At 68.7% G+C, this 57,671-nt stretch carries 34 protein-coding genes, 1 tRNA gene and 2 pseudogenes (2 of these 37 running past the window's edge); 9 read left to right on the top strand and 28 right to left on the bottom strand.

Going from position 1 to position 57,671, the window contains the following annotated elements:
* The 3 genes in view from ABZV93_RS08020 to ABZV93_RS08010 are tightly spaced (at most 16 nt apart) and all read left to right on the top strand, a layout consistent with a single transcriptional unit that may run on beyond the window.
* Positions 1 to 1,730: the 3' portion of a hypothetical protein gene (locus ABZV93_RS08020; RefSeq protein ID WP_354932242.1), read on the top strand. Its footprint begins 871 nt before the window's first position; the window shows 1,730 of its 2,601 coding nt (coding positions 872–2,601); the start codon falls outside the window, past its left edge; the stop codon is at positions 1,728 to 1,730.
* A complete protein-coding gene (locus tag ABZV93_RS08015) occupies positions 1,730 to 6,037 on the top strand; it encodes a DUF4157 domain-containing protein (protein WP_354932240.1) in 4,308 nt (1,435 codons plus the stop codon). Before ABZV93_RS08020 ends, ABZV93_RS08015 begins: the two co-directional genes overlap by 1 nt.
* A 16-nt stretch (positions 6,038 to 6,053) precedes the next feature.
* The gene (locus tag ABZV93_RS08010; protein ID WP_354932238.1) at positions 6,054 to 6,497 is read left to right on the top strand and encodes a hypothetical protein; all 444 of its coding nucleotides are present in this window, start codon (positions 6,054 to 6,056) and stop codon (positions 6,495 to 6,497) included.
* A gap of 372 nt (positions 6,498 to 6,869) precedes the next feature.
* Here ABZV93_RS08010 and ABZV93_RS08005 read toward each other — a convergent pair whose 3' ends face one another.
* The 7 genes from ABZV93_RS08005 to pglW all read right to left on the bottom strand — a co-directional run bounded on the left by ABZV93_RS08005 (position 6,870) and on the right by pglW (position 28,354).
* Positions 6,870 to 10,853 carry a hypothetical protein gene (locus ABZV93_RS08005; protein ID WP_354932236.1) on the bottom strand — a complete coding sequence of 1,328 codons (3,984 nt, stop codon included), beginning with the start codon at positions 10,851 to 10,853 and terminating at the stop codon, positions 6,870 to 6,872.
* A 62-nt stretch (positions 10,854 to 10,915) separates the two neighbouring features.
* Entirely contained in the window at positions 10,916 to 13,012 is a 2,097-nt protein-coding gene (locus ABZV93_RS08000) for a DEAD/DEAH box helicase (protein ID WP_354932234.1), read from the bottom strand.
* Positions 13,009 to 14,337 carry a BREX system ATP-binding protein BrxD gene (brxD, locus tag ABZV93_RS07995; RefSeq protein ID WP_354932232.1) on the bottom strand — a complete coding sequence of 443 codons (1,329 nt, stop codon included), beginning with the start codon at positions 14,335 to 14,337 and terminating at the stop codon, positions 13,009 to 13,011. The genes ABZV93_RS08000 and brxD overlap by 4 nt, the downstream gene beginning before the upstream one ends.
* Positions 14,334 to 16,997, bottom strand: coding sequence for a BREX-2 system phosphatase PglZ (gene pglZ / locus ABZV93_RS07990; RefSeq protein ID WP_354932230.1), 2,664 nt, complete (start codon positions 16,995 to 16,997; stop codon positions 14,334 to 14,336). Before pglZ ends, brxD begins: the two co-directional genes overlap by 4 nt.
* A 91-nt stretch (positions 16,998 to 17,088) precedes the next feature.
* Positions 17,089 to 20,661: a hypothetical protein gene (locus ABZV93_RS07985; RefSeq protein WP_354932228.1), complete on the bottom strand. Its 3,573-nt coding sequence runs from the start codon at positions 20,659 to 20,661 to the stop codon at positions 17,089 to 17,091.
* Between the two features lie 14 nt (positions 20,662 to 20,675).
* The gene (pglX, locus tag ABZV93_RS07980) at positions 20,676 to 24,212 is read right to left on the bottom strand and encodes a BREX-2 system adenine-specific DNA-methyltransferase PglX (protein WP_354932226.1); all 3,537 of its coding nucleotides are present in this window, start codon (positions 24,210 to 24,212) and stop codon (positions 20,676 to 20,678) included.
* A complete protein-coding gene (pglW, locus tag ABZV93_RS07975) occupies positions 24,209 to 28,354 on the bottom strand; it encodes a BREX system serine/threonine kinase PglW (RefSeq protein ID WP_354932224.1) in 4,146 nt (1,381 codons plus the stop codon). The genes pglX and pglW overlap by 4 nt, the downstream gene beginning before the upstream one ends.
* A gap of 393 nt (positions 28,355 to 28,747) precedes the next feature.
* Here pglW and ABZV93_RS07970 point away from each other — a divergent pair, with 393 nt between their 5' ends.
* The gene (locus tag ABZV93_RS07970; protein WP_354932222.1) at positions 28,748 to 30,970 is read left to right on the top strand and encodes a DUF262 domain-containing protein; all 2,223 of its coding nucleotides are present in this window, start codon (positions 28,748 to 28,750) and stop codon (positions 30,968 to 30,970) included.
* Positions 30,971 to 31,258: 288 nt separating this feature from the next.
* On the opposite strand, the gene ABZV93_RS07965 is transcribed toward ABZV93_RS07970, so the two are convergent.
* Entirely contained in the window at positions 31,259 to 32,098 is an 840-nt protein-coding gene (locus ABZV93_RS07965; protein WP_354932220.1) for an endonuclease/exonuclease/phosphatase family protein, read from the bottom strand.
* Between the two features lie 207 nt (positions 32,099 to 32,305).
* On the opposite strand from ABZV93_RS07965, the gene ABZV93_RS07960 reads away from it, so the two are divergent.
* The 3 genes from ABZV93_RS07960 to ABZV93_RS07950 all read left to right on the top strand — a co-directional run bounded on the left by ABZV93_RS07960 (position 32,306) and on the right by ABZV93_RS07950 (position 34,581).
* Positions 32,306 to 33,310 (top strand): ROK family protein, encoded by a 1,005-nt coding sequence (locus ABZV93_RS07960; protein ID WP_354932218.1) that lies wholly within the window; start codon positions 32,306 to 32,308, stop codon positions 33,308 to 33,310.
* A gap of 94 nt (positions 33,311 to 33,404) precedes the next feature.
* Complete coding sequence (locus tag ABZV93_RS07955) at positions 33,405 to 34,097, top strand: response regulator (protein WP_354932216.1); 693 nt, start codon at positions 33,405 to 33,407, stop codon at positions 34,095 to 34,097.
* A gap of 322 nt (positions 34,098 to 34,419) precedes the next feature.
* Positions 34,420 to 34,581 carry a DUF4145 domain-containing protein gene (locus tag ABZV93_RS07950; RefSeq protein ID WP_354932214.1) on the top strand — a complete coding sequence of 54 codons (162 nt, stop codon included), beginning with the start codon at positions 34,420 to 34,422 and terminating at the stop codon, positions 34,579 to 34,581.
* 87 nt (positions 34,582 to 34,668) lie between these two features.
* On the opposite strand, the gene ABZV93_RS07945 is transcribed toward ABZV93_RS07950, so the two are convergent.
* Together ABZV93_RS07945 and ABZV93_RS07940 are read right to left on the bottom strand one after the other, a co-directional pair.
* Positions 34,669 to 35,619, bottom strand: coding sequence for a helix-turn-helix domain-containing protein (locus ABZV93_RS07945; protein ID WP_354932212.1), 951 nt, complete (start codon positions 35,617 to 35,619; stop codon positions 34,669 to 34,671).
* 936 nt (positions 35,620 to 36,555) lie between these two features.
* A tRNA-Tyr gene (locus tag ABZV93_RS07940) sits at positions 36,556 to 36,637 on the bottom strand.
* A gap of 103 nt (positions 36,638 to 36,740) precedes the next feature.
* Here ABZV93_RS07940 and ABZV93_RS07935 point away from each other — a divergent pair.
* Positions 36,741 to 37,235, top strand: a complete 495-nt coding sequence (locus ABZV93_RS07935; protein WP_354932209.1) for a YajQ family cyclic di-GMP-binding protein — start codon at positions 36,741 to 36,743, stop codon at positions 37,233 to 37,235.
* Positions 37,236 to 37,310: 75 nt separating this feature from the next.
* On the opposite strand, the gene ABZV93_RS07930 is transcribed toward ABZV93_RS07935, so the two are convergent.
* The 18 genes and pseudogenes from ABZV93_RS07930 to ABZV93_RS07845 all read right to left on the bottom strand — a co-directional run bounded on the left by ABZV93_RS07930 (position 37,311) and on the right by ABZV93_RS07845 (position 57,042).
* Positions 37,311 to 39,281, bottom strand: a complete 1,971-nt coding sequence (locus tag ABZV93_RS07930; protein ID WP_354932206.1) for an HlyD family efflux transporter periplasmic adaptor subunit — start codon at positions 39,279 to 39,281, stop codon at positions 37,311 to 37,313.
* Positions 39,274 to 40,281 carry a DUF5666 domain-containing protein gene (locus tag ABZV93_RS07925; protein WP_354932203.1) on the bottom strand — a complete coding sequence of 336 codons (1,008 nt, stop codon included), beginning with the start codon at positions 40,279 to 40,281 and terminating at the stop codon, positions 39,274 to 39,276. The genes ABZV93_RS07930 and ABZV93_RS07925 overlap by 8 nt, the downstream gene beginning before the upstream one ends.
* A gap of 180 nt (positions 40,282 to 40,461) precedes the next feature.
* Positions 40,462 to 41,691 (bottom strand): ABC transporter permease, encoded by a 1,230-nt coding sequence (locus ABZV93_RS07920; RefSeq protein ID WP_354932200.1) that lies wholly within the window; start codon positions 41,689 to 41,691, stop codon positions 40,462 to 40,464.
* Entirely contained in the window at positions 41,688 to 42,449 is a 762-nt protein-coding gene (locus ABZV93_RS07915; RefSeq protein WP_354932197.1) for an ABC transporter ATP-binding protein, read from the bottom strand. The genes ABZV93_RS07920 and ABZV93_RS07915 overlap by 4 nt, the downstream gene beginning before the upstream one ends.
* On the bottom strand, positions 42,446 to 43,849 hold the full coding sequence (locus ABZV93_RS07910) for a biotin/lipoyl-binding protein (protein ID WP_354932194.1): 1,404 nt from the start codon (positions 43,847 to 43,849) through the stop codon (positions 42,446 to 42,448). Before ABZV93_RS07910 ends, ABZV93_RS07915 begins: the two co-directional genes overlap by 4 nt.
* A gap of 168 nt (positions 43,850 to 44,017) precedes the next feature.
* Positions 44,018 to 44,920: a M48 family metalloprotease gene (locus ABZV93_RS07905; RefSeq protein WP_354932192.1), complete on the bottom strand. Its 903-nt coding sequence runs from the start codon at positions 44,918 to 44,920 to the stop codon at positions 44,018 to 44,020.
* Positions 44,921 to 45,005: 85 nt separating this feature from the next.
* Entirely contained in the window at positions 45,006 to 46,673 is a 1,668-nt protein-coding gene (locus ABZV93_RS07900; RefSeq protein WP_354932189.1) for an FAD-dependent oxidoreductase, read from the bottom strand.
* Between the two features lie 60 nt (positions 46,674 to 46,733).
* Entirely contained in the window at positions 46,734 to 48,455 is a 1,722-nt protein-coding gene (locus tag ABZV93_RS07895) for an NADH-quinone oxidoreductase subunit N (protein WP_354932186.1), read from the bottom strand.
* Positions 48,456 to 48,463: 8 nt separating this feature from the next.
* Positions 48,464 to 49,978 (bottom strand): NADH-quinone oxidoreductase subunit M, encoded by a 1,515-nt coding sequence (locus ABZV93_RS07890; protein ID WP_354932183.1) that lies wholly within the window; start codon positions 49,976 to 49,978, stop codon positions 48,464 to 48,466.
* Positions 49,975 to 51,885: an NADH-quinone oxidoreductase subunit L gene (locus tag ABZV93_RS07885; RefSeq protein WP_354932181.1), complete on the bottom strand. Its 1,911-nt coding sequence runs from the start codon at positions 51,883 to 51,885 to the stop codon at positions 49,975 to 49,977. Before ABZV93_RS07885 ends, ABZV93_RS07890 begins: the two co-directional genes overlap by 4 nt.
* A gap of 179 nt (positions 51,886 to 52,064) precedes the next feature.
* Positions 52,065 to 52,361, bottom strand: a pseudogene (nuoK, locus tag ABZV93_RS07880) (NADH-quinone oxidoreductase subunit NuoK); the annotation flags it as partial.
* Complete coding sequence (locus ABZV93_RS07875; protein ID WP_354932178.1) at positions 52,361 to 52,936, bottom strand: NADH-quinone oxidoreductase subunit J; 576 nt, start codon at positions 52,934 to 52,936, stop codon at positions 52,361 to 52,363. The pseudogene nuoK and the gene ABZV93_RS07875, both read right to left, overlap by 1 nt.
* 4 nt (positions 52,937 to 52,940) lie before the next feature.
* Entirely contained in the window at positions 52,941 to 53,462 is a 522-nt protein-coding gene (locus tag ABZV93_RS07870; protein ID WP_354932175.1) for an NADH-quinone oxidoreductase subunit I, read from the bottom strand.
* Positions 53,463 to 53,559: 97 nt separating this feature from the next.
* On the bottom strand, positions 53,560 to 54,519 hold the full coding sequence (gene nuoH / locus ABZV93_RS07865; RefSeq protein WP_354932172.1) for an NADH-quinone oxidoreductase subunit NuoH: 960 nt from the start codon (positions 54,517 to 54,519) through the stop codon (positions 53,560 to 53,562).
* Between the two features lie 424 nt (positions 54,520 to 54,943).
* Positions 54,944 to 55,426: pseudogene (locus tag ABZV93_RS07860) on the bottom strand (NADH-quinone oxidoreductase subunit C); the annotation flags it as partial.
* Positions 55,423 to 56,004 carry an NADH-quinone oxidoreductase subunit B family protein gene (locus ABZV93_RS07855; RefSeq protein WP_354932577.1) on the bottom strand — a complete coding sequence of 194 codons (582 nt, stop codon included), beginning with the start codon at positions 56,002 to 56,004 and terminating at the stop codon, positions 55,423 to 55,425. The gene ABZV93_RS07855 and the pseudogene ABZV93_RS07860, both read right to left, overlap by 4 nt.
* A gap of 86 nt (positions 56,005 to 56,090) precedes the next feature.
* Positions 56,091 to 56,486, bottom strand: a complete 396-nt coding sequence (locus ABZV93_RS07850; protein WP_354932169.1) for an NADH-quinone oxidoreductase subunit A — start codon at positions 56,484 to 56,486, stop codon at positions 56,091 to 56,093.
* Positions 56,487 to 56,595: 109 nt separating this feature from the next.
* A complete protein-coding gene (locus ABZV93_RS07845) occupies positions 56,596 to 57,042 on the bottom strand; it encodes a DinB family protein (protein ID WP_354932166.1) in 447 nt (148 codons plus the stop codon).
* Between the two features lie 148 nt (positions 57,043 to 57,190).
* Here ABZV93_RS07845 and ABZV93_RS07840 point away from each other — a divergent pair, with 148 nt between their 5' ends.
* Positions 57,191 to 57,671 carry the 5' portion of an ABC transporter substrate-binding protein gene (locus ABZV93_RS07840; RefSeq protein ID WP_354932163.1) on the top strand. 476 nt of this gene lie beyond the right edge of the window, so the window shows 481 of its 957 coding nt (coding positions 1–481); its start codon is at positions 57,191 to 57,193; its stop codon lies beyond the right edge, outside the window.

Genomic DNA, 57,671 nt, shown 5'->3' with positions numbered 1-57,671 from the left:
TCACCACAGCCGCCGCGGTCACCGGCACCCCGTCCGGACTGTGCCTGCGGCGCTGGGACGGGCAGGCGGTCGGCGCCGCCACCCAGGTCACCGCGCTGCTCGGCGGCGTGGACGTCGGGGTGGCGTTCACCGCGAGTTCGGGCCAGTACCTCGCCGGGGACTGGTGGGCGGTACGCGTACGCGGATCCAGCGCGGATGCCGTAGAGGAGCTGGCCGACGCACCGGCCGACGGCACACGGCACGTGGTCCAGGCCCTGGCCGTGGTCGACCTCGGCACCCGGACGGTGCTGAGCGACTGCCGGCCGCACTTCCCGGCACTGACCGCGCTGCGCGGGACCACCTGCACCGTCACCGCGTTCCCCGGCGACAACCTGCAGGCGGCCGCCGACGCGCTACCCACCAGCGGCGGCGAGCTGTGCCTGGCGGCCGGCACCTACCGGCTGGACCAGCCGGTGGTGGTCAAGAACCGGATCCGGGTGGTGGTTACCGGGATCGGGCCGGCCACCGTGCTGAGCTGCACCGGGCACGAGAGCGTGCTGCAGTTCCTCAACTGTCGCGACGTCACCGTACGCGACCTGCGGGTCGAGGCGGGCCTGGCCGCACAGCCCAACAATCCGGCCGGCGACGAACACCTGCTCGGCGCGATCACGTTCGTCGACAGTCCGGGGGCAACCGTGCGCGACTGTCAGATCGCCTGCCCGGACAGCCCCGGCCTGGCGCAGTCGGCCGTCTTCGCCGGGACGTTCACCCGGGGCCGATCCAGCGGCCGGGTGCGGGTGCTCGACAACCTCCTGGAGGTCGGGAACGCGCAGACGGGCGTACTGGTGGTTTCCGCGGACGAGGTGCTCGTGGCCGGGAACGAGATCCGGCTGGGCCCGGCACCGCAGGGCAACCAGGTCGTCCTGCACCCGTTGCTGGTGCACGAACTCGCGTCGTTCGTCGGTTCGCACGTGGTCGCCGGGCAGAACGCCACCACAGGCCAGGTCGTCACGTTGCCCGGCGGCGCGACGATGCGGGTGGCCGGCGCCAGCGTGGTGCAACGGCTGGCCGCACAGTTCGGCCGGACAGTGACCGAGAACGCGCTCAGCCGCGGGACCCCCCGCCAGGTGCTGCAGAAGTTCGTCCGGCGTGCTCTGCTCGCCCCGCAGAGCGTGCAGTTGTCCAACGACACCAGCCGGTTCCTCGCCACGGCAGCGAACGCGCGGGCGATGGCCCAGGGCATCGTCGTGGCCGGCATGCGGGCGGGCCAGGTCCGGATCGAGGGCAACTCGGTGAGCGGAGCCGTCCAGGGCGTACATGTCGGGCTCAGCGGCGAGGGCGGCGCCACCGCGAACGCCGGACAGGTGGTCGTCAACGGCAACGACGTGGCCAGCGCGGTGCCGTTCTTCTGGCGCCGGTCGCGGCACGCCTACTACGTGGGCAGCGTGAACAGCCTCACGATGACCCAGAACAGCGCCTCCCTGCAGCGGATCGGCGCCAGCGCCATCGTGCTCGCCGCGGTCGCCGCCACCTCGGTCGAGGCGGTACGCGTCCACGGCCGGCTCGGCTACCTGCTGCGCGTGCAGGGCCTGGACCTTACCGGGCCGTTCACCACCGGGCTCGCGATCACCGACCACTCCCAGTGGGGCCGGTCCCCGCGACTGATGTACGTCAGCGACGTGATCAACAGCGCCGGAACCGGGCCGGCCCTGGTACCGGCATCGGTCCCACACGATCGGTGCGTGCCGTAGTGCCGGAACCGCTGTTCGCCCCGCACCTGCTCTCCGTCCCGGGGGACGCCGCCGAGCGGGCCGCCGACGCGCGGGTGAGCAGTGGGGCCGGGCTCGGGGTCGCGGTCGGCACGCGGGACGTCGCTCCCGCGGCCGCGCTGCCGGCGGGCACCCCCGCACCGGTCGCCGCTCGGGCCGGCCACGCTCGCCCGCTGGCACCGGGACTGGCCGCGGAGTACGGGCAGCGGCTGGGCGCGGACCTACGTGACGTACGGATCCACACCGACGCCGCAGCCGCCGAGCTGGCCGGGCAGGCCGGCGCGCGAGCCTTCACCACCGGCAGCCACATCTTCTTCGCCCACGGCGAGTTCAGCCCGCAGACCCCGGGTGGGCAGGCGCTGCTGGAACACGAACTCGGGCACGTACTCGCCCCGCCGCCCGGGCCGGCCCGGCTGCTGCGTGCTCCGACCACGCCGACCAACACGACCACGCCTACCACGAAGGATCCCTCAGCCGAGCGGTGGATCCGGCTCCAGGTCGAAGCAAGCGGCATGGACGACGCCGCGCAGAAGCTCGCAAAGGTGGGCGCGAACGACGGCCCCAACTACGTCTACATCGGCCTGAGCGCGTCGTTCGCCAAGGCGTACGACACCCAGGGCCGCCCGCTCGGCCCGCGGGTGGCGATGAAGGAGGCCACCGAAGCCAAGCCGAGGGCGAGCTTCGTGCCGGGTGTGTATCTGATGCAGCCGGACGGGTCTCTCGCCGCGATCGAACTCGAGGCGAACACCGGTCGCCAGCGGTTCGACGTCGACGACAAGGGACACGGCCGCAGTGTGGTGGCCACCCGGCCGCTGACCAAGGAGGAGCAGGAGGCCGCGACCAAGGAGAAGGAGGCCGCCGAGAAGGCGGGCCGGCCGGCGAAGCCGACCCAGGTCCAGGGACCGCTGGACCTGATGAAGGAGCTGACCGACCCGGCGGCCCTGATCTCGCAGGTGATGTCAGTACCCAAGCCGGTGGTCATCTACTTCGTACCGAAGATCGTCAGTGTCGGCGGCGGCAAGGGCGGGGGCGAGAAGGCCACGATCTACGCCAGCCCGATCGCCGGGCGCGGCGACGGCAAACCCGCGAACGCTCCGCCGTGGCCGGTCGGCATCGAGGGCCCCAAGCTCGCGCCGACCGACTCCAGCCCGACGTTCTCCGCGAAGGTGGACTGGTCGGCCAACGGCAACTGGAGCTGGCAGTCGCAGGCGATCACGCAGGTGGGCGAGAGCATCCACTACCAGTGGGACTACTTCGACATCACGTCGTACGCCCGCAAGCAGATCGCGAAGGATCCCGCGCACACGAAGGACCCGCACGGCAGCGCACCCGGAGAGGGGCGCACGCTCGACCAGAACATCGCCGACTTCACCAGCGCCAAGCGCGGGGCGGGCACCGACGTCACCGGTACGGCAGCGGCCCGAAGGGAGTTCCGGCGCGAGTTCGAGGACTGGTGGAAGGACAACCGGCGGGCCGCGCGCGACGCCGGCGACCCGCACGGCGAGACCTCCGCAGAACGGCTGCTGAACGCCCAGGCAAACGTGCTCACCCTCGAACTCGCTCCCGTCTCCTTCCTGATCACCGCGGTGGGCGCGATCGCGCACTTCATCGCCGACCTGTTCTCAGGTCCGCGCCAGCAGCAGGAGGTGAACCTCCCCAAGGACGGGATCTTCCTCATCCGCGTGATCACCACCCCGGCCGTACACGAGGACAAGGACGGCAAGGAGATCATCCGGCCGCCGTCGGTCGCCGGGCACGTCGTCGAGGTCATGCCGATGGAGCGCGCGGTCCAGGAGTCCCTGGACGATCCGGCGGCCCAGCTCGCGGTCCTGCGCGCGGACATCGCCCTGGCCGAGAAGAGCGGCAACAAGGCCAAGGCCGAGTACCTCCGCGACCTCCTCAAGCGTGCGGAGGAGCAGTACACAGCGTCGCCGGTGACCCTGCTCAGCCGCCGGCTGGCCGAGAAGGAAGCGGAGCTCGCGAAGTTCCGTACCGACTACCCCACCCTGTCGGCGTACTCGAAGGAGCGCGAGGTCGACACCCTCAAGGAGCAGATCGCGCTCTACGAGGCGAACGAGAAGGACCGGCTCGCGTCGTTCGAACCCGGCGTCGTCCCACAGGCAATGACCCGCGTGAACGCCACGCTGATCTCGGAGGTCTCCGCCCAGGCCTACCCGCTGATGATGACGGCCGGGCCGATGGGCGGCACCGGCGGCAAACACCGCTGGATGATCAACGACGTCACCCAGCTCGACACCGGCGGCCAGTACGTCGGCGAGCTGCGCGACACCCCGAGCGAGGCGTTCCACTCGGCGCTGGAGGCGTTCGGACGCAAGGCGGCGTACGGGCGCGGCACGGTCGGTGCCCGCACGGCCGGGCTTCCCGGGATGGAAGCGGGCGCGAAGCTGGAGTTCCTGGTGGAGAGCGCACCCGCGGACACCGCACTCGCGCTCAAGCGGATCGACGACCTGGTGATGACGCTCGCGGCGGTGGGGCTGTTCGTCGCCTCGGCCGGCACAGCGAGCGCGCTCATCGGTGCGGCGGCTGCGGCCATCCGGCTGATCCAGCGCTGGAAGGCGCACAAGCTGTCGCTGAACGCCGAGACCGTGGGCGACATCCTCGGCATCCTCGGCGGTCTGGGTGCGGGTGCCGGCCTGGTCGCGAACCTGCGGGTGGAGCGGATGGGGCGGGCGTTCACGATCCTGGAGGAGGGCGGTGCGAGCCCGGCGCAACTCGCCCGGGCGGCCGAGGCGGTCAAGGGCGCGCAGGGTCTGCTGAAGGCGGCCGAACTCGCCAACGAGGCCATCGGGTACGCCGGGCTGCTGTGGGGCGACATCCAGTTCGCCGACCAGATCCTGGCCATCAACGCCGCCGAGAACGACCCCAACTCCGGGATGACCCACGCCGCCGCCCGCCGGGCCAGGGCCGACGCACTCAACGCGGCGATCCAGAACAACGGGCTGTTCCTGGCCGGGAACATGCTGAAGTACCGGGCCGAGGCCAAGGCCGCGTCGAAGGCCGTGAACGAGGAGGGCGCGGCGGCCAGGACATCCGAGCCGACGCGGGTCCCCGACCGGCCCGCCGGTACAGAGGAGCAGACCGGCACCGACAAGCCCGTACCCGAGAAGCAGCCAGCCGAGAAGCAGCCAGCCGAGAAGCAGCCAGCCGAGAAGCGGCCGGCCGAGAACGAGCCCGCCGGCGAGCAGGGCCAACTGCACGAGAAGTCCGCGGGGGCCGACCGACGTCCCACAGCCAAGGAACTCGTCGACGCGCTGCCGCCCGACCTGCGGTCGATGGCCGTGGTCGACGACACCCTGCACGGCGACTCGGTACGAGTTGAGTGGACGCCGGACAAGAGCGGCCTGGTCGGCGAGATCACCATCCGGATCAGCGCGGAGGCCCTTCCGCGCACGGTGCAACTGCACGAGGCCACGGTGCGGACGATGCAGAAGTACCAGGGCCTCCTCGGCCAGGTCCGGCGCGCACTAGGCCGGTTGTCGAACATGCTCGGCGGGAACGCCCTGGACCCGGGCAACAAGCCGTTGTTCGACGCCCGGCTGGAAATCGCCAAGCTGCCCAAGCTGATCAACGAGCACATGGTCGCGATGGAGTCGATGCAGGGCAATGCCCGCGAGGACGCCGAGGCCAAGCTCGACAGCCTGCGCGCCCAACTGGACGAGCACCTGGGCAGGATCGAGATCGGCGAGCTCACCCCGTCCAGCGGGGTCAGCGCCCGCGGCGTGGCGAAGCGAAACCAGGCGAAATACCGCCAGCTGCTGGAACGACTACGCCAGCTCACGCCCGGCGAAGCCGAGCACATGGAGACCCGCTGGGAGATGTACCAGCTCGACAACGGGGAGATGCCCCGCGCGAGCTGGGAGCGGGTCTACCGCTCCAACGTCGAGCGGGCCAACGTGGCCAACGAGATCGTCGCGGCCGAGCGCGCCCGGCTCGGCTGGCCGGAGAAGGAGCACACCGTCAAGCTCGGCGGCGACGAGGTACGCCGACTGGATCTGGCCGACCCGGAGAAGTTGAGGGGTGCCGAAGTCAAGGCGTACGACGAAGGAACGGTCTACCTGAGCAAGGACATCGATTCGGAGGTCCAGCGCGACCGCAGGCTCGTACGCCGCCACGACTGGGAACTCACCTGGATCTTCATCGACTGCAAGCCCAGTGGCCCGCTTCGCGCGGAGCTGCTCTCCGCCGGCATCATCATCGAACTCCGCACCTCGTCGCAGCGCAGTTCCCGCCTGTCCGAACGCATCCTCCCGCCGGCCAGGAAGAAGTAGGTGCACAATGGCGGCCATGAACCTGGCCCCGATGCGCATGCACTCACGCGAGGAGTTCCAGACCTGGCTGGCCCAGGACCTCGACGTCAGGGAGGAGCTGTACGCGCTGATGGGCGGCGAACTCGACGTCGACCTGGCGTCGCTGGACGAGCTGGAACGCTTCCTGCTGGACCGCTATCCCGATCCGGACGCGATCCTGGCCCTGGACCAGCGCGGGGTCGCCGACGCTGCCGCCCGGCACGTCGGCAGGGTGATCACGCTGAACGTGGACGACGCGGTCTGGGACATCGACCTGGACGATGAGAGGACCGCCTTCTACCGGCTGCCAGTCGTCCGCATGGCCGATGGGTACGAGGACTGCCCGCTCGCCCTGGTCACCACCGCCCTCGACCGGCGTACGGGCACCTTCCTGCGCGAGCACGTGGAGAAGCTGGCCGAGGACTACAACGAACCAGAGTAGCCGGTGAAGAGCAGCGTCCTGGTCGTACTCGCCACCGCGCGGTGGAGGCGTATCTCGACGGCGCAACGGTCACGCCAGGGCTCACACTCAGCACCAAGTGCATCGGAGTAACCGCCTCATTCGGAAGGCCTTCTCTCATGGAACGGACCAACGCCAAGCCAGACCGACGCCGGTCACGTAGGACCAACGCCTCGAGCGGTCGCCTCGGCCCAGCTCACCCATCAGCTGACCGGACCGATCCTGGTCGCGAGCGACCCCCCACCAAACTTTTACAATTTGTTCCTCGCACGCCTCCTCAGTAGTACGCCGCCTACCTGACTGTGCTCAACGAGTAGAAGATCAACCATCAGAGCCTATCTAATGAGGGCGAACTTAACCCTGGGTCATTAGGGGCAATAGATGCTGAGGCAGCTCAAGCCTATTCCAGACCTCAATAGACCGCAATCCACTCGGGCCGCGTCTGAAATTTCTACGCATATACCCCCAGACTATGAACCTCATTCGCTCCTCAACCATATCGAATACTTTTAGCAATTCATTACATGCGGCCGCTGGTGACCACTCCCGGGCAAGCAGTTGGTCCGAAATCACGTCGACTACCTCTACGTCATTCCTCGAAATACGTGTGAACTCGTCCGCGATATCGTCGATGGGTTCGCCCGACCTAATTCGGAGGACCAACTTTGCCGACGCCACCACAAGGGACGGTGACTCCCCCATCGACACAAGGTTCAATACCTGACCGCAAGTTTGAGCATCAGCGGCGACCAGCGGTACAAGCAGTCCTTCATAATCAGGCTTAGCCTCAAGACCCTTCAGGAGATGCCTCGTAGCTGCATTGAGCCGCTGGTACCTCACGACATTGTGAAGATAGCCCACCGGCAGATCCGAGCAGATCCGCGCCCATTCACCGTCGTCCAGATTCAGGCTGGTTAACCACTCATAAAAATACGGATGCAAGAATTGGCTCTTGGTACACACTTCCCGCAGCGCTAAATCTAGTAGGCCTATACCCCGCGTCGCTACCCCTATAGGTAGTCGAGGACCAGCTGTTCTGACGACAAGCTCCGCTAGATACGAGCGGACCAGTCCACTGGGCGCCGCGCGGAAGGCATCGAGCAGGACCGGCGAAGACGCCGCGCGGACCTGGCCTAACCTATTGAGTGCACGGAATGGAACCCTATACAGTACGCCGTTTCCAGCTTCATCTTGCAGAATCGGCTCTAGGGATGAAAATTCAGATACATCCAGCCCATCACCTTCCCATTTTCGCTCCTCAACGACCCAATCTTCGAGGTCGCCAAACCGACCCGAACGTATTATAGCTTCCAACGCGCTGGGGTTTACGCCATTGCTAACCGCCCGCAGGCACTCTGCTAGGGGCCATGGATGTTCCATCCATAGACAATGTAGAACATTCTCTAACAGATCCGAATCTTGCAACTGCCGGATCAGATCAGCCAGCAATTCGGCAGTTGGCCTTGCGCCAAACTCTTCTACTAATGCTAGCCAGCGCCAGCTAGGGGAAGCATCGGCGAAAGGGACTCGACTTTCATCGGAAAGCTCCGATCGTCGCGATCTTCTAAAGACACTCCGAATCGGAACCGTACCGATAGATCGGGCCCTCGCACGCAGACGGACCGGAACGTAGTTGTGCGATCCGGGATCGTCTAGTGTATCGGTTAGTCTCAAGTACCAACGTAGCCAGGGCGGCAAGTCGGAGGGTTTCCACGGCACATGCGTCACTAAGCTGCCACTATTCGCTACGCGCCTCCTGGAAAATCGGAGGTCCATCACACTCTGCTTTGGAACTTCCTCAAGAAGGCGAGTCGCAAGCTCCGAATTTCGACCCATTGCGGTCGCTATCAACACGCTAAAGACATGCGGCTTCATCGGCGTGTGACGCAAATATCTTGCGGAGAATTCCGAAAGTTCTTGGCCGTACTTCTCAACAAGGTGGGCAAATACTTCCCATGAGAGAGTCTGCGACATGGACTCATGATCTTCTTCAGTCCGCAAACGTTTCTGTAACTCCTCGATAAAGACGTCCGCCGTCTCCGACGAATACACGGCCGCTAGACGCTCAGCAACTCCAGATGCCGGATGGTCGAGAAGACGCAAGCTAAGACGCGTCAGGGCTCTTCTCTTACTGGGTTGGCGCCTTGCTGGTCCGTCTTCCAGCAGGTCGAGTGCGAGCTCTGATCCAATGAGCAGTTCCCGGCATGTACGGTCGTTCACATTATCGTTCATCTCGACACATATTGACTCAATTGTGTCGCGCAAGTGTCGCCTCTCCGCGAAGCACTTACCGGCTGCAAACAGGAAAACGTTGCGCCAGTTCGAAGACGGAGCTACTTCCCGCAACCTCTCTTGAATGATCTCGTCTCCGCCATCCATTAACCCTTCAGCGGCCATAAATTCCTGAAGTGAACGAATCTCAAAGCCCACTTCTCCTTGTTCCAGCCCGACCAAAAAGACAAGTCGGTTCGCGGCGGCTTCAATGATCTGCTTCTTGAGTTCGTCGACAGTGGCACCTTCATACCCCTCCTCCCGTAGGTAGTCTTCGACGAGCATCCCGAACTGCTCTACGCTTAGCCGCGCGTCCGTACCACCAGACCGCTCGCTTTCGACTTGAAGTAGTAAACCTACCCGAGTATGGATTGCATCGACATCCTCGCGATTTGCCTTTAGAACCTTGACAGAGGGAATTTCGCGCTCTGTCTCACGTTGATAAATTATCTTGTAATACTCTCGAAACAAAGCCCATCGTTCTTCGGGCGGGTGTCCTATTCTGTCTACCAACAAAGTCAGGATTGTAACCTGGAGAGGGCTGCGCATCAGCCTCGCCGTGGAGGGTTGGCCTGCTGCTTTCCTTAATCTCCCACAGACCTTTTCCCTTCGATCTCGGTCTTCGCCGAACCTCACCGCAGCGAGGCGCGAGCCATAATCTATTGCAGCGTCGGCCGAAAGGGGTTGCAGGTAGTGATGATCGTACTGCATCGCCGAGAATTCTTCGTTGTATCCTTGCGGCCGGCTTGTGGCAACCAGCATTATGTCGATATTACTAACAGCAACCTCGATCGCGAAGTTCGAGATAGCTTCCATAATCCCATCTCTGTTTGTCGAGGGTGGCACTTCATCTAGGCCATCCAAGACAAGAAGGGTCGGATACTCTTTCATTATAGATTCTATGTCCTCAGCGAGCACCGTCCTATCAGTCCGCGCGCTAAACCGTGCGGCGATGTAGCCTAGGACACTCTGGACTTCACCAGAAGCAAGACTCGCCGCGAATTCACTTAACACAATCCGAAATGGTAGTCGTCTAGCCTTGGGTTCCGGCAGCGTTGCACCCGTAACCCACTGGGACGAGATTCCATCTGCTGCATGTGCCGCATCGGTACTGAGCATATGCCTTGGAATATCGCGAAGAATAGCCGCCCGGAAAGCTTGACACACGAATTGCCCGATGGTGGTCTTTCCTTGTCCTGGCCCACCGATTAATACATATCTTCCTTTTGGCTCTCGCCGCTCTTCGGAGCCGCGGTCTTGTGGGTTCGAGAAGGCTTCCCGTCCAAAGCGGTAGCGCGCCTCCTGAATCACTGTAGCGACAAATCGCCTTGTCCGCTCTTGCCGGTCAGGGACTTCCATATCGCTAGCTGGCGTGCGGCCGGTAGGCAGGTCAACGAATACCTGGGCGAGTGGAATTGCCTCGTCGGCTGTATGGCCAGCTTGCTCTAACTTTGCGTACTGGTCAGCTAATAGCTCGCGCTGCAAGTATTTGATTATCAAGCCATAGTAGTCAGGTCTCTGGCTACTTAGGTGCTCTGCCAGTTGTGATAGGACGTCGCCGGAGGTTATCCATGCGGCATTTGCGCGTCGTACATCTGCATTATTATCTATTAGTATCCTGAGTTTGTCGTAATCCCAGACATCAAAGCCTTTTAAGTTGTGGCGCGTCGCGAATTTCGACAATCGGTCAAGCACCTGATCCTTAGATCCATCAACGCCTGGAGTAAGGACGACGTTTGTTGCATAGATAAAATATTCTGGTATCCTCCTTGAGGAATTCTCCTTTTCAAAGCTGTTTAATTCTCTTCGTAGGTGGTCTAGCGCCCATCTGCCGTCGCTTGCTACGTCCCTTGTCCGAGAACGAAATTTTGCTTGGATCACACCATAGCCAGACCAGGTGGCCCCTGCGGCTCCGTAGTGCGTTGGCCCATCGAACGACGCTTCACGACCACCATCTGGCCCATCGCCGAATGGTGTGATCGTGGAAGAGATCGCGCCTACCGCCAGCGCTTGAACTAAGTGCTCGAAGGTTCGCGGAGCCAATCCTTCGAGGCGATAATCAGGCATGGTATACCCCCTATATCTTTTTAGAAATTACCAGGCTGCACTTAAGGATGCGGCAAGCGATCTCATGTATGGCTTTCCCCAATCAACCGTGTACATACCTGATGGATTCCTGCTTTGTCTTCAAGCCGACTTGCGAGGGCCGTTCTGGCCAGTTTGAGTGGGACGGCGGCGGAAAACTTGAGGCCGGCGAGGGCTGCTTCGTCTACATGCGGGTGTGCTTCGAGCAAGGCTTCACGTCGGTCGTCCAGAACAGATCGAAGGTCAGCAACGCGCACGTGCGATCTCAGCCGGAGCCCCAGGTCACCTACCGCTGCAGCGTCGTCCACCAAGTCGCCCAGGCCTTGAGCGAGCGCCGAGTTGGCGGCGAATCCGGCGAAGGTCCACCACTGCACAACCCCTGACGAATCGCCGACCACGTAGGTCCGGTCGCCGGCGCTTACGAAGGCGTGGTCTTCACGTAGCTCGCCCAGTGCATCCTGGGCTCGGCGGGAAAGCCGGACTCCACCAGGCGAGGAACCAGCCACGACGTCGTGGTGCGCCCGGGCGAGTTCGTATGACATGGTCCGTCCTCCCCCGTTCCATCGAGATCGGCCACGCAGATCGGTCGCCTCCACGAAGACCTGCCGCCTTCTCCAGTCGACGTGCCGCACGAGCCACGAGCGTCCGCCGAGCAACACCAACCGCGGTCCGCCCTCGGGCCGCGCCACCAGGGACAGCGCGGACAGCGATCCCAGCGCCTGCCGGCCGAGGAGAACCTGGAGCAACGGTTCGCTGGTGAACGCGGACGTCAGCTCCAGGAAATGCCGCCGCCCGTACTCCTGCTCCGCCCGCGGACCGATCGACAACAGGCCACCGTCGTCGACGACGAAGCCTTCGGCGACGAGATGGGCAAGCACCTTGTCAGCACCCGCTACGTCGGCCAGCCCGTCGAGCCAGTCCCACACGTCGTGGTGAACGACCTGACGCTCCTGCAGCATCAGCCCGAGGATCTGCTGCGCGATGATGTGCAACGGGAGGACAGGCGGTCGCACTGGTTCCACATAGCAGCGGCCCCAGAGCAACAGGATCGACGCGGCCTGCCACAACGCGCTCTGGCGGGTGGTGAGGAACAGAGTGTTGCGCGTAGTCCCCGGTCGCCGCCCCGTACGCCCCATCCGCTGCAGGAATGACGCGACGGTGGATGGCGCGTCGATCTGGATCACGCGATCGAGGTCACCGATGTCCACCCCGAGTTCGAGCGTAGACGTGGCGACGATGACGCAGTTGAACGCTGCGGCGAACCCAGCCTCCGACTGCCGCCGCTCTGCTGCCGAGAGAGACGAGTGCGAGACGAACGTCTGCACTCCGTTGTATCGGAGCGCGACAGCCAGGTCCTCCACCTGAGTCCTGGAGTCGCAGAACACCAGTCGCTTCTCACCCTGGTGCAGGCGCGCGATCACGTAGGCCGCGTTCTGCACCGAGCCCACGTAGTCCAGCTCCACGTCTGGCGCGACATCGGAAGTAGCCACCGGCGGGTTCACCACCCGCCGCACCGCGGCCGAGTCCCCAGCGAACCAGTCCAACAAAGCGTCAGGGTTGCCGACGGTCGCCGAAAGCCCGATCCGTTGCACGAGCCGGCCGGCAAGCCGGGTGAGCCGGGAAACGACTCCCAGCAGGTGCCAGCCGCGGTCGTCACCACCGAAGGCGTGGAGTTCGTCGACCACGATCGTCCGCAGGTCGCCGAACAGCCACTGATGGTCCACACGGGCAGACATCAGCATCGCTTCCAGCGACTCGGGTGTGGTCAGTAGTACGTCGGGCGGGTCCTTGGCTATTCGCTGCCGAACCGAGTCCGGCACGTCCCCATGCCACACCGCGGCACGGCGGCCGAGCCAGGCTGTCATGGCCGACAGACGGGGTTCGAGGTTGTTGACCAGTGCCCGCAGCGGGCACACGTACAGAACGCTCAGCCCTCGCCACCCGCCCGCGGCCATCCGGGACAGCAGCGGCAACATCGCCGCCTCGGTCTTGCCGCCCGCGGTCGGGGCGAGCAGCAACGCGTCCTCGCCGCCAAGCACCGGCGACACCGCTGCTTCCTGCAACGGCCGCAGCGACGACCATCCCAGGCTGTTCACCACGTGGTACTGAACGGCCGGGTGCAGGCCGTCGAAGCCGCTCACAGCCTCAGGTCGATCTCGTCAACGGACTCGGCCGGAGCCAGCGGCGGAGGTGACGGCATGGTCGCCCGTTCGGCGTCGGTGAGCTCCCGGCCGGACACCCGCACCGAGTAGTCCCGCCGGGGATCGAATGAAGCATGCTGATCAACCCGGTCCAGCACGTCCACCAGCTTCTTCACGAAGGTCCGCGGCGCCACGCCCACCTTGTCGCCGAAGTGACCAGCGACAGCTCGCGCGAGATCGGCGACATAAGCGTCATCGACCACATCAGTGAGCCGATCCCGGTGGGACAACCCCTGCACGTATAAACCCCTCACCCTCGACCCAAGCTCGAGCAAGGAGTCCTTGTCAAAGCCGGGCAGCCGGATCTGCACGGCCCGAGGATTGTCGAACGTCGGCTCGCTGGAAAAGTCCACGTGCAAGCGCTGGGCGAGCGGGGCGAGCCGTTGCATCCCCTGCGGCCCGTCGAAGAACGCCGGCGTGCCGGTGATCACCAGCATCAGCCCCGGAAAGCGCCCGGAGTCGACGTCGTCGACCAGCTGCCGCAGCGCGTTCAATGCCTTGTCGCGTACGTCGGAACGAACCCGCTGCAGCGTCTCCACCTCGTCCAGGACGACCAGCAGCCCCGCGTGCCCGCTGTCGCGCAGCACAGCAAGTAGCCCCTGCAGGAACCCGAGCGCTCCGTCATGGTCCAGGTCGCCCCGAATCCCGGCAACCCGCTTGACCGACGCGCCCACGTGAGGCTGCCCGCCCAGCCAGGCCATCAGCCCCTCGGCCACCGCCACATCGCCCGCGACACTCGCCCGTCGATACGCACGCAGCGCGGCGGCGAACGACGGAGCGACCCGGCTGACTGCGGCCAGCCGCTGCTCCAGAAGTTCCCCGACGCGTCGCTCCAGCTCGTCCTCGTCCACCTGTCCCTCGGCGAGCACGTCCTCCTCGAGCGCGAAGAACCACGAGTCGACGATCGGACGCAGAGAGCTGGGCGTGAACTCGGCGGTGGCCAGATGCTCGGTGAGCCGCCGGTAGACCGTCTCCAGCCGGTGCAGCGGCGTCTCGTTTTCCGAGATCTGCACTTCGGTGGTGGCGAGCCCGGCACGCTTGGCGCGTTCGGCGAGCCAGCGACTGAAGAACGTCTTGCCCGAGCCGTACTCACCGCGCACCGCCTTGAAGACCGCCCGACCAGCAGCGATGCGCCCGAGCTCCTCACCCACAGCGCCCTCGAACCGCCCCAGCCCGACGGCCAGGACGTCCAGCCCCTGCTGCGGCACCGTCCCACGGCGCAGCGCGTCGACCACCTCCCGCCGACGCTGCTCGCTGATACTCACGCCTCTCCCGCCTGCGTCCTGAGTAGGGCGGCATTGAGTCGTACGGTGTCGCCCTCGATCGTGAGTACCTCGTAACCGTCCAAGTTGACAACCCGCTGCGCGGCCGCGACCTGGTTGGCCACCCGCCCCTCCGGGATGTCCAGCGCCCGCGCCACGACGGCACGAGTCGCCGCACCGCCGTGGTCGTCGAGTGCCCGTAGCAGCACCTCGAGTCGGTCGGCCGGCATGCCGCCGCGCCGGACCCGCTGCAGCTGCGCGGTGACCGCCTCGCTGGCGAGTACCCGCGTGATCCAGTTCTCGGCCCCGAGTTCCTCGGCGCCGAAGAGTGCATCCTCGGCAGCTGCCGAAGCGGGAGCTGGGACCGAGGCGCCACGGCGGCCGTTCTTCCGCTTCGCCGACGCCCGCTCGGCCGCCGGTCGCTCCGCCTCCACCCCGTTCGTCGTGCCCACCCACCAGTCGGGCTGGGGATGATGCCGTACGCGCCAACCAGCCAGGTCCAGCGCCGTACGCGCCAACAGAGCAAGCGGGATGACGACCTCCTGGGCGCTGGCGCCCCCGTGATAGCCGTTGCGCTGCTTGGCATAGCGCAGCTTCTCGTTCCACGGCGCGACCACCCGGCCACCGCCGAGCAGCACCCGCGATCCGGACAGTTCCACCTCGTCAACCTCGACCGGACGCGCGGACGTACGGAAGCGCGCTCCCCCGCTGCTGTCGGACTCCAGCCGCGACCCGCGTTCGTGAACGTGGCCGTGGTCGCTGACCAGCAGCACCACGCGGTCCGCCTCCTGCGCCGCGGTGAGGAGCTCCACGAAGCGGTCCACGGAGTCAGCGCTCCAGGGCGCACGGCCACCCTTGTCGAGCGTGTCGTCCACCGTGTTGACGACCGCGCCCACCACCTTCGCGGGCCCGCCGATGGCGTCGCGTACCTCGACCGACAAAGCGCTGCCGGCCTTCGCCGCTGCCAGGTCGCTCTTGTGGAAAAGCGACCATCCCCGCTCGCCGAAGGCGGCCCGCTCGGTGGCAGCCGATCCGTCGGTGAGACGGCCGGTCAGCAGGCTCGTCCGGGAGACGCGGGTGATGGACGGCAACACCGAGATGACCGGACGCTCGGGCGCCAACGTGTGCTCGAACCAACCCCGATTGGACAGGTCCTCCACGAGCTCGCAGGCGACACCGGTGGACATGCCGTCGAGCACGAGCACCAGCACACGCTCCTGCTCGACCAGCGGAAGGACGACCTCGCTCAGGACATCCTCGACGGGCAGCAGATCGGTCAGGGTAGTGCCGGTTCGTACGTGGTCGGCGAGAAGGCGGGCGAACCGTTCCTCGTGAGAGGCACGGATTCCGTCGACGACCTCACACAGTGCGGCGTACGCCTCGCCGACGGCTTGATCGACGTCGCCCTCCCAGACCCCGACCCGAGCTACGTCCACCCAGGCGTCCTCGCGCTGTTGCCGGCGCGCGGCCTCGGCCAGATCGGGTGCGGGCTTGGGCGGATGGGTCCGCTGCGAAGCCACCCAGCGCATCAGCCGAGCGGCCATCTCGGCTCGTCGGCAGCGTTCGGCGTGGTTACCCGCCAGTGCGTGGGACAGGACGTCGCCGAGCGCCTCCTCCATCGGCCCCAGGTGCGCGGGCGAGAGGGACCGTTTGCGCAGCAGCCGGGCGATCTCGGCTCCCAGCCGGCCGATGCGCTGGCCGAGGCCGATCTCGAGGATGACACTCGCGTACGCCAGAGCCGTGGCGTTCTGGTCGGTGAGGATCTCCTCGGCGCGGTGGATGACCTCGCCCACTCCGGCGCGACCACCCGCTGTCAACCGGCGCTGGACAAGCGCGTCGGCTGCCTTGCCCCATTCACGGGCCACCTCGTCGGCCAGTGCGCCCCCGACGGTGCGGGTCTCCAGCATCGTGCGGGGCACCTTGCCGTCGTTCAGCACACGCGGCTGCGTCAGCGCGGACAGGACGAGGCCCACCGCCACGGTGTCCTCGCCGTGCTCGCCGGACATGCAGCGCACCACCGCGTCGATGACCCGGCCGTCCCGACTGCGTCCGACCAGCCACTCCGACAGGCCGGCTCGCACTGGTTCCTCGACCGCCCGCCACCGCTCGACGTGCGTCGGGTCAAGCGTCCACTGCAGCAGGGCGGCCAGGTCCAGGTCGGCCCGACCCAGACCTGCCAGACGGTGGCACAGCTCCGAGAGGGCGGTCTCCTTGTCCAGGTAGCCGCTGCGTACGGGCTCGTAGCCCTCGCTCGGCGCGTACTTCAGCAGGGCATCCACGGCCCAGCTCATCCGGGTGAGTTCCGGGGCGATCTCGCGGCAGCGGAACAGGCTGGTCAGCTGGTACCACCGGTCGAGCGGCAGCACCCGTTGCCCGGCGATCCGGGCGCGGATGCTGTCACCGAGTTCGGCGCTTTCCTGGTTGGTGAGGAGTACGAGCAGATCGGAGTCCGGCAGGTCGTGCAGCTGGTCCAGGGCGTCGCGTATCGCGAGGGTGGACACGCACGGACGTACGACGGCGCCGCGTCCACCGGACAGCTCCACCCGTTCGTCGTGGGTCCATGAGGGGCTGGCCAGCAGCGCGACCACGCGGGCCGTGCTGTCGGCCTTGAGGACGTCGACGACCTTGGAGCGCACCAGGGCCGGTGTGGCGAGGAGGCTCATTCGACCTCCCATGTGATCCGCACCCGCCGGTGCTGGCGTACGAGGTTCTCGATCGTTGCGACCACGTCTCGTACCGAGGCAGTATCGGCGGTCAGCTCCCCTCGCGATACGGGCTCACGTGGCCGCGGCGAAGGTTCAAACGGCGTAGGCCCAGGGCGCGGTGGAACGTCGGGCGTTGGCTCGGGTTTCTCGTCGCAGCCAGGACGAGCTGGCGTGCGCCGGCGTCCGCCGACCCGAGTGCCGGCTGCAGATGCTTGCTGAACTCGTTCGCCGTCCACACCTGTGCCAGGTCGTCGACGAGGCCGGCGGCCCGTAGCCCGAGCGGGTGGTCGGTCCCCCAGCTCGCCACGGTGGCCAGGATGTTCCAGTCCACCCGACGGATGGCACTGAGCAGATCCCCAGCGGTCGCCAGGCTCCGCCCGACGTGCAGTCCGGCAGCAGGCAACGCGATGCCAGCGAGCCGATCGACCAGCGCCACGTCGCCAGTGGCTGCTCCCAGCTCCTCGCACAGCCGGCTCGCACCGTCGGCGATCTGGTACCGCTCGGTCGACGTCGGGTCGACCCCGCGCAGCACGGTCGGCCCCCTCTCCGCGAGCGCGTCGACCAGTTGCTCGGCCGCACTTCGGTAGGACACGACCTTCGATCGCACCCGTTCGGCCAGCACGTTGACGTTGCGGGCGGTCAGCAGTTCGGTGACGTCGCCGATCCCGAAGATCGCCTGTGCCCGCTCGCGTGCCTCTCGCCAGGCGTCCTCGCCGGGGAGTTCCTGCTCGATCAACTCGGCGTCGGCCGGCAACGTCTGCAGCAATCCGACGTCGATCGGTCCGCGACTGCGGCTGGCGATGCCGCGGTTGGTCTGCTCGGCAAACACCAGCAGCACCAGGTCAGCGATCTCCTGCGGGAGTCCCATCCGCTTCGGCTCGTCCAACCAGGCCCGCAACTGCCCGACGCTCACCGGCTTCCCGGTCAGTCCCGCATCGGAGATCTTGCGATTCAGGTGCTGCACCCAGTGGTGGCCGAGGACGAAGTGCTGTGCGTGCTGTTCACCGAGCCGCAGGGGCATCGCGATCCGGCTCATCACACCGCGTTCGCCGGTCTCGACCATGATGCGGTGGCCGGGGTCCTCGATCGCCCGGCGCACCTGGGCGTGCACCTTGCGCAGGTCTGCCGTCCGCACCTCGCCCGTCCCGAACAACGGATGCGCTGGGAAGTCCGAGGTGAACATCTGGTCCAGCAGGTTCTCGTACGCCTGCCGCAGAGTCGCCCCGGCTGGCACCTTCGGCTCGAAGCTGGGGTCGAGGCTGGCGAACATGTCGATCCCACCGTGGGCGGTGTCGACCAGCGTCTCGTCGGGAGTGCCCACGCCGTACGCCTGCAGCAGCGCGTTCTCCAGCCGGCTTCGCAGCTGGTCCCGCTGGGCGACCATCTGCTGCCGCGCGACCGCCCGGTCGTTGTCGGACAGGTGCCCGGCCAACTGGTCGAAGCTCGCGCCTAAGGCGTACTGCAGCCGCACGTAACGGCCGAGGTCACTGACCGCCTGTGAGGTGAGGTGCCGCGGCACCCAACAGACCGTGTGCGCGGGCCGGCGGTCGCGCAGGGTTCGGATGCGTTCGAGGTCCTCGACCGGTGAGTGCCCCTCCTCGTCGAAGGGGTAGTCCAGGACCGCCCGCCAGCCGTCGTGGCTGGGTTGGAACGAGCTGTCGGTCAAGTCGGCGGGGTCGCGGACGTTCCCGTAGAGAAGTTCGACGGTACGCCGGGTGCCGCGCCAGATGGTGGAGGTGACGGTGACACCGTCGATGCCGAGGCTCTCCCGGGTGCCTAGCATGTCGAACAGCAACAGGCGTACGACCTGACGCCGCGCGCCGGAGGAGTCGGCGGACTTCGCATTGTCGAGGATGCCCTCGATGTCGACACCTTCGAGGCGTACGGAGATCAGCGGGTTCGTCTCGTCGCCGGTGATCTGCACCGTGCCCAGCCGCGCGGCCCACTGGCGTACGGCACCCAGCACGATCCCGGCCTCCTGACCGGGCACCATCGAGCGGATGTAGCCGTGGTTGAGGGCCACGATCTTGCGCGCGGTGAGGTCGCGCAGCGAGTCAACCTCGGGCATCAGCGCGGCGAGCACCAGGGTTTTCGCGATCCGGTCATCGCGGCGGAACGCGTGCGTGGCCGGCAGGCCCGGCACGTCGTCCTCGCTCACCTTGTTGATCTCCAGGATCAGCCGTCGCAGGTCGCCGTAGACCTTCTGCGCGCTTCGCCACAGGTTGCCGAGCTCGCCAGTGAGCGGATCGTCGCCGGCCACCAGCACGTCAAAGAGATCCGCGATCGGGACGAGCTGACCGAGCTGGAGGGTGTCGCGCTGCTCGACCAGGATCTGCCGCATGACCCGCAGTGCGGTCCGCTCCCGCTGCAGCGCGCCGGACAGCGCGATGAGGGTCTCCACGAACGCCGGGGTGAACGGGTACGTCAGCCGGAACTCGTTGCGGCCCGCGTTCTCGGTCATCAAGGCCGAGCGGATGTCCTGGCGTACCTGTTCGGTCGCGGCGAACGCGGCGTCGATCTGCGTGCGAGCCGATTCGCTTCGGGGCTTGAGGACGCGACGGGACGCGATCAGCGGGAGGTTGTTGTCGGACAGGCTGATCGTCCCGAACCGGCCCTCCCACCACTTGAGGCTGTCGGCGAACGCGAGGTGCTCGGTGCCGGGTAGGTTCGTGCCGACGAGTTCGCGCAGGTCGCGCTGGCGGGCGATGAAGCTGACGATCGGCGCGGGGCGGTTGGCGTTGGCGGCCTCGACGAGCTTGCCGACCTTCGGCGCCTCGCGGGCAACCCAGGTGTGGTCACCCATCCTGGTCGCGAACCACAGGATCAGCTCGTCCAGGAACAACACCAGCCCGTCGTAGCCGAGCTGGGCGGCGTGCTGGCTGATCGCCGCCAGCCCGTCGTCGATGTTGACGTACGACGACCGCGCGCCGCGGGCCAGTTCGGCGAAGCCGGGCAGGACGTCCTGCAGTGAGGTAACAAGTTCCGCCCGGTCGGGGTCACTGGGCGGTTTCTGCAGGGCGGCGTCGAACCGCTCGGCGTCCCAGCCGGCGGCGACCTCACCCCAGCCGTCGTCCTCCTCCTTGTCCCCGAGTAGGGCGAAGAAGGCTTCGTCACCGAGCCGTTCGCGCAGTGCCCGAGCGCTGTCCAGCAGCGGTGTGTCGATGAGCACGGCAGGCAGTGGGGCGTCCGGGTGCACGGTGCGCACGTACGAGAGGTAGCCGCCGAGGACGCCATCCTCCACCGACTCCTTGCCGACCAGGTGGTACGGCACCATCAGGAATCGCTTGCTGCCGATGAGCTTGTCGTACTTGTGCACCACCGGCGCGAGGTCGTTGATGGCGCGCGCCCTGGGATGGTTGTCCAACAGGGCATGCAGAACGGCCATGAAGTGGCTCTTACCGGAACCGAACGAGCCGTTGAGGTAGGCCGCCTTGCTGCTGCGATCGGCGAGCGCCGACCGGATCAGCGACAGCGCCTCGTCGAAGCGCTGGGCGAGTTCCGGTGTGACGACGTAGTTGTCCAGGGTGCGGTCGACATCACCGACCCCCTGGGACAGGTCGAGTACGAAGTCGCCCTTGTGAACAGCGTCGGGGACCTCGATGACTTCGGAAATCAGCGTCATGGTGGCGGTTCCCCTCAGGTGGTCTTGCGTCGGCGGCCGCGGGTCGGGGCCGGTGGCCGCCACGCGGTGAGGTCGTCTCGGGTCAGGCCGAGCTGGAGCAGCACCTGGTCGAGGTAGCCGTCGTAGGCGTCGGCAGGCGCCTGCCCGAACTCCGGGTCGACGTCGGGATGCCATTGACGGATCCACGGCAGCAGTTCGGCGAGTGCGGCAAGGAGCGGGACGAGTTGCTCCGCGCCCCAGGCGTCCAGCTCCTGGCGTTCGGTGACGTAGGCGACGAGGGCCTGTGCCTGCTGCAGGTGGTCGAACCCGGCCCAGCCGAGCAGCAGCGTGCCGTCGCGGGAGGACTCCGGGTACGACGTGAACCGCTCCTTGGGTACGTCGAGCTTGCCGCGGTTACGCCAGTACGTCGCGGAGCGGAAGTCACCCTGCTTGTACTTCGGCGGCACCGCGATCTTGCCGACCTTCTCCCCCGCGTCCTCGCGGCGCTGCAGGTCCCAGGTCTGCTCCCAGGCCTTGCGAACGCGCATGCCGGAGTCGGTGTAGCGCCAGGCGGAGTTTCCGGGGACGTGCTGGTCGCGCACCAGATCCCTCACCACGTCGAGCAGGTCCTGGTCGCGGGCGTACAGCTGGGCGACGGACACGAAGTCCTCGTCGGTACGCAACTCGTCGGCAAGCTGCGCCGCACTCCGCAGGGTCGGCTCGGGACGGAACCACAGCGCCCGGTCCTCCAGCCGGTCCTGCAGCCAGCCACGCAGCGCGTCGGCCTCCATGTCCTCCCACGAGCGGGTTGCCCAGCGTCGCTTGCACTCCGGACGCTCGATCAGATGGAGGTATGGGTCGTCGGCGATCTTCTCCAGCCGACGCTCAACCAGCGCGCGATAGTCGGCCGGCCAGTGGTCGGGGAGTTCGGTGATCGACGTCGAGCCATGGCGCGCGAACCATTGGGTCTCAACCTCGCCGACTGCCATCTTGCGGGCCAGCGCGATCTCGAACGCCCGCTCGCCCAGCTTCAGCGGCGGCTTGCTGACGTCCTTGCCGGCCAGCGCCTTGCTGTCGTCGCCGAGCAACCCGTAGAGCCCGTAGACCTCCCAGTCCAACTCCTCTTGCGCCGAGATCATCTCTGCCCGGATCCCCGACCACTCCGCCTGCGCGGCATTGAGGGTCTCCCGGTCAGGCGCCCCCTTCTCGGCAACAGCCTCAGGAGTCGCCCTCTGCAACTCCTGAGCAAGTGAGTCAAGTCGGGTAGCCAGAGCCAGCGGGGCGCCGCCTGGCAACGGGAACTCCTGCAACTTCGTGCCAGTGAATTCGTAGAAACGCTCCCACATCTCGGTTTTAATTCCAGATTGGTAGCCTTCGTTCCCCTTGTTATGGCTGACCTGCTTGAGCCAGAAGCATGCCGTCGACGAGTTCAACAACCCGAGCAGCCGCAGATGCTCCTCCTCGGCCGCCCCCTCCGGCAACTTGATCACCGGCGCCGTCCGGTTGAATACCTTTCCACCACGATCAAGAACGAAATGGTTATGCGTCGACACGAACGCAAACCCAATACCGAACGGCACCTCGTATCGCTTACCAAAAAACATCGAGTACTCGAACCAGCTTAGGCCTCGCTGCAACTGGGACTTTCCGAACGCAACTCGCAGCTGAAGCTGCGCACGATACGGCCAGAGAAAGCGCAGCACAGCCCGTTCGGGTTTCGCAGTAAGAGTTTTTTCCCCGTATGGCCATAATGCAAGCGCAGGACTCTGCAGACGCCAGTCGCGCACATCGTCGCCCACCACGAGAGCGCGCCGCATGGTTTCCGCGATCCCATTGCGGCGTAGAGCGCCCAACCCGACGAGGTACACGTCATCTTCCCGCGTGACAGCACCCGTTACCGCTTTTCCGAAGCTCGCAAAGCTGGCACTCTTCGCCTCATCGAGGTGACGCATCACGTCCCCAGCGCCACCGCCGCTTAGACTCCAAGGATGGGTCCTCATCAAGGAGCGGTCAACGTCAACTACTGAGACGTACTCCGTGTTGGCACCCACCATGTCAACGCTGTCCACGATTGATGACCAGACGAGACCTTCAGCTGGCACTGTAGGCGCACTTGGTTCTCCACGGACACCTAGGACCGCGCGCATGGTCTGAGATACTGGCTGACGGTGCCGGCCAAAGAGGAGGACCGTCGGGGTTCCGTGCCCGGGTATATAAGCTCCACTCGTATCTATTACGAGCGACAGGTCCACGGTGGGAAAATACGCCTCGATGAGCTTGCGTCCAAACTCACGTTTCATGAATGAATTGGAGGTGATCTGTCCGGTAAACCCAGTCACCGTCGCCAGATCAAATATCCGCTCCGCGAACGGCACCGACAACGCATACGACCCTGAACATGAGGACCACGCGTCACGGTAGGACTTGTTAAGGACTGGGTCCTTGACGGTGATGTAGGGCGGGTTCGCGACGACGGCGTGGTAGCGGTCACCGAGGATCTCTTCCAGTTCAGTGGCGTCCTCGTACTCGTAGACGAATTCGCCCTCGCCGGACTGCCCGGCCATCGCTGCCTCGGTGACGCCGGCGATCGCGGCCTGACCATTCCGCGTACCGAACAACAACGAGTCCCCGATTGCGACCCGTACCCGCCACGCCGGGGCGTCCTTCAAGCGACTGATCCCGCAGGAAGTCAGCGCCGCGACCAGCAGGCGGAACCTCGCGATCGCCACCGCGTACGGGTTGATGTCGACGCCGTTGACCTGACGCAGCACGCGTTCGACATGCACGCGCACGTCCGCGCCAGGCTCCAGGTGCTGCCAGCGACGCAGCAACCGAGTGAACGCACCCAGCAGGAAGTGACCAGACCCGCATGCCGGGTCGATCAGACGCACGTCGGCCAGCCCGAACTCCTCGATCGCCGGGTCGAGCGTCCGGTCGAGGATGAACTCCTCCACGAACTCCGGCGTCTGCAACAGCGCGTAGTCCTTGCGAGCCTGCTCGGACAGGTCCTGGTAGAGATCACCGAGGAACCGCGTCGACAGCGACGGGTCCGTGAAGTCGTGCACGAGCAGGCCGGTCTCGGGGTCGATCCGCCGCCAGAAGTCCAGCAATGCGGTCGCCGTGTCCGGCGACGGGTCCATGACGTGCAACGGGTTCTGCCGCTCGACCAGGGCCCGGGTGACCTCGGAGTCCTCCAGCCGGTTGATCGCCGCACGCAGGTAGTCGAGATCGGAGTGCGAGGAGTACTCCCGGAAGTAGGCGTCCTGACGCTCCCGTGCCTCGGCCAGTCGCTCACCCGGCCCGGCCAGCATCGCCTGCTCCAGCAGGCGGTTGTCCTCGCAGAACCTCGCGAACACACAGGCCAGCACCCAGCCCGCCGCCACCTGGGTGAGCTGTTGCCCGCGCCAGGTCTCGAACGGCAGACCGGTCCGCTTTCCCTTGATCGCAGCCTCGTACCGCTTGGCCAGCCGGTCCGCCGCCGAGCCGTCGGACTCGGCCAACCGGAGAAGGTCGGCCTCGATCGACCGGACCTGGCGTTGCAGGTCTGTCAGCAGTCGCCTCGCGTCGATCATGCGGCTCCCCCCTCCCGAAGTGCCGACTCGTGCTTGCTGATCCACTCCTCCGGCAGCGGCATCCACTGCGACCCGAACACCGGCACGGCCACGCCGTCCAACTTCGGCGGCGAGTCGTCGGGCCCGGGCACCACCAGCCAGACCGTGCGCACCGGGGAGTCCGCCGTCGCCCGGAACACCTCGTCGCGGAGTTCGTCGAGGACGCGCAGGCTCGGGTCGTACCTCGTCAGCACCCCGGCGCGGGTGAGCACCACGCACGGCCCTGCCTCATGGATCGCCTCGCGCACCCGGGTCAGCGCGCCGCCCTGCACCACGCTCGACAACCGCGACCAGTCACGCGACGAGCGGTCGGCCGCGTCGGCGGCGAGCACGACGTCCCACTTCACGCGGCGTTCCTTGCAGTACGCACGCAGACCGGCCAGGAACTCCCGTTCGACGTCGACGGTGTTCACCTCTTGGTGCGACAGACAAGCCTCCGCGCGTGCCAACCGGCTCGGGCGTACGGAGAGAACGACCCAGCCACCGTCCTCCAGCGACCGCGCCAACCGGTCGTCGGCAGCCACGACGGCGTTCTCGACCCGACGCCAGTCCGCCTTGGACAGCGTGCCGCCCGTCGAAGCCCGCTGGGGGGTCGAGCGCCCGGTCGTCAGGAAAACCGAGGTGAGTCCTTGACCCTCCGGTTTGCGGGCGAGGTACTTCGACTGCTCGGCGTTCCACACCAGCGGTACGCCTGCGGACTCCAGCAGCGCGTCGAGTTCGGGTCGGCCCGGCAGCGGCGCGGCGTACGGGAAACGCGCCATCACCCGCTCGGCCACCTCGCCCGGACTCAGCTCGCTGACCCCATACAACGCGCCCGCAGCGAGGCGCACCGCGCGGCCGGCGTCCAAGCCGCGCGGATAGATCTCCAGGCGCGGGGTGACGGCAGCGGTCTCCGCGGCGAGCGCGGCCACCTCGACCAGACGGTCAGGTGCCAGCAGGCTGGGGTCCGTGCCATCGGGAGCGGGGACCTCGCGCAGCGTCTCCACCACGCGCGCGGGCACCGGCAACGGGTCCGCCGCCGCCATCGTGTCCGCGGCCTCACCGAGCCCGGAAGCCCACTCCAGCCGCTCCGCGGTCGACGGGCCTTCGCCCACCTCCAGTGGACCGGCCGCGACCAGAATCCCGTGCGTCTGCCGGCTGTAGACCAGACGCGGGTCACCGTCGAGGTGCTCGTCGGCGAGTTCGGCGTCGATCGCCACCCGTACCAACGCTTCGGCGAGCCTCGACCGCAGCGGCTCTTCAACTGTGCTGCCCAGCCGGTCCAGCAACCTGGCGGCGCAGTGCGCGGCGGACGCGACACCGCCGACGGACTCGATGACCTCCACCAGGACGTCGCGGAGGACGCGCATGCCGTCCAGGCCGACCCAGTGGTCCTCGAGCCGCTGGACGGCCTGGCGCATGGTGCGCTGGTCTCGGCCGAGCGCCTTGGACGCGTCGCGGGTGCTCGCCCAGGCGGTGCCGCCGGTTTCACCCAGGCCAAGCAAAGCCTCCGCGACTGCCCGGTCGGCGGAGTCGGGCACCAGCGCGTCGGCCACCTTGTCCAGCAAGGTGGGTTCGGTGGGGCGTTCCTGGGTCGAGGCGGCGACCTGGTCGGTGAGGTCGCTCAGCTCCTTGCGCAGCCGCTCGCGCGTCTTCGTCCCGATGCCGGGCAGCCAGGTGAGCTGCGCCGGCGGCAGGTCGAGCGCGGCGCCCACGTCGGCGGCGTTCAGGCGTTCGAGGACGGCGAGGACCTGAGGCGACAGGCCGACGGCGCCGATCGGGGTCTCGCGGCTGACGCGCTGTGCCGTCGGCTGCTCCGGCACGACCGTGGCCGGCTTGGCGAACACCGCGTCCCAGGCGCGCTGCATGTCCTCTGCGGTGTCGAACCGCTTGCGTGCGTCGCGGTGGAGTGCGCGGCGGAAGAAGTCCGCCAGGCCGACCGCGTAGGAACGGTCGAACAGCTCCGAGTCGATGGTCACGTCCGCGTCGCCGTAGCCGGGGTGCCCGCCACCGGCACCGTAGGTCGGGCGACGCGCGGTGGCCATCTCGTACAGCGTGACCGCAGCGGCGTACCGCTCGGCCGCGGTGTCCCAGCGGCGACGGTCTCCGCGGCCGAGGAAGGGATCGAGATAGGGCGGAGTGCCGGCTTCGACAGCCTCCAACGGCTCACGGGACAAGGAGAAGTCAAACAGGACCAGGCGCCGCTTCTTGCCCTTGCCGCCGACCTCGCTAATCCCGAGGTTGTCGGGCTTGATGTCGCGGTGCGCGACGCCGGTGCGCTCGAGGTAGTCGACAGTGGCGAGCAGGTCCTTGCCCCAGTCGTGCAGCCACTCCGGCTGCAGGCGCCCGCGCTCGCGGAGCTCCCTCGTGAGGGTGCCCCTGCCGGCGAACGTGAGCAGGATCGCCAGCCGGCCGCCAACTCGCAGCGGATCGGGATCCAGCAGCTGGACAATGCCCGGGTGTTCGCCGAGGAGCGCGAGCGCCGCGGCCTCGGACCGGATCCGGGCGTCCTTCTCGGGGTCCAGCGAGACCTTGAGGACCGCTTCCTTCTCGTCCCGCTCGACCAGCAGCGCCAGAGCGGTGGAACCACGGCCGAGCCGTCGTACGACCCTGAAGCCGTCCTCAAGCTCCGCGCCGGCCTCTGCGCTGAGCGGGTCGACGGCGACCACCTGCTCTGCGGTCTCTGCCGTGAGCTGCTCTCGCAAGGTGTCGAGGTCGAGCAGGAAGGCGGCCATGTCCTGCGTCCGCTTGGCCGCGTCGGCCATCGTCGCCCTGGCCACCAGCGTGTCCAGCCGGTCGCTGACGTTGTCCACCTGCGCACGCAGGGACAGACAACCCTGCGACAACAGCCGACGGGCCAGCGCGCCGAACGACGAAGCGGGCGGGTGCCCGGCGAACAACAAGTAGGCGATCGCGCCGACTCCGAACACGTCCAGCGGGACGCCGTTCTGGCTCCCCCACGCCCACTCAGGGGCGAAGTAGGCGGTCGCGCCCTCCTCGGCGAGCTCGGCGAACGTCTGCGTCGAACTCACCGACGCACCCGTGGTCGACTCCGAGCCCCTGGTCGCGGTCTGCCAGTCGGTCACCTGAAGATGGAAGCCGTCGCCGTCGCGGCGTACCCACACGCACTGGGGGCTCAGGCCGCGGTGGGCGAGCGTTCGGCGGTGCGCGTAGGAGATGGTCTCCGCGAGCGTCCGCAGGAGGGACAGGCGGGCGTCCAGGTCGAGCTTGGCGTCCTCCTGCTGCAGGAAGTGGTCCAGGCGGCCCAGGCTCGGGTCGTGCGGAAAGATCAGCGCCGGGCCGAGGTCGTGCTCGACGAAGTCGATCGGACTGGCGATGCCGCTGTAGTCGATGCCGCGAAGCGCGCGGTACTCGCGCTCGGCTGCTCGTACAAGCTGGGCGCGGCGGTCACCCGCCTCCGCCTCACCGGCCAGGTAGATCCGGACGCGGCGAGGTCGGTCGTCCTTGAAGCGCTCATGGTGGGCTACGAAATCCTGCCAGCCGGGACCTTCCTGCATTGCCGGCATCTCCAAGCGGAGGCTGCCGACCTTGCGTCCGCGCTGCGACTGGCGGATGCCCGCCTGGTCTACTGCTTTTGCGATCGCGGTCGACATCGTGGCATCGACGTCGTCGCCGGGCTCCGTGATGTGGGCAAGGACGCTGGGCAGGCCCTCGTGGTCTTGGCGACCAAACACGTGGGCAAGGCCTTCGGACTTCAGACGTACGTCGAGACTGGCGTCGGAGAGGAAGACTGCTCCCTCGATCCAGGGAACGCGCTTACCGCGCAACGCGGGCTGGGCCGCGAGCAGCGACTTCAGCTTGCGGGCTTTGCGGGTCGCCCCGATCACCGGGTTGTCGACCGGCGCACGGTGCGTCTGCTGCCAGGTGCCGGCGTCACCGACGAGGATGCCCGCCCACGACTTGACCTCGAGGACGATGAGGCGCCGTGGGGTGACGAGAAGCAGGTCGATCTCGTTGACCGACCCGTCGGTGCCGATGAACTCGGCGTTCGCCCAGGCGCGGTAGGGCTCCTTCTCCGGCAGAAGCGTGCGCAGGTACGCGAGCGCAGCGCGCTCCCACGAAAACTCCGACGGCGTGCACTGAACCCAGCGTCCGACGTCCATCGCCCCCCTCCCCGACGGCTTGGACACGCGAGCACCGGCCGCCAGTAGTTGAACCCGCGACCAAGATCATTCGCGCCGTCACCTTAGCAGCGCGTAAAGGACCTGCCAGTGAACAACCAACAACGTGATCGTTTGGTGATGCCGATCTCGCAGACCTGTCCGCCGCTGGTCAATCGGTCTAACCGGCCTTACCGTTCCGGTTCGCAGCCCCACTACGGAGCAACTCCGGGAGCAACGCGAGGTTGACACGTCCACTTGAGCGCAACTGCCACGAATCGCGAATGACGGCGCTATGGTCGATCGCCAAATGCCCGTGCTGGTCACAGGTGCAGCGTCTCGACTCACCTCGCGTGCCAGCCAGATGCCAACAGACCTCCGAGGGAGATGTGCTTCGTGCCGGTCGAAGCGTTCGGTATCGAGAAGGAGTTTCTGCGGAACCTGCTTCAGGAGGTCGGTGACGGCCGTGCTCAACTGCCCGAGTTCCAGCGAGGCTGGGTGTGGCCGGACCGGAACATCGCCAGCCTGCTGGCGTCCATCTCACTCGGCTATCCCGTCGGCGCAGTGATGATGCTGCGGGCCGGTGGTGACGTCAGGTTCAAGCAACGTCCGGTGGAAGGCGCAACTCCCCCACCCACATGCGAAGTCGACCGCCTCATCCTGGACGGGCAGCAACGTCTGACTTCGCTGTACCAGTCGATCACCCTCGGACGGCCAGTCGAGACACAGGACGTCCGGAAGCGGCCGACCGCCGGCTGGTTCTACATCGACATGGTGGCGGCCCTGGCCGAGCACGGCGACCGGGAGGAAGCGATCCGCTTCCTGCCTGCGGACAGGATCGTTCGAAACTTCCGTGGCGAACCGGTCGAGGACTACTCGACGCCGGAGAAGGAGTACGCAGCGCTTCTCTTCCCGGTATCCCACCTGTTCACCTGGACACAGTGGCAGATCGAATTCCAGAAGTACTGGGGATACGACACAGAGAAGATCCAGCTCTGGACGAAATTCCTCCTGGACGTGATCCAGCGATTCGAGCAGTACCAGATCCCGGTGATCGAGCTCGGTAGGCAGACACCGCGCGAAGCGGTCTGCACCGTGTTCGAGAAGGTGAACACCGGAGGCGTCACCCTTACCGTCTTCGAACTCCTGACCGCGACGTACGCCGCGGACGAATTCGACCTGCGGAAGGACTGGGAGCAGCGCCGAGACGCGTGGGCGGCGCCCGAGTACCGCATCCTCCGCGAGGTGTCCAACACTGACTTCCTCCAGGCAGTGGCGCTTCTGGCGACGCAGGACCGCCATCGCCAGTGGGTCAGCCGTGGCGGCGACGCCGGCGATGCCCGCGCGCCACGCATCGGGTGCAAGCGCACCGACATGCTGGCCCTGCGGCTGGAGGAGTACCAGCGCTGGGCACCGAAGGTCGTCGAGGGCCTGAAGCGAGCGGCGAAGTTCCTCCACCAGCAGTACATCTACGACACCAAGTACCTCCCGTACGGGACTCAGTTGATACCGCTCTCCGCGATCTTTGCCACCCTTGGGGCGGACTCCGAACCTCAAGGTGTCCAGGAGAAGATCGCGCGGTGGTTCTGGTGCGGCGTGTTCGGCGAACTGTATGGCGGGACCACCGAGACGAGGTTCAGCCGAGACCTTCCGGACGTTGTTGCCTGGGCCCGGTCTGGTGGAGAGCTTCCTCGTACGGTCATCGAAGCGACGTTCTCACCCGCGAGACTGCTGACACTCCGGACCCGAGGAAGTGCCGCCTACAAGGGGCTTTACGCGCTCCTCCTGCGACAGCGGGCCGTTGACTGGCGCACCGGTGAACTGGCCACTGCGTTGAACTACTTCGACGAGGCCGTGGACATCCACCACATCTTCCCGCGGGCATGGTGTGACCGCGCCGGCATCGACCCGAGGGTCTACAACTCCATCATCAACAAGACACCGCTCAGCGCTCGCACCAACCGGGTGATCGGCGGGAACGCACCGTCAGAGTACCTACGCAGGCTCGCCAACAGCGCAGAGACGAGCGAGGCCCAGATCAGCATCAACGTCCGCACTCACCTCGCCGACCCGGACCTCATGCGCAAGGACGACTTCGACGCATTCTTCGCGGCCCGGGAGCGGGAGCTGCTCATCCACGTCGGACGCGTGATGGGCAAGCCGATCGATCTCGAGGCATCCGAGCGGCCAACTGAGCCCAGCCCGCTGGAGGACGTCGATGACACCGACGAGTTCCCGGCAGCCCCTGATACACAGCCGACCGAACCGGCCGCCGGTGACGGAGCGACCTCCAACTCAGTATCGAACGAATCGCCGCCCACCCGATTCGAGATCGATGGTCACCATCGAAATCTGACGATGGATGGCTTCGACCGGTTGTGGGCGCGTATCGAGGCTTGCGCCGGCCAGGAGTTTCACACGACGACTGGCTTGCCGTTTGTCTACCGCGTGGAGGGATCACACCTAACTCCGGACAGAACTGGTTACTCCATCCACGTGAGCCAGTTCAGGAAGGCATACGACCTCATGCCTCTCACAGGACCGGGCCAGATCAACTCGCTCGTGCGGGGTCCGGCGTACGTCTACGCGATCCTCACAGACCAGCGCATGCAGGTGTGACAAGAGGCCCAGCCGAGATGGCTCGGCAGATCGCCGAGCCCATCCGTCTGGCTCCGCGCGAGTTCGAAGCGCAGGAGACGCCAGGACATCGGAATGGCGTGTCTCAAGACATGCGAATTGCTCGCCGATGGCTGTCGGTCGATGCCGGGAGGTGTGTCGCGTGAGCACCGCTGTCGTTGGCGAGAACCGTAGTCAAACGCGGTGACGCGGGCGTAGCGGGCCGCAAAGCCGAGTGAGCTGGCCGTCGGCCCGCTACCGCGCGGAGAAGCGCGTCGCACAACAGATGCACTACCGGATGTCGACATCCGCGACCAGTGGGAGATGGTCCGAAGCGTCGCAGCAGACCAGCCATGTCGAACGCACGTCGTTGCCGGTCGGCATGAAAATATAGTCGAACCGCCAGGTGTTGGCCGCGGACAAACCTTCCCCGATCCCGACCTCGGCCCAGACATCGTCGAGCCGGTCGGTGAAGGTCCGCATCCCGGGAAAGCTGGGTACCGCGTTGGTGTCGCCGACTAGGAAGTAGCGGCCGCCCGCGGCGTCGACTGCGTCTGCGATGGCGTCGGCTTGTTCCTGCCATTCGGCATCACTGGTGTGCTGCATGTGGGTGGTGCCGAAGCGGATCGGCGTACCTTCGACGTTGACCAACGCTTCCAACAGGCCGCGAGGCTCGCTGCCCGTGTACTGGGGAAGTCTGGTGTTGCTGTACTCGAGGATGGGCCAGCGGGAGAGTACGGCGTTGCCGTACTGGCGTCGTGGTTGACCTGGCTCGAGCGGATCGAGGTCGATGTTTGGCCCGTATGCGACGTGCATGTCGAGCATTTGCGCAAGTTCGGCCGGCGTGTCTAGCCAGTTGCTGCGCGGACGGAAGAACTTGTCAACCTCTTGGAGCCCGATCAGGTCGGGGCCGATCGCCGCGATGATCTCGGCAGTGTGTTGCAGATCGAAGACGTTGTCGGGCCCTGCTCCGTAGTGGATGTTGTACGTAGCGATCCGGAGCACACCCGTTCGGACGCGTGGTTTCTCGATGGTCGCCTCCGCTGTGCTCGGCGTTCCGACGGCGAGGCCGATGGCTGCCGCCGTGGCCGCCCCGAGCCCCAACGCGGCGCGCCTGCTGATCTCCGCCATGGACGGTTCTCCTTCTCGAAGTGTCGCCATCGATGAATTATGAGAGGATCTGGCATAAAGCTAGGCAGCGGAGACGAGCGCGGTCAAGAGGGCTATATGGAACCATCCGGGATAATTCACGGGACCTCCTTGTTACGACGCCGCAACACCCGGGTGGTCCTTCAGGCCCTACGGGAGGAGCAGCCGGACGGCGCAACCCTGACCAGGTTGGCCAAGAAGACGGAGCTTGCACGGCAGACAGTGGTGGCCGCGCTAGAGGACCTGATGCACCGCGGTCTGGCTGAACAGTTGGCCCCGACAGAGGGCCAGGCGGGGCGACCGGCCAAGCGATACCGATTTCGCGCTCACGCCGGTCACGTGCTCGGCTTGGACATCGCCCCTGACCATGCGATCGCCCTGGTCACTGATCTCGACGGTCACATCGTCGCGGAGGAGTGCGCGGCCATCGGTGAGAAGGTGCCAGCGGCCGACCGATTGGCGTTCGTGGAGCGTCTGTCTCGTTCAGCTGTCGGAGCACGTCCCGCCGTGTGGGCAGCGGCTGCCGGCACTTCGGGCGTCGTGGACCGGTCCGGCCGGGTCGTCGTGTCGAACCTGATTCCGGGTTGGACGGGGCTCGACCTTGGGAACCGGATCGGCGAATGGTTCGGGTGCGTGGGCCTCGCGGCGAACGACGCCAACCTCGCCGCCGTGGCCGAGCACTGGAAGGGAAGCGCTCGACACGTTCAAGACGCGATCTACATTCTGACCGGATACCGGGCCGGACATGGCCTGCTGCTGGGCGGCCGGGCCCATGCCGGTCGGAGCGGAGCCGCAGGGGAACTCGGCAAGCTTCCAGCCATCGGTAGGGACGATCCGTCGTTCGTGCTGAGCCAGGTGGGTCGCTCCGCTCGAGAGATATTCGCCGCTGCCGCCAGCGGCGACACCGATGCACTCGTCCTGGTCGACGAGCTCGCGCGAGGGTTGGCCCGCGGGGCGTCGGTCCTGGTGATGGCCGTCGATCCCGAGCTGCTCGTGCTCGGTGGGGAGTTCTTTGAGTCAGGCAACCAACTCCTGGATCCGTTCCGCCACTACCTCTCCGAGATGTGTTTGTTGACACCGGAGGTCACCAGCTCCACTCTCGGACGGCGCTGCGTTGCGCTAGGAGCTGCACGCATCGCGCTCGACCGGCTGGAAAGCAGTCCACGGCTCCTTGGGCCGGGCGACGGCGCCTAACGCGCTGGACTGTCATTCCCAGTTCGACTTGAGTGCTGTCAATAGCCCTTCACTGAGCCGTCCCGACGGTTACGATCGCCGTTGGGAGGCGCGCATGAAAGAAACGACCGACTTCATAACGGCGATTGCAGCCCTTGTCGGCGCGCTGGTTTGGCCGGCCCTGATCCTCTTTGTGATTGTCAGGCGCCGCCAAGGGCTCGCTGCCTTTGCCGGTACCCTTCGCGAGTTCAGTTTCAAGGGAATGGGTATCGAGGCGTCAGTCAGTCGGCAGCAGATCGAAGCTGCGGTGGCCGTCGGTGCCGCGTTGATGAAGCCAGGTGCGGCCCCCGACCTAGGGGACCCGTCCCTTGCTGCCGCCGAACTCGCCGACGTTCTGCCTAGCAACCGCGTACAGCGTGCCCTTCGGGGCTCGGTCGCACTGTGGGTCGATGACCAACCTGGCAACAACCATTACGAGCGGCAGGCGCTCAAGGCCCTCGGCATCACCGTAAACACGGCGAACTCGACGAACGCAGCTCTGGACTGCCTGAGGGAGAAACCTGTCGACGTGGTCATCTCTGACATGAGCCGACCGGAGGGCTCACGCGCGGGATACGACCTGTTGAAGGAGATGCGTCGGCGTGGCGATGACACCCCATTCGTCATCTACGCGGGCTCGCGGTCGGAGAGGCTCAACCAAGAAGCACGCTCCCATGGGGCGGTCGGCTCGACGAATTCACCACACGAACTCATCGGCCTGGTGACTCAGGCATTGAGTCAGCCCCGAGCAAGATGGAGCCGTGCCTGACCGGTGTACGGCTGTGCAACTTGGCCACGTCATCACGGGCCCTCCAGCCGGGCGCACCAACGAGAACGGCCCCGGACCTGTTTGCGTTCGTGGGGCCGGACTGGACGGGCGATCTCACTGATCTTCAGCGCCTATGGCCCGATCCCGTCGCACTCCTGAACCCAGCGATCCCGATTTCTATACAGCGAGAACATCAGCAGGACCGGAGTGTTTCGAGGCAGGCGCATACACCGCGACGGCGGCAATGGTTGGCCGCATGCTTGAAGGAATATGCATAGAGGAGGGGATCACTAAAGGTACGTTTCCTAAACGATAGAACGAGTTGAAGGAGCGCGGGCTGATCGATGGTCGCCTTCACGAATGGGCGCAAAGTCTGCGGGTCTTGCGAAACGAAGGGGCTCACTACACCGGGTCGCAAGTTAGCCGCGAAGACGCCGAGGACGCCTTGGAACTTTCCGCGCGGTGGTGGAACGGCCGGAGGTAACGGCGGATTGGCCTGCACGCTGGGCATCCCCCCGACGTGTGGACGGGGTTCCCCCCGGGCATGGTCAACTTGGCCGTTGCCGTCCGGTCAGTCCGCGGCGAAGGTGCGGCGATAGTGCTGTGGGGGTACGCCGAGCACTTGACGGAAATGGTGCCGGAGAAGGGCGGCCGTGCCGAATCCCGACTCGCGGGCGATCTCCTCGATCCCCATGCGCGTACTCTCCAACAGCTCGCGCGCACGCAGTACGCGTTGCATGGTGAGCCAGCGCTGCGGCGTCGTACCCGTTTCGGCCACGAACCGGCGCGCGAACGTACGGCTCGACATCTTTGCCCGGTGCGCGAGCGCGGCGACGGTGTGCTCGGTGGTGAGGTGCTCGGTCATCCAGTCCAGGACGGACTGCAGGCTGTCGGCGGTGGACGCCGGGATCGGCAGCTCGACGAACTGACGCTGTCCACCGTCCCGCTGTGGCGGTACGACCATCCGCCGAGCGATCGCAGTGGCGACCGTCGACCCCAGCTCGCGCCGGACGAGGTGCAGACAGGCATCGATCCCGGCCGCGGTACCCGCGCTGCTCAGGATGTCGCCCTCGTCGACGTACAGCACATCGGCGTCCACGATCGCGGCCGGAAAGCGGCGGCGGAACTCGTCGACGTGCCGCCAATGCGTCGTGCACCTGCGCCCGTCCAGCAACCCGGTCATGCCGAGCACGAACGCGCCCGAGCAGACGGTGAGCAATGTGCTGCCAGCCTCGGCGGCCGCCTTGATCGCGTCTAGCACGGGCGCCGGGTAGGCGTCCCGTATGGTGGTCGCAGGCACGACGACCAGATCGGCACTGGCTACCTGATCGAGTCCGTGGTCGGCGATGATCCGGCCGCCCGAGCTGGTGCGCATCGGGGCGCCGGGGTCCTGGGCGCAGACCCGGAAGTCGAACTTCGGTACGCCGTCCTCCCGGCGATCGAGGCCAAAGACCTCAGCCACCACGCCGTATTCGAACACGGCGATGTCCTCTAGCAGGAGCACGGCGACGGTACGAAGCATGCACGAAAGTCTAGGTGGCAGGAAATTGTTGCACTAGGGCAGTCCTGCCAATTGTGGCTGGATCTTTACATGAGGACTATTACTGCCATGACACTAGTTCTCATCGCTCTCATGGTCGCGAGCATTGTGATCACGATTGCCGTCGATTCGCGGATCGCGCCACGGTGGCATACGTCCTCCCGGGCCGCCACGGTTGCCAGCACCCGATCCAGACGGTTCTTCCGGCCACGCCTGACGGGCTCGGCCGGCTGGATCGGAGGCGCCGCGCCGCTCGACCGTGATCTCCAACGGAGCCGGGCTGACCTGCTCGCGACGCCGACTCCGGCCGCCTGGGCGGATGGTTTGAGACCACGACCCTCGCGCATTGAGGCCAGAAACGTACAACACCAGCAGCAGAGTCGGACCGCAAGTACAGCGACGAACCACCCTCGAAGAAGGCGTAGCATCGACCGATAGAACCTGGGGGGCGTGCCCGGTCGTGGAGTGGCACCGATCAACGTCCACGGAGTCACCCGCCGGTTCATCACCCCGACGGTAGATAGACACGGGTGTTACTCCAAGCCGTCCTTGCCGTCCTTGCCGTCCCTCGTGTCCTCCACGCCCTTTGACCAGGAGAGCCGGCGGCCGTTCGAGCCGGACACCCGAGGGACACCAGGCAGGCTCGTCTTGTCCCATCATCGAATGTAGGAGAGCCCACCCGACTGGAGGCCTGGCAGTGTGTTCGGCAGCCTCCGACGTGCGCCACGTCGCGCGGGTCAAGGACCTTGCAGCGTGCCTTCCATAACAAGCGGCGGCACGGCCCGATCCCCATAGTCGTCACTTGGGGCGTATCTGGGGCGGGCCGCCGCACGTCACCAGATCCGGTCGTAGACAGCCGGACAGATAGCACTACGGCCCCGGACCTGTTTGCGCAGGCCAGGGGCCGTTCTTGCTGCGTGGCAGGTACTGGATTCGAACCAGTGTAGGCTGAGCCGACGGTTTTACAGACCGCTCCCTTTGGCCGCTCGGGCAACCTGCCGCTTGCTGCTTCTCAGCAGCGAGTTGAGAGGATAGCGCAGACGCTGCCGGCCCGTGCCACCCGGCCGGTACGTCATCGACAGCCGCATACGAAGGGAGCCCGGATGGCCGCCGAATCGTCGTTCGACATCGTGAGCAAGGTCGATCGTCAGGAGGCCGACAACGCGCTCAACCAGACGTCCCGCGAGATCGCACAGAGGTTCGACTTCAAGAACACCGGCGCCGGGATCCGATGGTCGGGCGAGCTCGGCGTGGAGATCACCGCCAACTCCGAGGAGCGGGCGCTGGCCGTGCTCGACGTGTTCAAGGAGAAGCTGGTCAAAAGGGGCGTATCGCTGCGCAGCCTCGAGACCGAAGACCCCAAGCAGTCCGGCAAGGACTTCCGCCTGTCAGGCACCTTCGAGCAGGGCATCTCCCAGGAGAACGCCAAGAAGGTGGCCAAGATCGTCCGCGACGAGGGCCCCAAGGGGGTCAAGGTCCAGGTCCAGGGCGACGAGCTCCGGGTCGCCAGCAAGAAGCGGGACGATCTCCAGGAGGTCATCTCGCTGCTGAAGGGCAAGGACCTCGACTTCGCCCTCCAGTTCGTCAACTACCGCTGACGTAGATCACCAAGCGCGTACGACCTGACGTCGCGACGGCCGTCCCGCCCAGAGTCCCGGGCGGGGCGGCCGTACTCATTGACCGCCCCGGCCGCCGAAGCCTCCCAACCGGGTGGGCCCGAGACCGCCGGCACCCCCGGCGCCGCCGGGACGGCCGCGGAAGCCGCCCGTGCCGGTGTTCGTCGTCGGCGGAGGAAGCTGGAGATCGGCGAGTACGACCTGGGCGCCCTTCGCGACCCCGGACTTGATCTGCGTCAGCGCCGGCCCGACGGCACCGGCTTGCACCCGCGTACGCACCGGCTCCCCCGCCTTCATCGCCGTGACGTACTGCATGCTGCCGATCGTCCGTACGGCAGACGTCGGCACGGTCAGCACCTTCGTCGTACGCCCGGTGAGCACGGCCACGGTCGCCGCCGCCCCCACCGGCAACGCCGAGGCGTTCTGATCGATGGCCACGGTCACGGTGTACGACGGCGAGTCCCCGCTGGTGTCCGGGTTCAGCGTGTCGACCGCCCCGACGGTGCCGGTCAGGCTCCCGGACGTACCCGTCGGCGTGATCTTCGCCGTCATCCCCGGCCGTACGTCGCCCACCTCGGTGTCGCTCACCGTCATCGTCGCCACCTGCGCGCCGGGCGCTACGACCACCACGGCGGTGGTCGAGGACGACACCTGGTCCCCCACCGCCGTACCCACGCTCGCCACCGTCCCGGCCATCGGCGCGGTGATCTCCGCCTGAGCGCGGTTCTGCTCGGCGGCCGTCAGCGCGGCCTCGGCGGCGTCGATGTCGGCCTGGTCCGCGGCGAGCTGTTCCGGGGACGCGGGACTGCTGCGTCCGCCCGCCTGACCGGTCCCTCCCGTGGGGACGTCACCGGCATTGCCCGGGGCACCGGAGGACGTGCCGCCGCCGACCGGCGAGCGCGGCGCCGAGCCAGCGCTCTGGGAGGCGGACGCCATCAGGGCGGACAACGTGCGGCCGAGCGCGGATTGGGCCTTTGAGAGCTGCAGCTGGGCCCGGGCAGTGTCGGACTGGGCCGCCATCACCGCCTGGATCGCCGCGTCACAGGCTGCCTGGTCCCGGCCCGGACCGTCGGTCGGTGAGGGCGAGGGTGTGGGAGTGGGCGAGGTGGTCGGCGTCGGGGTGGGCGACGGAGTACGCCTCGGTGTGGGGCTGGGCGACGCCGTAGGCGTGGGCGAGTTCGTGGGACTCGGGGAAGTCGTGGGGGTCGGCGAGGCGGTGGGCGTGGGAGTCGGGGGCACCGTGGGGGTGGGCGTCGGAGTAGGGGTGCGTACGGCGGTCACGGCGGTGGAGTCGGTACGCGTGAATACCGTCGGCGCGATGTGTCCCTTGCCGCGCGGGTTCGGCTGCTTGGGCGGCGGAGTGCTTGCGAGAGACACCTGGCACGCCTGCTGCTCGGCGCTCATCGCGGTACGGGAACGCGCCAGGCCCTGGTCGACCGCGCGCTGCGCCGCGACCACCGCGGCCTGCTGGCGGGCCAGCGAGCCGGAGCCCTTCGACGACCCTCCGGAGCCGCGGGAGGAGGACCCGCCGCCAGAGCCACCACCCGAGCGAGTGGGGGACCCGCCGGAGGTCGCTCCGCCGGAGGCGGACGTGGAGGACGAGGAGGTCGTACCCCCCGAACTCGTCGCGGTCTGGCTGGCCTCGTCCTGCGCCAACCGCGCCTTCGCCGAGGCGAGCGTCTCCTGCGCGGACGTCACCGCCGCGTCCAGGGCCGTCGTGTCCAGCTTGGCGAGGGACTGACCGGCCTCGACGTGTTGCCCCTGGCGTACGGCAACGCCGGCGACTGTCCCCGACATCGGGAAGGTCACGTCGGCCCGGCCGGACGGCGCGACCGTGCCCGGCTTGGACAGCCACTGCTCGACGTCACCGACGGAGGCCGTGGCGAGCCGGTAGCGCGGCTGGTCGGGGCCGGTCGCCGCACGGGCGGCAACGACGCCGGCCGCGACGACAGCGAGGACGAGTACGCCGGCCACGCCACCCCGCCAGAGCCGCGGGCGCCGTCGCGGGAGTACGTGCGACTCAGGCATCGCCGCCACCGGTCCCGCCGTTGCCTCCGCCGTCGCCCTGGCCAGGCCCTCCACCACCGCGGCGGAACCCGCCGGCCGGCACGCAGCCCTGCGGCCCGGCCGGGCGAACACTGATCGACGTCGCGGCGACGGTACCGGTGTCGTCGGCCTTGCCCAGCGCGGTCGCGCACTTCCCGACCGCGAGTGCCTTCGCCGTTGCCGACTCCACCTTGGTCACGGTCGTCCTGGAGGTCGTTCGTACCGTCTGGTTGCCAGAAGGAGCGGCGGCCGCGCCGGCCCCCGCCCGGGCCTCCCGCGCGACGACGAAGCTGTCGCCGGACACCGAGACCACCCGGCCGACGGCCACGCCACCGAACCCGCCGAACCCGCCGAAACCGCCGAAACCGCCGGGCCGGCCGAAACCACCGTCGCCGCCCGTCCGCGGGGTTCCGGTCGGCCGTGGTCGGGGCGTCTGCGTCCGGTGCCCGCCGTTCGGCCGGACCCCTCCCCGGCCGAACGCGCCGACCTCGGCGCACTTACCCGACGCGTCCGCCTTGCCGAGCACCGTGACGTCGGTGGCGGTGAACGGGCCGGTCGACGGTGCCGGCGCCGCGCCACCGGAGCCAGACCCCGAACCAGAGCCGGAACCAGAGCCGGAACCTCCCCGGGCGCCGCCGGCCGGCCTCGCCGCGGTGGCGCGTACGCAGTCACCGGCAGCGATGTCGCGCACGCTCGCCTTGACGGTCTGGGAGAACTTCGTGGCCGCCGAGAACGTGACTGTCACCTGCCCGAAGGCCGGGTTCTGCACCTGGATGTTGTCCTTGGCGACCGCGGCGACGGTCCCGGACGTACCCGGCGCGCGCTGCTGCCGCATCCCGCCGTCCGATCCGCCAGGTGTGGCAGTCGGCGTGGCCGACGGCGCGTCCGCGGTGGTGGCCCCGCCCGCGCTGGAACAGCCGGCGAGTACGACGGCGGCCGCGGTGAGGACAACCGGAATCGCAAGAACGCGGCGTCGGTCCATGGTGTGGGTTCCGTCCTGGGTGGCGGTCGGCGTACTGGTCCGAGGTGGTCGGAAAGGCGGTGAGGAGGGTGGCCGGAATGGCGGCGACCGGAAGGGCAGCGGGCGGAAGGGCGGCGGGCGGGAGGGCGGCGGCCGGGAGGGCAGCGGGCGGGAGCGAGGGCGGCGGAGATTCGGCATGGGTCACTCGCTCCGCAACGCGTCGATCGGGGCCAGCCGCGCGGCCCGGCTGGCCGGGTAGACGCCGAACGCCACCCCGATCCCGACGGCAACCGCGAGCGCACCCACCGCGGCGGCCGGGCTGATCGTCACCGGGTTCGAGATCACCCGCGGCAACAGCAGCGCACCGATGATGCCGAGCGCGAGTCCGAGCAGCCCGCCGACGAGGCCGAGCACGCTGGACTCCACGAGGAACTGTCGCCGGATCGCGCGGGGGGTCGCGCCGAGCGCCTTGCGCAGGCCGATCTCGCGCACGCGTTCGGTGACCGAGACCAGCATGATGTTCATGACGCCGATGCCGCCGACGAGCAGCGAGATGGCGGCGATCCCGCCGAGCAGCACGGTGAGCGTCTTCGCGATCGAGTTCGCGGTGCTCAGCAACGACTGCTGGGTGGCGATGGTGTAGTCGGGCGAGGTGGGGTCGGTCGTCTTGTGCAGGGCGGCGAGTTCGGCGTCGACTTCCTGGTACGCCGCGGACACGACGTCGGCACTGCGGGCCTGGACGTAGATCGTCTGCACCGAACCCGCCGTGGCGCCGCCGACCAGCCGCGCGGACGCGGTGGAGATCGGGACGACCGCCTGGTCGTCGTCGTTGCTCGCCGCCGACGAACCCGCGCTCGCCAGCACGCCCACCACGGTGAACGGCACGGCGTTGATGGTGACCGACTGTCCCACCGGGTCACGCCGCCCGAACAGCTGCTCCGCGGTGGAGGAGCCGAGCACCGCCACCGCTCCCCCGTCGGTGACGTCCTGCGGCGTGAGGAACCGGCCGGACGACACCGTACGCGCGCGCACCGACAACCATTCCGGCGTCGCACCCACGACGCTGGTCGTCCAGTTCGTCGTACCGGCGAGGAGTTCCTCCGAACGCTGCACGACGGGAGCGACCGCCTTCACGTCCGGCGCGACCGTGGGGTCGGCCAGCGCGGTGGCGTCGGCATGGGTAAGCGTGGACGCCGAGCCGAACCCACCCCGCACCCCGCCGCTGGTCGAGCTCCCCGGCGTGACGATGAGCAGGTTGCTGCCGAGCGCGTTCACCTGCGCGCTGATCGTCGACTGGGCACCCAGGCCGAGCCCGACCGTGAGCATCACCGCCGCGATCCCGATCAGGATGCCGAGCACTGTCAGGCCCGACCGCAACCGGTGCGTTCGTACGGCCTCCAGGCCGCTGCGCATCGTCTCCAGCCAGTTCACGGCGTCTCCTCGTTCACTGGCTCCTGGAGTACGCCGTCGGTGAGTACGCCGTCCCGGATGCGCAGGATGCGGTCCGCGGCCCTCGCGACGTCCGGCTCGTGGGTGATCAGGATGATCGTGCGGCCGCTCGCGTGCAGCTCACTCAGCAGGGCCAGCACCTCCGCACTGGAGTGGCTGTCGAGGTTCCCGGTCGGTTCGTCGGCGAGGATCAGCGCGGGATCCCCGACCAGCGCCCGCGCGATCGCGACCCGCTGCTGCTGTCCGCCGGAGAGTTCGCCCGGCCGGTGGTCGACGCGCTCCGCCAGGCCGACCCGGTCCAGTGCCCGCATCGCGCGCTCCCGGCGTTCGGCCCGGCCGACCCCGGCGTAGACCAGCGGCAACTCGACGTTGCGCCACGCCGGCAGCGACGGAAGCAGGTTGAACTGCTGGAACACGAACCCGATCCGGCGGTTGCGTACGTCCGCGAGTTCGGTCTCCCCCATCCGGCTCACGTCCTGCCCGGCCAGCAGATAACTGCCGCGGGTGGGTACGTCGAGGCAGCCGAGGATGTGCATCAGCGTCGACTTGCCGGACCCGGACGGGCCCATGATCGCCACGTAGTCGCCGGTCGGGATGTCGAGCGTGACACCGCGCAGGGCCTCCACCTCGAAGGCACCTCGGCGGTACGTCTTGCCCACGTCGGCCAGGGCGATGACCGGGGCGGCGCCGACCCGGCCGCCGGCAGGTGTGTCGACGGATGTGTCGTACGGCGTACTCACCGGCCGGCACCTCCACCGGCCGGTGCGCCTCCGGGCTGCCCACGGAAGCCACCTCCGCCTTCGCCTCCACCTCCGCCGAAGCCACCGCCGCCCTGGCCACCGAACCGGCGGAAGCCGCCGTTGCCCCCGTCCTGGCCGAAGCCGCCGAACCCGGCCCGGCCATTCCCGCCGTTCCCGCCGTTCCCGCCGTTCCCGCCGTTCGCCGCGCCGCCGGAACCGCCGGTGCCCGACCCACGCGCCGGCACGGTCACCTCCACCTGGTCACCGGACTTCAGGCCGGAGGTGATCTGGACCTGCCCGGCGTCGACCGCGCCGACGGTGACCTTCTGGGTGGAGCGCTTGCCGCTGCGGACGAGCGTGACCGTCGTACCGCTCGCGGAGTAGTGGACGGCGGAAGCAGGAACGGCGAGCACGTCCGACAACTGCTTGACCACGATCGAGACCTGCGCGCTCGCCCCGGGCAACAGCCCGCTCGGCGTTCCGGTGACGGCGATCGTCACGGGGTACGACGCGGTGCCCGAACTGCTCGACGGCAGCATGCCGACGGTGTCGACCAGGCCGTAGACCGGCGTGGTCGCGCCGTTCGGGGTGATGACCGCCTGCAGCCCCTTCTTCAGCTGACCGACCACCGTGTCGTCGACGGTTGCCTCCACCGTCCAGTGCGTGGTGTCGACCACGACGACCTGCGCGGAGCCTGAGGACGACGAAGAAGAGGTCGAGGATGCCGAACCGTTCGACGTACCGCCTGATCCGCCCGACCCGGCACGTGCGCCCGACCCACCCGAGCCCGATCCGCCGGAAGCTGAGCCAGAGCCCGATCCGCCCGAACCCGAACCCGAGCCGCCCGAACCCGAGACCTGCTGCCCGACGGTGAGGTCGACCGAGGCGACCGTGCCCGTGATCGGCGAGGTGAGCGTGGCCTGCGACAGTGCAGCCTGTGCGTCGTCGACCTGGCTCTGCGCGGCGGTGACGGCGGCGCGGTCGGCGGCGACCTGGGTGTCGGAGGCTTCGCTGTCGAGGTCGGAGGTGAGCCGCGCCTGGTCGCCGGCGAGCGTGGCCTTCGCCGAGGCGAGCTGAGCCTGCAACGAGGCCGAGGAGACCGTGGCGAGGGTGGCGCCCTTGCCGACGTGCTGCCCCTCGCTGACGGAGACCCCGGTCACCTTGCCGCTGACCTGGAAGTCGAGGTCGGCGCGGTTGGTGGGCTGGAGGGTGCCGCTCGCGGCGACGGTCTGTTTGAAGGTCGTGGGGCTTGCCGTCACCAGCCGGGTGGTCGCGGTCGGTGCGGGATCGCCGGACCGGGTGGCTGCCCAGACCGCGCCTCCGGCCACCACGACGGCAACGACGACGAACACCGGAACGACGATCCGGCGTACCGGCCGGCCGCTGACCCTGGACCGCACAAGATCCTCCTGGTGGTCCCGCCCGCCCCTACGCGGGCGGGACCACCAGCAGTCTCGAAAGCGTTGCTGAGAGGTTCCTGACGAAAAGCTGGGAATCAGCTGGCAAATGGTCCGGATATCCCAGACCTCGCAAAGCAGGGCGCGACCGGCCCAGCATCAGCCGAAAGGTCAGCGTCGTACGCCGGCCAGATGTTCCAGCCGCGCGATCCGGTCCTGCGTCGACGGGTGGGTGGAGAAGGCGCGTACGAACCCCTTCTCGTGGAACGGGTTGGCGATCATCAGCGCGGCCGTGCTCCGCAGCTCCGGCGCCGCCGGCAGCGGATGCCGCCGGGTCGCCGTCTCCAGCTTGCGCAGCGCGCCGGCCAGCGCCAGCGGGTCGCCGGTGATCCGCGCGGACACCTGGTCCGCGGAGTACTCCCGCGTCCGCGTCACCGCCGCCTGCAGCAGCAGCGCCGCGACCGGCCCGAGGACCAGCAACGCGAGTGCGGTGACCGCCGAGCCGTCGCCGTTCCGCCCGCCATCGGCGCCGTCGGCAGCACCCCGGGCACGCCCGGTCGGGGCCAGCCAGGCGAACTGCGCGGCGTACATGATCATGCTCGCCAGCGCCGCCGCGACGGAGGAGACGAGGATGTCGCGGTTGGCGACGTGCCCCAGCTCGTGCCCGAGCACGGCGCGCAGCTCCCGCGGGTCCAGCAGGTCCAGCAGCCCCTCGGTCACGCACACGGCGGACCGCCGCGGGTTGCGCCCGGTGGTGAACGCGTTCGGCGTCTGCGTGGGCGAGAGGTAGACGGCGGGGATGGGCAGCCGCATCGTGATCGCGAGTTCGCGGACCAGCCGGCACAGCTCCGGATGCTCCGCCTCGCTCACGGGATAGGCCCGCATCGACCGCAGCGCCATCCGGTCACAGCGGTAGAAGGCGGCGGCGTTCATCGCGAGCGCGATCAGCAGCCCGGCGGCCAGGCCCGTCCGCCCGCCCAGCGACCGGCCGAGCACCAGCGCCAACCCTGACAGGACGGCGAGCAGGACAGTCGTCCTGAGCTGGTTGCGATGGCACTGAGCGCGATCGTGCATACGTCGTCATGACCTCCACCGTGAGAACGCCGTCACCAGGACGGACGTTCCCCGCCCGCCCGGCTTACCGGGTTACACGCCCGGCTTACACGCCCTCGGTGACCATGCCCTCGAGGTACGCGACCACGATCTCCGGCCGAAGCGCGGCTCGCAACCCGACATAACCATCCGGGCGTACGACAAAAATGCTGCCGCCCCGGCTGCCGAGCGTGTGCCGCGCCTCGCCGTACCGGTCCAGCAGGCTCACACCGGGAATCGCCGAGGCGCCCGCGCCGCCGCCGATCACCTCACCGCGCACCCCGTCGCCGAACCGCAGCCGCACCGTGGAGACCGTCTCCGCCGAAACCGAGCCCAGCCCGATCAGCGTCCAGTGCGGGCCGCGGAGGACGTCGAACAGCCGGATGTCCGCGGCCGCGCGCACGCTCCACAGCCGGATGTCGGGCACCCGGTCCCCGGCGTGCAGATACATCCGCTTGGCGCCGAGTTCCTGGCTCAGGCCCGAGGTGCGGTAGTGCTCGGCGAACGGGTCGGCGCCGGTGAGCTCGGCGTGCCACGGGCGCGCGTGGGTTCTGGCGCGGCCGAAGAGGCTGCGGCGGGGCGCGGGCTGCGGCCGGCGTTCGCTCTCGTACGACTCCAGCGCGGTCTCCTCCCCGCTGACCAGCGCGGCGGCGAGCTTCCAGCCCAGGTTGTGCGCGTCCTGCAGCCCCGCGTCCAGGCCGCCGAGCGGGTACGGGTGGGCGCCGGTGGCGTCGCCGGCCAGGAGGATCCGGCCGAGTCGGTACGGAGTGGCCGGGACATCGCCCGGTGCCGTACCGGCGGCGTACGCCACCAGGGACGCGGCGTCGCGGAAGCGGACGTCGGTGAGGCCGGTCCGCTCGTGAAAGACCTGCTGCGCGCGGGCCACGGTGGGCGCCTGCGGCGCGGTCCGGTGGCCGGTCGGATGATCGCCGGGTACGTCGTACGCCAGGAACCACCAGGTGTCACCGCCCGGCAGCGGGGCCAGCGCGATCCCCCGCTCCCAGAGGTGGAGTACGTCGTCACGAGCCAGGCCGGTCGGCGTGATCTCGCCGACGTACGACAGGGGCGCGGGCTCGGGTTCGGGCTTCGGCTCCGGCTCGGCGCCCTCGTCGGGCTCGGCGTCGGCCGCCGGCTCGGGCAGTACGTCCAGCAGCGCTTCGGTGAGGATGACGTACGCCGCCCTGGCCGGCGTCCCGCTTCCGTTGGCGTTCGCCGCTCCCCCGGATCCGGCCCTGGTCAGCGGCACGCGCACGCCGGACTCGTCCTGGCTCAGCCGGCCGAGGCCGTCGACCTGCTCGACCACCACGTCGTACTCCGCCAGCCGGTCCCGCAGGATCGCCTCCACCCGGCTGCCGGCGATCGTCAGCGGGCCGAGGTAGGTCCGGCCGAGCGGGCGGCGCTTGCCGGTGGAGGCGGTGGAAGGCGACTCGTCGACGCGGCCACCGGCGGCGTACCGGCGAACCGGCTGGTCGGGCGTACCGGCGGCGAGGAGTTCGGCCGCCACGCCGAGGTCGTCGAAGAGTTCCAGGCTGCGCGGGCCGAGGCCACGCACCGGCGGGCGGGACCGCCGGGCCGCCTCGGGCTCCAGCACCCGGACGCGAACACCGCGCCGGGCGAGGTCGAGAGCAGCGGCCAGCCCGACCGGTCCGGCGCCGACGACCACCACGTCAACTTCACGGTCGGAGCGGGACTCCCCGACGTAAGGCTGCCCTGCGTCCGGCTGGATCTCTGTCACGCGCCACAGCCTCTCCCCACCGCCCCGGCCCGGCAAGTCCGGGGTCGGATCCAGGACGGGTCAGGCGCGCGCGGGATAGGCCAGGAAGCCGAGGGCGATCTCGGGGAAGACGGAGAGTAGGACCGCGATCACGACCAGGATGCCGACGGCGACCCGGGCCGGCCACGGCCCCGCCCACGCGTTCGCTCCCGCCCCGGCAACGGCGCCGACGCCACCAGCCGCCTCGCCGTTCGTCCCGCCCTCGGAGGCGGCCCCCTCCGGAGAGCGGAACAGCAGCGCCGTCCAGTACAGGTAGTACGCCAGCGCGATCACGACGTTGACCGCCATCACGACGGCCAGCCACCCGGCGCCGCCCTCGATCGCCGCCCGGAACAGCACGAACTTCCCGAACAGCCCGAGCACCCCCGGCGGCAGCCCGGCCAGCGCCAGCAGGAAGAACCCCAGCGCGAGCGCCCGCGCCGGCCGCCGCCAGAACAGCCCGCGGTAGTCACCGAGCAGCCGCCCCGGCCCGGTGCTGACGGTCAGCGACACGACGGCGAACGCGCCGAGGTTGGCGACCGCGTAGACGAGGAGGTACGCCACGGTGGCGCTCAGCGTGGTCCCGCGTACGTCGCCGTTGCTGGCCGCCAGCGGCACCAGCAGGTAACCGGCCTGGGCGATGCTGGACCACGCGAGCAGCCGGACGGCGTTGCGCTGACGCAGCGCGACCAGGTTGCCGAGCGTCATCGTCGCCGCCGCGAGCACGCCGATGATCGGCGCCCACATGCCGACGTACCCCGGGAAGGCCCAGCCCACCACCAGCAGGATCCCGACGAACCCGGCCGCCTTGGAGACCACCGAGAGGTACGCCGCGACGGGGACGGGCGCGCCGACGTAGGTGTCCGGCACCCAGAAGTGGAACGGCACCGCCGCGACCTTGAACGCCAGCCCGACCAGCGTCAGCATCACCCCGAGCCCGGCGACCGCGGCGAGGTCGCCACCGGGCAGCGCCGGCATCGCGGCCGCGACCCCACCGGCGCCGACCAGGCTCGCCGGACCGGCAGCGTGCAGCGCGGCCGCGATCCGGTCGAGATACATCGTGCCGGTCACGCCGTACACCAGCGACACCCCGAACAGCATCACCGCGACCGACACGACCGACACCAGGAAGAACTTCAGCGCTCCCTCGGCGCCGCGCCGGTCACCACGCCGGAGGCCGACCAGCGCGAACACCGGCAGCGAGACGACCTCCAGCGCCACCACCAGCGTGACCAGGTCGCGGGCGGCGGCGAGGGTCATCGCGCCGGCCGCCGAGGCGAGCAGCAGGAAGTGGTACTCCCCGGTGGGGATGCCGCCGCCGAGCGTGCCGGTCCCGAGGCCGTGGCTTCCCACGTCCCGCCGGCCGGGCGGTCTGTGCTGCCACCCCTGGCCGGCGGACAGCAGCACCACGATCGCCGCACCGCCCGCGATGACGAACTGGAACGCCCAGGTGAGCGGGTCGCCGACGTACGAACACGCGGTGGCCGGCCACGGCTGCGCGGACCCACCGGGAGCGCAGAAGGCACCTTCGGCCGGTGACGAGGAGCGCGCCATCGAGACCACCAGCAGCGCGATCCCGGCCACCAGCCCGGCCAGCGCCAGCCAGGGCGCGACCCCGCGCCGGCGGGCCGGGGCGAACGCGTCCACCACCAGCACCAGCAGCGCCGTCACCGCCACCGCCAGCGGCGGGCTGATCACCAGCCACGGAACCGGCTGTACGAAGCTCGCCACGGCACTCACCGAGCCGAAACCCACAGCGCTCACCACCGCACTCACCCGCCCACCAGGAACCGCACCGCCGGATCGGTGACCGTGAGCACCGCGCCCGGATAGAGCCCGAGCACCACCGTGAGCGCGACCAGCGGCGCCCAGGCCACCACCTCGACGGCGGTGACGTCGCGCACCGACAGCAGGCTCGGCCCGATGGTGTCGGTGCCCTGGCACATCCGGCGGACGAGGACGAGGAAGTACGCCGCGGTGAGGACGGCGCCGAGCCCGGCGAGCACCATCAGCACGAGGTACGTCGCGCGCGTGAGCGAGGCGGCCGGGTGCCAGGCGCCGAACAGCGCCAGCATCTCCCCCCAGAAGCCGGCGAGCCCGGGCAGCCCGAGGCTGGCCACCGCGCCGAAGACGAAGACCCCCGCCAGCCGCGGCATCCGGGCGTACATCCCGCCGCCCAGCCGGGCCAGGTCGCCGGTGCCGTGCCGGTCCTTGATCGCCCCGGCGACGAAGAACAGCAGCCCGGTGATCAGCCCGTGCGCGACGCCGGCGAACAACGCGCCGTTGACGCCCGCCGCGGTGAGGGTGGCGATGCCGAGCAGGACGAAGCCCATGTGACCGACCGAGGAGTACGCGATCAGCCGCTTCAGTTCGCCCTGCCGCAGGCAGGCCAGCGCGCCGTAGAGGATCCCGACGGTGGCCAGGCCCGCGAGGTACGGCGCGACCGCCCGGGCGCCGTCGGGCACCACCGGCAGCCACACCCGGACGAAGCCGTACGTGCCCATCTTCAGCAGCACCCCGGCCAGCAGCACCGACCCGACGGTGGGCGCCTTGGCGTGCGCGTCCGGCAGCCAGCTGTGCAGCGGCCACATCGGGCTCTTCACCGCGAGGCCCAGGCCGATCGCCACCGCCGCCAGCACCTGGGTGCCGCGCGGGATCCCCTTCCCGCCGCCCGTCGCCAGCTCGGTCAGGTCGAACGTGTGCGCGCCGGCGTAGACCAGCAGGAAGCCCAGCAGCATGATCGCGCTGCCGAGCAGGGTGTAGAGGATGAACGTGGTCGCCGCACGCCGCCGCCCGGCCGCGTCGTGCGGGTCGCCCCACACCGCGATCACGAACCACATCGGGACCAGCACGACCTCGAAGAACAGGAAGAAGACGATCAGGTCGAACGCCACGAACGTGCCGAGCATCCCGACCTCGAGCACCAGCACCAGCGCCACCAGCGCGCGCACCCGGCCGCCCTCCGGCGCCACCCTGGTGGTGTAGAGCAGGCACAGGAACGCCAGCAGCGCGGTGAGCAGCACCATCGGCAACGAGACGCCGTCCATGCCGAGGTGCCAGCGCACGTCGACGGCGGGGATCCAGCTCACGTCGGTCTGGAACTGCACCCGGTGCGCCGCGCCATAGTCGAACGCCGCCGCCAGCCAGACCGCGAGCAGCAGAGTGAGCGCGCCGACCACCGCGCCGAACGCCGCCGCCGCGCGGTCGGGCACCAGCCGGCGGCCGGCGGTGAGGACGAGCGCGCCGAGGAGGGGTACGGCGAGGAGAAGCTGGAGTACGGCGTTCATGCGAAGGCCCCCAACGCCGCGACGGCCAGCAGCACGACCCCGGCCAGCAGCAGGCTGAGGTAGGTGGAGACGTTGCCGGTCTGCAGCAGCCGCAGGCCGCCGCCGACCCAGCGGGCCGCGCGACCGGATCCTCGTACGTAGAAGTCGACGACGTCGCGGTCACCGGCGACGACCGCGCGGGCAAGGCCCCACACCGGCCGGACGACGTACGCCGCGATCAGCTCGTCCATCCGGAAGCCGTTCGCCAGCAGCGGCCGCGACCGGCCGAGCATCCACGCCGGGTCGTCGCGGTCCACGTGGTGCCAGGCCCACGTCACCAGCACACAGGCGAGGACCAGGTGCACCAGCGCCAGCAGGGTCGTCCCCCAGTGCACCATGGCGGGCTCGGGGATGCCGGGTCCGCCGCCGCCGAGCCAGCGTGCCCAGATGCCCGGCACGAGGGCGAGCCAGCCGACCAGCGCGGCCGGGACCGCGAGCACCACCAGCGGCCAGCGCATCAGGGCGGGCGCCTCGGCCAGGTGGGGGTCGGTGTGTGCGGGATGGCTGGGCGCGGCCGGGACGGTGGCGGTGGGGGTGCCGAAGAAGACCCGCAGCCACATCCTGGTGGCGTACCCCGCGGTGAGCGCGACGGTGCCGTAGCCGGCGACCAGCGCGATCCAGGCAGCCCAGCCCGGCAGCGGTCCGCCGTGGGTCGCCGCGTGCGAGACCGCTCCCAGCACAGCGTCCTTGGCGAAGAAGCCGGACAGCGGCGGCACCGCGGCGAGCGCGCCGAGGCCGATCGTCATCGTCACGAACGTCACCGGCAGCGTGCGGCGCAGGCCGCCCATCGCGTCCATCGAGTTGCTGCCGACCGCGTGGATCAGCGCGCCCGCACACAGGAAAAGCAGCGCCTTGAACGCTCCGTGCGCCACCAGCAGCAGCAGTCCCGCGGTGTAGCCGCCGGCGGCGAGACCGGCCAGCATGTACGCCAGTTGGCTGACCGTCGACCATGCCAACACCCGCTTGACGTCGTTCTCGGCCAGGGCGCACAGCGCCGCACCCACCATCGTCACCGCCGCGACCACCGCGAGCACGGCAAGGGTGACCGGCGCCTGCTCGAACACAGGCAGCAGCCGGGCCACCACGAACACCCCGGCCGCCACCATCGTGGCCGCGTGGATGAGCGCGCTGACCGGGGTCGGGCCGGCCATCGCGTCCGGCAGCCACACGTGCAGCGGGAACTGCGCGGACTTTCCGGCCACGCCGCACAGCAGCAGCAACGTCGCCAGGGTTGCCGTACCCGATGTCAACCCCCCGTTGCCGGCGACCTCGCGCACGCCGCCGATCGAGAACGTCCCGGCGCCGAGGCCGAGGGCGAAGATGCCGAACAGGAAGCCGATGTCGCCGAGCCGGGTGACGAGGAACGCCTTGATCGCGCCGTCGCGGGCGTCGGGCAGCTCCCAGTGGTGGCCGATCAGGAAGTACGAGCAGATGCCCATCACCTCCCAGCCGACCAGCAGCACGAACAGGTCGTTCGCGGTCACCACGACCAGCATCGCCGCGGTGAACAGCGAGACGAACGCGGTGTAGGAGGCGTAGCGCGGGTCGCCGCGCAGGTAGTCGATCGAGTAGATCTGCACCGCCAGCGCGACCCCGGTCACCAGCAGCGCCACCAGTGCGGTCAGCCCGTCGACGCGGAAGGCGATGTCGAACGCCAGCCCGCCGGTCGGCACGTGCGCGAGGGTCGCGCCGCGCTGGCCGAGGTTCCCCGCGATGTCGATGCCGGCGAGGACGATGGCGGCCAGGAACGCGATCCCGGCACCGGCGACGCCGATCGGGGCGACGAGCCGGGGGAGCCGGCGGCCGAGGGCGAGCGCGGCCAGGGCGGCGGTGAAGGGTGCGAGCAGCGCGACCCACACGGCGGTCATCGGCCGGCCTCCGTGGTGGCCGGGCGCTGCTCGGCGGGAGCGTCGCGTTCGGCGCCGGCGCGTTCGGCCCCGATGCGTTCGGCCCCGATGCGTTCCGCGCGCTCGGCGAGTGCGATGCGCTCGGCGGCTTCGGCGCGTTCGGCCTCGGTGATCTGCTCGTCGGACCGGTCGCGGTCGGCGAGGTCGCGGACGGCATCCACGTCCACCTGCCCACGCGTACGGAACACCAGCAGCACGATCGCCAGCCCCAGCCCGATCTCCGCGGCGGCGATCGTGATGGTGAACAACGTGAGGATCTGCCCGCCGTGCAGGGCGTCGCGGTGCCAGGCGTCGAACGCGACGAGGTTGAGGTTGACGGCGTTCAGCATCAGCTCCACGCCCATCAGGACGAGGATCGCGTTGCGCCGCACGAGGACGGCGTACACCCCGATGGCGAACAGCAGGGCCGCGACCACGAGCGGGAAGAGCAGCGGCATCAGGGGCTCCCTTCCGAACCCGTCGCGGCGGTCGAAGCGGTCGACGGCGCCGTCGCCTCAGCCGGGTTCGCCGGGCCGTCCCGCCGGGACAGCGCGATCGCGCCCACCAGCGCGGCCAGCAAGAGCACCGACAGCACTTCGAACGGCAGCACCCAGGTGGAGAACAACACCCGCCCGGTGGCCCTCGCCCCGCCCACCTCGACCCGGTCCAGCGGGATCACCGCGCCGGAGAAGCCCGAGACCAGCGCGACCAGCAGGACCGCCGCCACCCCGGCGGCGACCAGGCCGCCCACCACGACGTGCGCCAGCGGCGGCCGCTCCACCGGCGCGGTCGGCGCGCGGGTGAGCATCAGCGCGAACACCAGCAGTACGACGACCGCGCCGAGGTAGATGAGCACCTGCACCCAGGCCACGAACTCCGCTGTCAACAGCAGGTAGCACCCGGCCAGCGCGCCCAGCGTGACCACCAGCCACAGCGCGGCGTGCACGATCCGGCGGGTGGTCACCACCAGCAGGGCGGAGCCGACCGCGACCGCGCCGAGCAGGCAGAACAACACGTCGATCGTCGTGGTCATGGGCTCAGCGGTTCTCCCGCTCGGCGGCCTTGCGTGCCGCGCCGAGTTCCTTCGGCGCCTCGGCACCGGTGTCGACCGGCGGCGGCGCCGGCACGGTCCACATCCATTCGCGCAGCTCGTCCTTCTCCTGGGTGAGATCGGCGATGTCGGTGGTGGCGTACTCGAACTCCGGCGACCAGAACAACGCGTCGAACGGGCACACATCGACGCAGATACTGCAGTACATGCACAGCGAATAGTCGATCGCGAACCGGTCGAGCACGTTGTGGGAGCGTTCCCGGGCGCCCGGCTCGGTCGGCTCCGCGGTCTCCTTGTGCGAGTCGATGTAGATGCACCAGCACGGGCACTCGCGCGCGCAGAGCATGCAGACCGTGCAGTTCTCCTCGAACAGCGCGATGACGCCGCGCGAGCGGGCAGGCAACTCCGGCTTGACATCGGGATACTGCTGGGTCACCGCGCGCCGGGTGAGGTGGTCGAACGTCACCTTCAGCCCGTGTACGAGCCCCTTGCCGGGGAGATCGGTCATCGTGCCCACGCCACCTTCCCGTACGACGGTTCGTCCATGAGCTCGTTCCTGAGCTGCTCGGTCATGAGCCTGGTCATGAGCCTGGTCATGAGCCTGGTCATGAGATGGCCACCTTCACCACGCCGGTGAGCGCGAGCTGGACCAACGCCAGCGGCACCAGCAGCTGCCAGCAAAGCCGCTGCAGCTGGTCGGCCCGCAGGCGCGGGTAGGCGACCCGCACCCAGATCACCACGAACGCCACCAGGAACACCTTGACCAGCGTCCACAGCCAGCCGAGCTCCGCGGTGAACGGGCCCTGCCAGCCGCCGAGGAACAGCACCGTGGTGAGGGCCGCGAGCACCACGATCCCGGCGTACTCCGCGAGCAGGAACAACGCGAACCGGATCCCGGTGTACTCGGTGTAGGGGCCGAAGATGATCTCCGCGTCCGCGACCGGAATGTCGAAGGGCGGCCTGGCCAGCTCGGCCAGCCCGGCCACGAAGAACACGAACAGCCCCGGCAGCTGCCACAGCAGCCACCACGGCTCCCAGGCCTCGACGATCCCCGACAGCGACAGTGTGCCGGCGGCCATCGCCACGCTCGCCGCGGCGAGCACGAACGGGAGTTCGTACGCCAGCAGCTGGCCGGCCGAGCGGAACGCGCCGATCAGGCTGTACTTGTTGGCGCTGGCCCAGCCGGCCATCAGCGCCCCGAGAACCCCGATCCCCATCACCGCGAGGACGTAGAAGAGCCCGGTCTCCAGCTCGACGCCCACCACGCCGGGTGCGAGCGGGATGGCCGCGAGCGCGACGAGGTACGGCAGCAGGGCGAGCACGGGCGCGAGCTTGAAGACGGTGCGGTCGGCCCGCGCGGGGACGACGTCCTCCTTCTGCGCGAACTTCACCCCGTCGGCCACGAGCTGTGCCCAGCCGTGGAACCCGCCCGCGTACATCGGACCCAGCCGGCCCTGCATGTGCGCCATCACCTTGTGCTCGGTCTGGCCCACCAGCAGCGGCAGCACGAGGAAGGCGGCGAACACCCCGACGACGCGCAGCGCGACCTCCAGCACCTCACTCATCCTCAGGCCCGCCCCTCCCCGCGTCCGACGGACCGGCGGGCGGCTCGGGCTGTTCGGGATGTTCGGGCCGGCTGGGCTGTTCAGGCTGTTCGGGCTGTTCGGGCTGTTCGCGCGGCTCGGGCTGGGCGGGCTGTTCGGTTCGTGGCGTACGCCGGACGGGGCGTTCGGCGCGCTCGGCGGCACCGGCTCCGCCACCACGCGCGGGGCGTTCGGCGCGCTTGGCCGAACGCGCGGGCCGGGCCGGCTTGGCGGCGGCCAGCGGATCGGGTGCGGGCGAGCCGGGCGGGCGGGGACCCCACGCCTCGGGCGAGGGTACCCCGGGCGGCGCGACCCGGCGCCTGCTCGGCGCCCGGGCCGCGTCGTGCTCGGACTCGCCCGGCTCCTTGGCCCCCGGCCACGGCTTCGCCACCCGGCTGGCCAGCACGAACTCCTTGCGCAGCGGGTGCCCCTCGAACTGGTCCGGCAGCAGCAGCGGCGCGAGGTTGGGGTGCCCGGCGAAGTCGATGTCGAACATCTCGTACGTCTCCCGCTCGTGCCAGCCGGCACCGGCGTACACACCGGTGGCGGTGGGCAGCCGGGCGCCCTCGCGCGGGATCTTCGTCCGTACCAGCAGGTGGTCGACCGCCGAGCCGCTGTCGGCGGTGCCCTCGGCGGTGGCCTCCCCCGCGGTGCGCAGGCGGGCGACGTGGCAGACCACGGTGAAACCCTGCTCGAGCTCGTCCACCGCGGACAGCCAGTCGAAGTACGTGCAGCCCACGGCGTCGCGGACGGCGGTGAGCGCGTCCACCCAGCGGTCGGCGGGTACGTCGAGCGCCGGCGGGCCGAACGCCTTGTCCAGGCCGACCTCGGCGATGTCGAGGCCGAGCGCCTCGGCCAGGGCGGCCCGGGCCTCCTCCGACCAGGTCATTCGCGGTCACCCGGTCGCAGCGGGCGGCGCAGCAGTGAGGCGGCCGAACGCCACCGCCTTCTGGGCCGGCCGGATTCCACCTCAGGTTGCCCGGGCTCGCCGGACTCCGCGGCCCCGGCGTACCGCTCCGGCATCGACTCCGCCGCGATCTTGTCCTGCAGCCGGAGGATCCCCTGCAGCAGCGCCTCCGGGCGCGGCGGGCAGCCGGGCACGTAGACGTCGACCGGGACGATCTGGTCGACGCCCTTGGTGACGCAGTAGGAGTCCCAGTACGGGCCGCCGGAGTTGGAGCAGGACCCGAACGAGATGACGTACTTCGGCTCCGGCATCTGTTCGTACAGACGTTTGATCGCCGGCGCCATCTTGTCGGTGACTGTGCCGGAGACGACCATCAGGTCGGCCTGGCGCGGCCCGGGGGCGAACGGGATGACGCCCAGCCGGATGAAGTCGTGCCGGGACATCGACGAGGCGATGAACTCGATCGCGCAGCAGGCCAGGCCGAAGTTGAACACCCACAGCGAATACCGCCGGCCCCAGTTGAGGACGAACTTCAGCGGCTCCGGCGCCAGCCGGGACAGGGCGCCCAGCTCACCAGGGGCCTCGGGTCCGCCGGAACCGGTCGGCGCGACCTGCGGCAACGGCAGGTCGACCGGGCCCTTCGGGGTCACGTCCACGTCAACACCCCCTTGCGCCAGGCGTACAGCAGCCCGACCGCGATGAACCCGATGAAAACGAACATCTCCACCAGCGTCGCCCAGCCGAACCCGGGCGCGGCGAACACCGTGGCCCAGGGAAACAGGAAGATCGCGTCCACGGCGAAGACGACGTAGAGGTAGGCGTAGACGTAGTAGCGGACGTGGGTCTGGGCCCAGCCCTCCCCCACCGGGTCGACCCCGGACTCGTAGGTGAGGAGCTTCTCCCGCGTCGGGCGGTGCGGCCGCAGCAGCCGGTTGGCACCGAACGCGACCGCGGCGAACGCCACTCCGGCCAGCACGACCAGCAGAACCGTCGTGTAGGTCGCGTAGTAACTCGCGTTACCGGCCATCGCCAGGGCGCTCACGGCACGCCTCCTTCCGCCCGTCCCGCGAGTCTAGGGCCTTGCCACAGTCTCGCCGCGCACCCGACCGCACGGTCCCGCACGACCCGCCGACGCGCTCAGCCCGGGTTGCTCACTCGGCGAGGATCTGCTCGCGCAGGATGTTGGCGTGTCCGCAGTGCTGGGCCAGCTCCCGCAGGACCTGCAGGTAGACCCAGCGAAGTGTGCGCGGTCCGGTCCGGTGACCGGTCACGACGGCGTCCAACGGCAGGTCCGCGACCTTGGCCCGGGCCGAGGCGATGGTGTCCTCCTCGGCGAGCCGGAACGACTCGTCCGGGCCCGGCACCAGGCCGAGCTCCGACCGTGGCGTACCCCCGACGCACTCCTCGAACCACACCCGCTGCATCCAGGTTACGTGCTTGAGCAGGCCGAGCAACGTGGTCGCCGACGAGACGAGGCGGCGGCGGGCCTGTTCCTCGGTGAGGGAGTCAAGTGTCGCCTCGATCGCACCGCGACAGCCCTCGACGGCTGCGTCCAGCTGGGTGCGTTCGTCGTCCAGCGGCACATCGAACCAGCCCATCGGCGTCCTCTGTCCTTCCTGCGGCCCGAGCCGCCCCAAGCAAACAGGCCCTTGTCCCCGGGCCCGTCTAAGGTGATCACGTCCAGGTTGATCACCGCCACGTGACTCCGGACAGCCGTTCCACCCCACGCCTTCCCGGAGCCCGCGCATGCCCTCTGCCCACTGGTCCCACCGTCACCCTGCCCGACGCCGCCCGTCCCGCCGGCTCGCCGTGCTGCTTCCCGCGCTCGCCTGCGCGGTGCTCGCCACCTTCACCGCCTGCGCGCCCGAGGACGGCGCCACCGGCGGCCAGGACGGCGCCACGTCCACGAAGCAGCCGAAGGCCTCCGGGACCGCCTCGCCCACCGCCGGGGGATGCGCGAAGGGCGACCTCGACCTGCACACGCCCGGCACCCTGACCGTGGCCACCGACCAGCCGGCGTACGAGCCGTGGTTCGCCGACGACGATCCCACCAGCGGCAAGGGGTTCGAGTCGGCGGTCGCCTACGCGGTGGCCAGGCAGCTCGGGTTCGCCGCGTCGGAGGTGACCTGGACCCGGGTGCGGTTCAACAACGCCATCCAGCCCGGGCCGAAGGACTTCGACTTCGACATCAACGAGTTCACCATCACCGACCAGCGGAAGAAGGCCG

It is taken from the genome of Actinopolymorpha sp. NPDC004070 (assembly GCF_040610475.1).
Lineage (GTDB): Bacteria > Actinomycetota > Actinomycetes > Propionibacteriales > Actinopolymorphaceae > Actinopolymorpha.
This window is presented reverse-complemented; position numbering and strand designations above follow the sequence as displayed.

Coding starts and splice junctions, on each gene's coding strand:
- ABZV93_RS07930 (WP_354932206.1), bottom strand. CDS start 39,281: ATGCCTGAGTCGCACGTACTCCCGCGACGGCGCCCGCGGCTCTGGCGG.
- ABZV93_RS07945 (WP_354932212.1), bottom strand. CDS start 35,619: ATGCTTCGTACCGTCGCCGTGCTCCTGCTAGAGGACATCGCCGTGTTC.
- ABZV93_RS07955 (WP_354932216.1), top strand. CDS start 33,405: ATGAAAGAAACGACCGACTTCATAACGGCGATTGCAGCCCTTGTCGGC.
- ABZV93_RS07965 (WP_354932220.1), bottom strand. CDS start 32,098: ATGGCGGAGATCAGCAGGCGCGCCGCGTTGGGGCTCGGGGCGGCCACG.
- ABZV93_RS07905 (WP_354932192.1), bottom strand. CDS start 44,920: ATGCACGATCGCGCTCAGTGCCATCGCAACCAGCTCAGGACGACTGTC.
- ABZV93_RS07935 (WP_354932209.1), top strand. CDS start 36,741: ATGGCCGCCGAATCGTCGTTCGACATCGTGAGCAAGGTCGATCGTCAG.
- ABZV93_RS07885 (WP_354932181.1), bottom strand. CDS start 51,885: ATGACCGCCGTGTGGGTCGCGCTGCTCGCACCCTTCACCGCCGCCCTG.
- pglX (WP_354932226.1), bottom strand. CDS start 24,212: ATGATCGACGCGAGGCGACTGCTGACAGACCTGCAACGCCAGGTCCGG.
- ABZV93_RS07845 (WP_354932166.1), bottom strand. CDS start 57,042: ATGGGCTGGTTCGATGTGCCGCTGGACGACGAACGCACCCAGCTGGAC.
- pglW (WP_354932224.1), bottom strand. CDS start 28,354: ATGGACGTCGGACGCTGGGTTCAGTGCACGCCGTCGGAGTTTTCGTGG.
- ABZV93_RS08005 (WP_354932236.1), bottom strand. CDS start 10,853: ATGCCTGATTATCGCCTCGAAGGATTGGCTCCGCGAACCTTCGAGCAC.
- ABZV93_RS07985 (WP_354932228.1), bottom strand. CDS start 20,661: ATGACGCTGATTTCCGAAGTCATCGAGGTCCCCGACGCTGTTCACAAG.
- ABZV93_RS08010 (WP_354932238.1), top strand. CDS start 6,054: ATGAACCTGGCCCCGATGCGCATGCACTCACGCGAGGAGTTCCAGACC.
- pglZ (WP_354932230.1), bottom strand. CDS start 16,997: ATGAGCCTCCTCGCCACACCGGCCCTGGTGCGCTCCAAGGTCGTCGAC.
- ABZV93_RS07870 (WP_354932175.1), bottom strand. CDS start 53,462: ATGACCGATCTCCCCGGCAAGGGGCTCGTACACGGGCTGAAGGTGACG.
- ABZV93_RS07925 (WP_354932203.1), bottom strand. CDS start 40,281: ATGGACCGACGCCGCGTTCTTGCGATTCCGGTTGTCCTCACCGCGGCC.
- ABZV93_RS07875 (WP_354932178.1), bottom strand. CDS start 52,936: ATGACCACGACGATCGACGTGTTGTTCTGCCTGCTCGGCGCGGTCGCG.
- ABZV93_RS07890 (WP_354932183.1), bottom strand. CDS start 49,978: ATGAACGCCGTACTCCAGCTTCTCCTCGCCGTACCCCTCCTCGGCGCG.
- nuoH (WP_354932172.1), bottom strand. CDS start 54,519: ATGAGTGAGGTGCTGGAGGTCGCGCTGCGCGTCGTCGGGGTGTTCGCC.